Origin of the sequence: Cellulomonas terrae (assembly GCF_007990265.1) — a bacterium.
Classification (GTDB): domain Bacteria; phylum Actinomycetota; class Actinomycetes; order Actinomycetales; family Cellulomonadaceae; genus Cellulomonas; species Cellulomonas terrae.
The window spans coordinates 55,358-112,026 of the sequence record NZ_BJWH01000010.1 but is presented as its reverse complement, the minus strand read 5'-3'; the positions used below and the strand labels follow the sequence as shown (position 1 = coordinate 112,026).

Sequence of the window (56,669 nt, the reverse complement as noted above, 5' to 3'; positions counted from 1 at the left end):
CCGCGAGGATCTCGCCGGTCGACTCCAGGGCCCAGCCGACCGCGTCCTCCAGCTGCTTGGTCGAGTGCGGCTCGACCAGCTGGGCGTCGAAGAAGAACTCGACCCACCGGCGGTGGTCCGTCGTGATCACGTGCCGGTTGTACAGCTGCCAGCCCTGCGGGTCCTCGAGCTGGGCGTCCCACGTCGCGACGGCGGCCGCCCAGTGCGCCTGCGGCCCGCCGAGGTGCGGCACGCCCGGCTCGATCGCGACGAACCCGACGACGCGCTCCGGGTGTCCGGTGATCAGGTCCAGCGCCCACCACGCCGCGTCGCAGAGGGTGACGACCACCGCCTCCCGCGTCCCGGTCGCGTCGAGCACGGCGACGATGTCGGCCACGTTCGCGGCTCGGGTGTGGTCCTCGACCGCGGTGGGCCGGCCCGACCGGCCGTTGCCCCGGCCGTCGAAGGTCACCACGCGGGTGCGCCGTGCGAGGTGCGGGAGCAGCGTCTTCCAGATCTGCGCGTGCGTGATCGGCGACGGCGGCACCAGCAGGACGGTCGGCGATCCCGAGCCGTGCACCTCGTAGTGGATCGCGACGCCGTCGCTCTCGACGTCGCCCTCGCGATCCGGAGTCCGCGCACGCACCATCGCCACCACCCTCGGAGCGACCGTACGCGCGGTCAGTCCAGGACGTACACCCGCATGCTCAGCGCCTCCACGACCGTCGCCTCACCCGGTTCGGCGTGCAGGCTGCCCTCGATCGCCGCCGCCCGCTCCTCCGCCGGGTTCTCCCAGACCGAGTCCCACGCGAGCCGCCACCGACCGCCGTGGTCGTCGGCGAGGACGAGGTGCACGGCGTCGAGCGACCCGTTGATGACCAGCAGCACCGTGTCGTTCTCGGGCGGCGGGGCGGTCCGGACCATCTGCAGCGTGCGGATGGTCGAGTCGTGCCACCGGTCGTGGTCGAACGCGACGCCGAGCGCGTCGAACCAGGCGAGGTCCGGCCGCTTGCCCGGCACGTACGGGCGGCCGGAGTAGAACCGCTCCGAGCGCAGTGCCGGGTGCTCGCGACGCAGCAGCAGGAGCCAGCGGGCGGTCGCGAGCAGGTCGGCGCGCCACGGCGTCACGTCCCAGCGCACCCAGGAGATCTCGTTGTCCTGGCAGTACGCGTTGTTGTTGCCCTGCTGGGTGCGGCCCATCTCGTCGCCGGCCGTGATCATCGGCGTCCCAGCGGCGAGCACGAGGGTGGCGAACAGGTTGCGGATGGACCGTCGGCGCAGAGGCACGATGTCGACCGCGGGGGAGTCCGGTCCGACGTGGCCCTCGATCCCGTGGTTCCAGGAGCGGTTGTCGTCGCTGCCGTCGCGGTTGTGCTCGCCGTTCGCCGCGTTGTGCTTGTGGTCGTAGGCCACCAGGTCCGCGAGCGTGAACCCGTCGTGGGCCGTGACGTAGTTGACCGACGCGACCGGCCCGCGGACCAGCGGTGGGTCGCTGTGCCCGAACAGGTCGACGGACCCCGCCAGGCGGGTGGCCAGGTCCCGGACGCGGTGGCCCGGCAGACCGTGCGCGGCGCGGCCGGGGTCGGCGAGCCAGAACGAGCGGGCCGCGTTGCGGAAGCGGTCGTTCCACTCGGCGAACGGGACCGGGAACTGCCCGGTCCGCCACCCACCGGGTCCGACGTCCCACGGTTCGGCGACGAGCTTGAGCCCGTGCAGCGAGGGCTCGGTGGCCATCGCGACGAGCGTGGGGTGGTCGGGCGAGAAGCCGCTCGGGCCCCGGCCGAGGGTCACGGCCAGGTCGAAGCGGAACCCGTCGACCCCCACGACGTCCGCCCAGTAGCGCAGCGAGTCGAGGGTCATCCGGACCACCTCTGCCCGGCGGAAGTCGAGCGTGTTCCCCGTGCCGGTGACGTCCGCGAGCGTGGCAGGCGCACCGCCGTCGTGCGCGTAGTACGTGGCGTTGTCGAGGCCGCGCCAGGACAGGTGCTGACCGGGCAGCCCGCCCTCGCACGTGTGGTTGTAGACGACGTCGAGCAGCACCTCGAGGCCGGCCTCGTGCAGCGCGTGGACCGCGCCGCGCAGCTCCGCGAGCACCGCGGCCGGGCCGGCTGCCCGGGCGGCGGCCGTCGCGAAGTCCGCGTGCGGGGCGAAGAAGCCGAGCGTGCTGTAGCCCCAGTAGTTGGTCAGGCCCTTCTCGACGAGGTGCGGCTCGGAGGAGAACGCGTGCACGGGCAGCAGCTCGACCGCGGTGACGCCCAGCCCGAGCAGGTGGTCGACGACCGCGGGGTGCGCCAGGCCGGCGTACGTCCCGCGCAGCTCCTCGGGCAGCCGGTCGTCCAGCTGGGTCAGGCCGCGGACGTGCGCCTCGTAGACGACGGTGCGCGACCACGGTGTCCACGGGCGGTTCGCGGCCGGGTCCGGTCCGGGCAGGTCGCGGGTGTCGACGACGACGGAGTACGGGACGTGGCCCGCGGAGTCGCGAGGGTCCGCGGGCCCGTACGGGTCGCCGGCGAGGTCCGGGCCGACGAGGTGGCCGTACGTCTCGGGCGTGTGCGCGACCTCGCCGTCGAGCCCACGCGCGTACGGGTCGACGAGCAGCTTCGCGGGGTTGTACCGGTGGCCGGCCGCGGGCTCCCACGGTCCGTGCGCGCGGAAGCCGTACCGCTGGCCGGCGCGGACGCCGGGCACGAAGGTGCTGAAGACCCCGTGCACCGGGGGACCGAGGGGGATCCGGCGCTCGACGGCCCCGTCGAACAGGCACAGGTCCACGGCCGTGGCGTGCGCGGCGTAGACGGCGACGTCGGCGCCCGCGTCGGTGACGTGGACACCGAGACGTGGCGCTCGCCGGTGGGGGGAGGGCGGGGTCACCCGCACATTGTGGGGGAACAAGCCCACACGTGTCGGGTGTCTCCCGTCCTGGACCGCTTGTCCGCCGGGTCCGGGGCGGGAGGTAACGTTCCGCGGGTGAGGATCGTCGTCTGCGTGAAGCATGTCCCTGACATCCAGTCCGAGCGGGCCCTGGGCCCCGACGGTCGCGTGGTCCGCGACGGCGGGGACGGGACGCTGAACGAGCTGGACGAGAACGCCCTCGAGGCGGCGCTCGCGCTCGTCGAGGCGGCCGGTGGGTCTGTCGTGGCCCTGACCGTGGGCCCCGACGACGCCGTGGACGCCGTCCGCCGCGGCCTGCAGATGGGCGCCGAGGACGCGGTCCACGTGGTCGACGACGCCGTCGCCGGCTCCGACGTGATCGGCACCGCGCGGGTGCTCGCCGCCGCGATCCGCCACCTGGACGCCCAGGAGCACGTGGACCTGGTCGTCACCGGCATGGCCGGCCTGGACGGGCTCACGTCCCTGCTGCCGACCGCCCTCGCGGAGCTGCTCGACCTGCCCGCGCTGCCGCTCGCCGCCGAGCTGACCGTCGACGGGTCCACGGTGCGGGTGCGGCGCAACCTCGACCACGCCACCGAGGTGCTCGAGGCGACGCTGCCGGCCCTGGTGTCGGTCACGGACCAGGCCAACGAGCCGCGCTACCCCAACTTCAAGGGCATCATGGCGGCCCGCAAGAAGCCGATCACCACCCTGACGCTCGCGGACCTCGACGTCGACGCCTCGCGCGTCGGCACCGCGGGCGCCCGCACCGAGGTGCTCGAGGCCGCCGCCCGGCCGCCGCGCGACAACCGCGTGCTCGTGCAGGACACGGGCGACGCCGGGGTCCGCCTCGCCGCGTACCTCGTCGACAACCAGCTCGTCTGACGTCCCGACCCGAAGGATCGCCGCTGTGACCGCACCCGTGCTCGTGCTCGTCGACCACACCGTGGACGGAGCCGTCCGCGCCCCCGTCCGGGAGCTCCTGACGCTCGCCCGCGAGCTCGCGGGCGGCGCCGGGGTGCATGCCGCGTGGACCGTCGACGGCGTCGAGCCGTCCGCCGAGGTCGTCGCGGAGCTCGGTGCGCTGGGCGCCACGCACGTGCACCGGGTCGTCGTCGACGCGGACCCGCACCTGTCCGCCGTGCTCGCCGAGGCCCTGGCCTCGCTCCTCGACGCCACCGGGGCCGGGCTGCTGCTGGTCGTCTCCTCCTTCGAGAACAAGGAGGCGGTGGCGCGCCTCGCGGTCAGCACCGGAGCCGGTGTCGTCACCGACGCCGACGGCCTCGCGGTCGTCGACGGCAGGTACGTCGCCAGCAAGACCGTGTTCGCCGGCACGTGGACCACGTCGTGCGCCGTCACCGCGCCACTGGCGGTCGTCGCGCTCAAGTCGAACTCCGTCGTGCCGTCGACGGTCGCCGGCGCACCCGCGCCGCAGATCGGCGAGCACGCCGTCGCGGTCAGCGAGAAGGCCCGTCGGGTGACCCTGGTCGAGCGGGTCGAGCGGCCCGCGAGCGGTCGGCCGGACCTCGGCAGCGCCAGCGTCGTCGTGGTCGGCGGCCGCGGCACCGAGGGCGACTTCTCGGTCGTCGAGGAGCTGGCGGACGTGGTCGGCGGTGCGGTCGGCGCCACACGCGTCGCCACCGACGAGGGTTGGATCGGGCACGACGCGCAGATCGGCCAGACCGGCGTCACCATCGCGCCGCGGCTCTACGTCGGCGTCGGGGTGTCCGGTGCCGTGCACCACCGCGGCGGCATGCAGGCGTCCGGCACGATCGTCGCGATCAACTCCGACCCCGACGCCCCGATCTTCGAGATCGCGGACTTCGGCGTCGTCGGCGACCTCTTCACCGTCGTCCCGCAGGCCGCCGCGGAGATCCGCCGACTCAAGGGCTGATGCGCGCATCGGGTGCGCCGCTGGTCCGTCCGGGTGATCGCGTCGGCAGGGCAACCGAACCCCGGACACGTGCAGGCCCGCTCCGCTAGCGTGCCCGTCGGTCCCGGCTGACACCCGCCGGGCAGGGGTGCCCGAGGAGTCCCGTGATCCGCTACCTGCCGTTCCTGATCGAGATCGCCCTGCTGGTCTACTGCCTGATCGACTGCATCCAGACCGACGTCCCGCGGAACCTCTCGAAGACCACCTGGGTGTTCGTCATCATCCTGGTGCCGATCGCGGGCGGGGTCGCGTGGCTCGTCGCCGGCCGTCCTGAGCACCGGCCCCGACGGAACGTCCCGTGGCCGTCGACCCAGACCGCCGGGTTCCCCGAGTACGAGCGGCCGCGCCGGTCGTCCCCGGACGACGACCCGGAGTTCCTGGCCGGCATGCGCTCGTCGGACGACAAGCACGAGAAGATGCTCAAGGACTGGGAGGCGCAGCTGCGCGACCGGGAGCAGAAGCTGCAGTCCGACGAACCTCGCGACCCGGCCTGACGAGCGCGTCGCCCGCCCGTCGGCCGCGCCGCGTCAGGACAGGTCGCGCAGCCAGCGCACCGTCGCGACGCCCTGCGCGGCCTGGAACCGGCGCAGGTTCGGGATGCCGAGCGGTGCCGGCTGACGCGAGCTCCACGCGAAGTAGCCGGACAACCCCGCCAGGCCTGCCCGCAGGTCGTCGTCGTGCACCCCGTCCGACACGGCGTGCTCCCGGAAGAGGGTCGCCGGGTCACCGCCGCCCTGGAGCGCGACGCTGGGCAGCATGAACGCCAGGTCGAGCCAGGGCGCACCGACGCTCGCGTGCGGCCAGTCGATGAGCCAGACCCGGTGCTGGTGGTCGGGGTCGATCATCACGTTGTCGGCGCGCAGGTCACCGTGCACGAGGGAGTCGCCGGCGCACACCCGCAGCGACTCCTGCTCCCAGCGGACCAGCTGCTCGACGTTGTCGAGCGCCCACCGGCCGATGTCGCCCGCCAGGTCCGCGTACCGCACCTGCGCGTCGCGGTCGAGGGCGTGCAGCTTGCGCCAGCCGGTGAAGTCCTCGGCGAGCTGGTCGTCCGTGCGCGGCAGCGAGTGCCCGGGCAGCGGCTCCGCGTCTGCGAGCGCTCCCACGGCGTCGGCGACGGCGCGCAGGTCCTCGGGCCGCCACGGCAGCTCCGGGGAGCGACCGTGCACGACCTCGAACCCGAGGATCACCCAGTCGCCGTCGTCGGAGGTCCAGAGCAGCCGCGGCGCGGGGACCTGCGGCGGCAGCGCGCGGGACACCCGGATCTCGGCGCGGGCGAGGTCAGGGGAGACCGGGTTCTGCTCGCCGGACACGGCCTTCACGAAGACACCGCGCCCGTCGGCGAGCTCGAGCACGGCGGCGAACCCGGGGCTGAACCCGCTGGTGGCGCTGATCTCCGCGGTGACCTGAGCGCCTGCCAGCTCGGCGATCCGGGCCCGCACGTGCCGGGGGAGGTCGCGCCAGTCCAGCCGCTGGCCGCTGAAGGCGAGCGGGAGGGCGATGACGTCGTCGGCACTCACGCGGCACATCCTGCCAGTTCGTGAGCGGCCCTCGGAGGGTGATCCCACGGGGCGCGCGGTCGGGAAGTGTGGAGGTCGTTCGTAGACTGGAGCCGATGAGCGTGTATCTCGACCATGCGGCGACCACGCCCATGCTCCCGGAGGCCGCGCGGGTGCTCGCCGAGCAGCTCGTGCGCACCGGCAACCCCTCGTCCCTGCACGCGTCGGGTCGGGCGGCCCGCCGCGTCGTCGAGGAGGCCCGTGAGCGGCTCGCCGCGGCCCTCGGCGCACGGCCCAGCGAGGTCGTCTGGACCTCGGGCGGCACCGAGGCGGACAACCTCGCGATCAAGGGGATGTTCTGGGCCCGGCGCAACGAGGACAAGCAGCGCAGACGGCTGCTGGTGTCCGCCGTGGAGCACCACGCGGTGCTGGACCCGGCATTCTGGATGGCCGAGCACGCCGGTGCCGAGCTCGTGCTCCTGCCCGTCGACGGCGACGGGGTCGTCGAGGTCGACGCGCTGCGCGAGGAGCTGGAGCGCAGCGGTGACCAGGTGGCGCTCCTCTCGGTGATGTGGGCGAACAACGAGGTCGGCACCCTGCAGCCGCTCGACGACGTGGTCGCGCTCGCGCGCCGGTACGGGGTGCCGGTGCACGCCGACGCGGTGCAGGCCGTCGGGCAGGTGCCTGTCGACTTCGGTGCGTCGGGGCTCGACGCGATGACCGTGAGCGCGCACAAGGTGGGCGGCCCCGGCGGCGCCGGTGCCCTCCTGGCCCGGCGCGGGCTCGACCTGACGCCCGTCCTGCACGGCGGAGGGCAGGAGCGGGGGGTGCGGTCGGGCACCCTCGACGCCGCGCTGCTCGCGTCGTTCGGGCTGGCGGTCGAGGAGTCGGTCGGCGGCCGCGAGGACTTCGCCGTCCGGGTGGGTGCCCTCCGCGACACGCTCGTCACCGGGGTCCAGGACGTGGTCCCCGACGCCGTGCTGCGCGGACCGCGCGACACCTCCCGGCGGCTGCCCGCCAACGCCCACTTCACGTTCCCGGGCTGTGAGGGCGACTCGCTGCTGTACCTCCTCGACTCCGCCGGGATCGAGGCGTCCACCGGGTCCGCCTGCCAGGCGGGCGTGCCCCGGCCCAGCCACGTCCTGCTGGCGATGGGGGTCGACGAGGTCGCCGCACGCGGTGCGCTGCGGTTCAGCCTCGGGCACCCGTCGACCGCCGCCGACGTCGACGCGCTGCTCGCGGCCCTGCCCGGTGTCGTCGACCGGGCGCGCGCCGCCGGGCTCGCGACCGTCGGGACGGTGCGCTGATGCGCGTGCTCGCCGCCCTGTCGGGCGGTGTCGACTCCGCGGTCGCCGCAGCACGTGCGGTCGACGCGGGGCACGACGTCGTCGGCGTGCACATGGCCCTGTCCCGCACGCGCGACCAGTTCCGCACCGGCTCGCGCGGGTGCTGCTCGATCGAGGACGCCGGAGACGCCCGCCGCGCCGCCGACGTGCTGGGCATCCCGTACTACGTGTGGGACCTGTCCGAGCGGTTCGAGGAGACGGTCGTCGCGGACTTCGTCGCCGAGTACGAGGCCGGCCGCACCCCGAACCCGTGCGTCCGCTGCAACGAGCACATCAAGTTCGCCACGCTGCTGGACAAGGCCGTCGCCCTCGGGTTCGACGCGGTCTGCACCGGCCACTACGCCCGCATCGAGACCCGTCCCGACGGCACCCGGGAGCTGCACCGCGCCCGGGACCTGGCCAAGGACCAGTCCTACGTGCTCGCCGTCATGGGCCCCGAGCGCCTGGCGCGGTCGATGTTCCCGCTCGGCGACGTCGCCACCAAGGAGGAGACCCGCGCCGAGGCGGCCGCCCGCGGGCTGTCCGTGTCCGCCAAGCCGGACTCCTACGACATCTGCTTCGTCGCCGACGGGGACACCCAGGGCTTCCTGCGCTCGCGGCTCGGGTCCCAGCCCGGCGAGATCGTCGACGGCTCCGGCGTCGTGCTCGGGCAGCACGACGGGGCGTACGCGTTCACCGTGGGGCAGCGCAAGGGCCTCTCGATCGGTCGCCCCGCCGCCGACGGCAAGCCTCGGTACGTGCTGTCGGTCGAGCCGGTCGACAACCGGGTGGTCGTCGGGTCCGCCGACGAGCTGGCCGTGCAGGCCGTGCAGGCCGACCGTGCGGTCTGGTTCGCCGAGGCGGACGGTTCGTTCCCCTGTGCGCTGCAGGTGCGCGCGCACGGCGACGCGGTGCCGGCGCACGCCACCGTCCAGGACGGGGTCGTCGAGATCGCGCTGGACCAGGCCGGTGCCCTGCGCGGGGTCGCGCCCGGGCAGTCGGCCGTGCTCTACGACGGCACGCGCGTGCTGGGCCAGGCCACCGTGACCGCCGCGCTCCGCTCATCGGGCGCCACCTCTGGTCTCGTCAGGTGAGCGGCGGTCGACCGGGCGTCACCGGCACCGGGCCGTGGCCCGGCCTGGACGTGCTCGAGGCGCAGACCGTCGTCGTCGGCGACCTCGTCGACACCCCCTCCGAGGTGGCCGGCCTCCCGTTCACGGTGACGCTCGCCGAGCGCGGCCCGTGGGCCGACCGGGTCGGCCGCGCCGCGGCCCTGCTCGCGGAGCTGCCCACCGAGCTGGGCCCGCACGGCTGGAAGCTCGCCGACCGGCCCAGCCGTGACCTCGCCCGCGCGCAGGCGTACGTGCGGGAGGACGTCGACGCGCTCGCCGTCGCCGGGCACGGCTGGACCGGACCGCTCGTCGTGCCCGTGCTCGGCCCGATGACCCTGGCGGCCTCCCTCTACCTCTCCCGCGGCGACCGGGTGGTCTCCGACGCCGGCGCCGTCCGCGAGCTCGCCGCGTCGCTGGCCGCCGGGCTCGCCGAGCACCTCGCCGCGGTCCGCCGCTCCGTCCCCGGTGCCGAGCCCACGGTGCTGCTGCACGAGCCCCTGCTCGCGCAGGTCATGGCGGGCGTGCTCCCGTCGTTCTCGGGCTACTCCGCGCTGCGGTCCGTCCCCGGTCCCGTGGCGGCCGAGCGCATCGGCGAGGTGGCTCGCGGTGCGGACGGTGCCCGCGTGATCGTGCACGGCGGCACCGCGTGGACCTCGCTCGGCGCGATCCGCGCGGCGCAGGTGGACGGGTTCGCGCTCGCGGTGCCCTCGCTCGACGAGCGCAGCTGGGAGAAGGTCGCCGAGGTGATCGAGGGCGGGCTCGCGTTCTGGCCCGAGCTCGCGCCACAGGCGTCCTCGCAGTGCGCCGGGCCCGACGTGGCCGGCCAGGCCGATTCACTCACCCGGCCGTGGCGGTCCGTGGGGCTGCCGATGGCGGGGCTGCGCGACGTCGTGCTCCTCGCCGGCGACATCACCGGGACGGGCAGCCCGGACGACGCCCGCGCCGTGCTGGCCGGGCTGGTCCGCGCCGCGCGGGTCGTGGCCGAACGAGCGGAGGCATGACGGTGGCTGCACAGCCGAGCGTGAGGCGCGCCCTGGCGCTGCTGATCGGGTCCGGGGCGGCGATCGTCGGGATGGTGCTGCTCGTCGTCTGCTACACCGGCATCGGCGTGACCACGCTGACCGCCACGAACGACGACCCCGACCCGTGCGTCGAGGCCTACGCCGCCGGCACCGACGACGCGACCGTGCGCTACGCCCTCGTCCCGCCGCAGGCCATCTGCACGTGGGACGTCGACGGCGAGCCGACCGAGGTCGTCGTGGCCGCCGCGTCCGTCCCGCTGTTCGCCACCGGTGCGGCGCTCGCCGTCGGCGGGGTGCTGGTGTGCGGGACCCTGCTGATCACGGGACGTCGGCGCCGGCAGGTCTAGCGGCAACGCCCCCCGACGCGTGGTGCGGGCGCCGTGTCGGTCCTGCGCGACATGATGGGGCCGTGAGCAACGAGATCGACGACCCTGCCGCTGCCCGGGAGATCCCCGCCGACGCCCGGCACCGCTGGGCCGAGCTGGCCGCGCTGATCGAGGCGGACCAGTTCGCGTACTACATCCGCGACGCGCCCGTCTCCTCGGACAAGGAGTACGACGAGCGGCTGCGGGAGCTGCAGGCGCTGGAGGACGAGCACCCGGGGCTGCGGACGCCCGACTCGCCGACGCAGCGGGTGGGCGGCACGTTCTCGACGGAGTTCGCGTCGGTCCAGCACGTCGAGCGGATGCTCTCGCTCGACAACGCGTTCTCCGACGAGGACATCACCACCTGGGCGGGACGGCTGCACCGGGACCTGGAGTCGTCCGCGGCGATCCACTACCTGTGCGAGCTGAAGATCGACGGGCTGGCCATCGCGCTGCTGTACGAGAAGGGGCGGCTGGTCCGGGCGGCGACGCGCGGCGACGGGCGCACCGGCGAGGACGTGACCCTCAACGTCCGCACCATCTCGACGATCCCGGACGTGCTCGCGGGAGACCCGGCCACGCACCCGGAGCGCATCGAGATCCGGGGCGAGGTGTTCCTGCCGGTCGCAGCGTTCGCCGAGCTCAACGCGTCGCAGGTGGAGGCGGGCAAGAGCCCGTTCGCCAACCCGCGCAACGCGGCCGCCGGCTCGCTGCGGCAGAAGGACCCGCGGGTCACGGCGTCGCGGGACCTGCGGATGTACGCGCACGGCATCGGCGCGCTGGTCTGGGGCGCCGGGCAGGGCACGGGCATCGAGCGGCAGTCGCAGGTCTACGACCTGCTGGCCGGCTGGGGCATCCCGGTCTCGGGGCACACGCGCGTCGTCGAAGGGCTCGACGGGGTGCGGGAGATGATCGCGTACTACGGCGAGCACCGGCACGACGTGGAGCACGAGATCGACGGCATCGTCATGAAGGTCGACGAGATCGCCTTGCAGCGCCGGCTCGGGTCCACGAGCCGGGCACCCCGCTGGGCGATCGCGTACAAGTACCCGCCCGAGGAGGTGAACACCAAGCTCCTCGACATCCGCGTGAACGTCGGGCGCACCGGGCGCGTGACGCCGTACGGCGTGATGGAGCCCGTGTTCGTGTCGGGGTCGACCGTCGAGATGGCGACGCTGCACAACGCGAGCGAGGTGGCGCGCAAGGGCGTGCTCATCGGGGACACGGTGGTGCTGCGCAAGGCGGGTGACGTGATCCCGGAGATCGTCGGTCCGGTGGTCGACCTGCGCGACGGCACGGAGCGTGCGTTCGTCATGCCCACGGAGTGCCCGTCGTGCGGCACCCCGCTGGCGCCCGCGAAGGAGGGCGACGTCGACATCCGCTGCCCCAACCAGCGGTCGTGCCCGTCGCAGCTGCGCGAGCGGCTGTTCCACGTCGCGTCGCGCGGCGCGTTCGACATCGAGGCGCTCGGCTGGGAGGCGGCGAGCGCGCTCCTGACCGCCGGGGTGGTCACGGACGAGGGCGACCTGTTCGCGCTCGACGCCGACGCGCTGCGCAAGGTGCCGCTGTTCACGCTGTCGGCCCGCTCCAAGGTGGCCGGGGCGGTGCGCGAGGCGGGGGACCTGAACGCGACCGGTGCGGCACTGCTGGGCAACCTGGAGAAGGCGAAGCAGGCCGCGCTGTGGCGGGTGATCGTGGCGCTGTCCATCCGGCACGTCGGCCCGACCGCTGCGCGGGCGCTCGCCCAGCACTTCGCGTCGATCCCGGCGATCGCGACCGCGACGGAGGAGGAGATCGGGGCAGCCGAAGGTGTCGGTCCGACGATCGCCTCGGCGGTGGTGGCCTGGTTCCAGCAGCCGGGCGAGGACGACAAGTGGCATGCGGCCATCGTCGAGAAGTGGGCCGCGGCGGGTGTGCGGATGCAGGAGGAGCGGGACGAGTCCGCGCCGCGCACCCTCGAAGGGCTGACCGTGGTCGTCACCGGCGGGCTGGAGCGGTTCAGCCGGGACGGCGCGAAGGAGGCGATCCTGGCGCGCGGCGGCAAGTCGGCCGGGTCCGTCTCCAAGAAGACGGACTATGTGGTGGTCGGCGAGAACGCGGGCTCGAAGGAGACCAAGGCCCGCGAGCTCGGGCTCCGGATCCTGGACGAGGCCGGGTTCGAGCGGCTGCTGGCGGAGGGGCCGGCAGGCGTGGGGGACGCTCCGGCCGACGACGGGCCGACGGACGCTGCCGACGACGCACCGGGTGCCTCGGCGTGACCGGTGCGGTGGTCCGCGTGGCGGTCGGGTCGCAGGTGGCCGACGCCGGAGCCCTGACCGCCGAGGCGTACCTGGCTGACCGGCTCGTCGGAGCCGAGGAGTCCTACGCCGACGAGCTGCGCGACGCCGAGCGGCGGTCGCGGGAGGCGACGCTGCTGGTCGCGCTGGTCCCGCCGGGCGAGGGCGACGGCGCGAACGACCGCGACGACGACGACCTGGTGGTCGTCGGCACCGTCACGCTCGCGCCCTACGGCACGTCGTACGCCGAGGTCGCGGAGCCGGGGGAGCTCGAGATCCGGATGCTCGCGGTCGCGCCCGAGGCGCGGCGTCGAGGCATCGCCGAGCTCCTGATGGCGGCGGCGCTGCGCGAGGCGGTGGCGCGCGGTGCGACACGGGTGGTGCTGTCGACGCTCGACTCGATGGAGGCCGCCCAGCGCCTGTACAAGCGGCTCGGCTTCGTCGCGGTGCCCGAGCGCGACTGGGGCCACGTCGAGGTGCACCTGCGTGTGCACACCTGGACCCCGCCGGACGCGCCAGGGGCGCTGGTCGAGCTCGCGACGTGGCCACCGGCGCGCGTGGTCGACGTGGACGGCTGGCGGGTCGGCCTGTCCGGTGGGCTGACCCGCCGCGCCAACAGCGTCCTGCCGCTCGGCACGCCGCCCGACGTCACAGCAACGCTCGACCGGGTCGAGGAGCTCTACGCGGAGCACGGGCAGCCGTCGATCGTGCGCGTGTGCCGCGCGTCGCCGCGCGGCCTGGACGGCCTGCTCGCGCTGCGCGACTACGCGGTGATGTCCCGGACCGACGTGCTGGTGCGGGAGCTCGACGGGATCGAGCCTCGGCACGGCAGCGTCCGCACGGGCGCCGGGCCGGTGCGCGTGTCCGTCGCCGACCGCCCCGACGACGCGTGGCTCGCGGTGTGGTCCGGCTCGAAGGCCAGGCTGCACGCCACGGGAGCCGCGTCGCAGGCCGACGAGGAGAGCCTGCGGATGGCCCGTGCCGTGCTCGGAGGAGCGCCCGCCGTCTACCTCGGGGCGTCGGACGCCACGGGCCTGGTCGGCGTCATCCGCGCCGCGTTCGCGGAGGACTGGGTGGCGGTGTCGTGCCTCGTGGTCACCCACGCTGCTCGCCGCCACGGGCTCGGCCGGTTCCTCACCGAGCGCGCGCTCGACGAAGGGATCCGGCGAGGAGCCCGTCGCGCGTTCCTGCAGGTCGAGGCGGACAACACGGCAGCCGGAGCGCTGTACACGGCGCTCGGGTTCCAGCCTGCGGAGCGGTACGTCTACCGAGAGCGCCGCTAGACCGGCGGGCAGCACGCCGCGGAGCGTCCCTCCACCGGGAACGGCGCCGGACCGGCGAGCGGGAGGTCGTCCGCGAGCGCCGCGGTCACGCCGGTGCGAAGTAGGTGGCGAAGCGGGCGGCGGCGTCCTCGTCGCCGTCGACGGTCGCCTCGCCCGACGCGACGGCGTCGGTGAGCGTGCGGTCCCCGGACACGACCGCGTCCAGGGTGCGCGCAGTGGTCGAGATGACGGCGGCCGGGCGCTCGGCAGGTCCGCGCGAGACGTCGATGGTGCCGTCGTGCAGCCGGACCGCGAACCGGTAGGCGCCCAGCCGCAGCTCGTAGGTCGCGGGCGGGTCGGTACGGGTGAGCTGCGCCGCGAGCGACAGGATCACCGAGTCCACGCCGAGGTGGGCGTCGCGGGGCAGCGTGGGGGAGCGCACGCCCCAGGCGCCGAGGGCCAGGACGACGGGCTCGAGCTCGGCGCCGCGGGCGGTCAGCGCGTAGACGGCCGCTGCTGCGGGTGGCGGGAGCGTGGTCCGCTCGACGATCCCTTCGGCCTCGAGCTCGCGCAGGCGTTGGCTCAGGATGTTCGCGCTGACCCCCGGCAGGCCCGCGCGCAGGTCGGTGAACCGCTTGGGCCCGAGGAGCAGCTCCCGGACGACGAGCAGCGCCCACCGTTCCCCGACCAGGTCGAGCGCGTGGGCGATCCCGCAGCCGTCGTCGTACGAACGCGTCATGGATCCATACTAGACGGTTGTTATTCCTAACTAGTCAGTCCTACTGTGCAACATGCATCGGACGCGGACCCTGGGAGTTCTCGGCACGGCGTTCTTCGTCGTCGTCCTCGACAGCACGATCGTCTACGTGGCGCTGCCGTCGATCGCGGACGAGCTCGCGTTCGCGCCCGGGGACGTGCAGTGGGTGCTCAGCGCCTACCTCGTGACGTTCGGCGGGCTCCTGCTGTTCGGGGGGCGGGTCGCGGACCTGCTCGGCCGCCGCCGGGTGTTCCTGCTCGGCATCGCGATCTTCACGGCGGCGTCGGTGGTGTGCGGGTCGGCGGTCGAGCCGTCCGTCCTCGTCGGCGCACGCGTCCTGCAGGGGGCCGGCGCGGCGATCATGGCCCCGACCGCGCTGTCGCTGGTGCTCGCGACGTTCGAGCCCGGTCCCGAGCGCAACCGGGCGCTCGGGATCTGGGGCGGGATCGGCGGGGTCGGGGGGACGGCGGGGCTGCTGCTGGGCGGGCCGATCACCCAGCTGTGGGGCTGGCAGTGGATCTTCCTGGTCAACCTGCCCGTCGGCGCCCTGCTGCTGGCAGCGTCGCGGAGCCTGCTCCCGAAGGACACCGGGAGGCCGGACGGCCCGCGCTCGTTCGACCTGGCGGGCGCGCTGACCGTGACGGCGTCCCTCGTGCTCCTCGTCCTGGCGATCACGGAGGCGTCCTGGGCGGCACTGGTGGTCGCGGGCCTCCTGATGGCGGCCTTCGTCCTGGTCGAGCGTCGAGCCGTCGCGCCGCTCGTCCCGTGGCGGGTGGTGCGGTCACGGCGGCTCGTCGCCGGGAACGTCCTGCTGCTGGTGGCCGGGATGTGCGTGGACGGGGTCCTGCTGGTGCTGGCGCTCGGCGCGGACGAGTCGCGCACCTCCCCCGTGCAGTTCGGGCTGACGACCGCCGCCCTGACCGGCGCCTCGGTGCTCGGGTCCTTCGCCGGGCAGGCGGTGGTCACCCGGGTCGGGGTGCGGGCCGTGGCGGTGGCCGGGACGGTCCTGCTCGCGGTCGGCTGCGTCGCGCTCACGACGCCGGCGCCCGTCGTCGGCCTGGTCGTGTTCGGCGCGGGCCTCGGCGCCGCCTTCGTGAGCGCGCAGATCGCCGCCGTCTCGGGGGTGGCGGTCGCCGACGCGGGACTGGCGGCCGGGTTCGCGGACACGTCGTTCGCGATCGGTGGTGCGCTCGGCGTGGCCGTGCTCTCGACGGTCGGCGACACCCGCACCGCGCTCTTCGTGGGGGCGGGTGTCGCCGCTCTCGGCCTCGTCGTGGGCACGGCTCTGCGCGCCGAGCGGCCGACCGTCAACGCGGGGACGTCATGATGTGCCCTCCGGGTCGAGCGCCTCCAGCAGCGAGCGGCGCGCCCCGTCCGTCCCGTCCCGCGGCACTCTGAGGTCGAGGACCACGCGACCGGGCCGGTCCGAGAGCACCACCACGCGGTCCGCGAGCAGCAGCGCCTCGTCGACGTCGTGCGTGACCAGCACCACCGCGCGCCCGTGACCGGCGAGGTCGACACCTGCCAGCCACGCGTTCATGCGGCGTCGGGTGATCGCGTCGAGCGCGCCGAACGGCTCGTCGAGCAGCAGCACCGGGCGCCCGGGCAGGCAGGTCCGGAGCAGGGCGAGGCGCTGGCGCATGCCGCCGGACAGCTCGTGCGTCCAGGCCCGCTCGAAGCCCGTCAACCCGAACTCGTCGAACAGCTCGCGCGCCCGGGCGTCGGCGGTCGCCCGGTCCTGGCCGGCGATGCGGGCGCCGACCAGGGCGTTCGGCAGCGCCCGGCGCCACGGGAGCAGCCCGTCCCGCTGCGGCATCCAGGCCGTGGCCGGGCCGACCGTCGTCCGGCCGCTCACGCGAGCGCCCGCCGGCGTCAGTCCCGCCAGGACGCGCAGGAGCGTGGACTTGCCGCAGCCGGACGGGCCCACGACCGCCACGAACTCACCGACGCGTACCTGCAGGTCGACGTCCTGGAGGGCGACCACCTCCCGCGCGCCCGGGAACGTCACCGTCAGTCCGGCGACCTCGAGCGCCGGGGTCGAGGTCGGCGGCGCCTCAGTCGACAGGGAGGAAGTCATCGGTCCATGCCGCATCCGTGTCGAAGTCCGCCCCGGCGAGGTCGTTGTCCTGCAGGAAGCCGACGAAGTCGTCCCACACCGTCGCCTCCTGGACGCCCCAGTGCTCGGGGTCGTCGGTGTAGCGGGGCGCGAGCCACTGCGCGCTGAGGGCGAGCAGCTCCTCGTCGATCTCGGGGGCGGCCTCGTGGATCGCGTCGGCGGCGGCCTGCGGCTCGGCGATGGCGTCCTCGTACCCGTGGGTGAGCGCGGCGAGGAACTCGCGGACCAGCTCGGGGTCGTCGTCGAGGTGCTGCTGGGAGGTCGCGACGAGCGGCGTGTACCAGTCGGGGATGCAGTCGGTGTGCTCGAGGAACGGGATCGTCGACACGTCCAGCCCGTCGATCTGGCCGAGCCGGATGGTGTCCCACGCGTCGAAGACCCACGCGGTGTCGAACTGGTGCTCCGTCAGGCCGATCCGGAAGTCGTCGCTCGACAGCGGGGTGAGCTCGACGGCGTCCGGGTCGCCGCCGTCGCACTCGACGAGCGTGCGGATGAGAGCCTCCTCGAGCTCCGAGCCGTACGAGCCGTAGGAGTGGCCCGCCAGGTCCCGGGGCCGGGTGATGCCGGACTCGGTCAGGGAGATCAGGCTGGAGGTGTTGTGCTGGATGACGGTCGCCACCGAGACGACCTCGGCGCCCTGCTCCCGTGCGGGCACGAGGCCCTCGGCCACGGAGAACGCGAAGTCGGCCTTGCCCGCGGCGAGCAGCTGCAGGCCGGACGTGTCGCCGGGCTCGACGATCGTCAGGTCGATCCCCGCGTCGGCGAAGTAGCCGCGCGCCTGCGCGAGGTAGAGACCGGAGTGGTTGGTGTTCGGCGTCCAGTCGAGGATGACGGACACGGGTCGGAGCGCCGGTTGGTCGGCGGCGACGGCCGTGCAGGCGGTGAGCAGCGAGAGGCTGGCGGCAGCAGCGACGAGACGTGTTCTCATGCGGGGGTCCTTCCAGGACGAGGGGTGGACGACGGCCGCTGCCACGGGGTGGCGAGGCGGGCGAGACCGTCGACGAGCAGGAACAGCAGGCCGGTGAGACCGGCCACGAGGGCGACGGCGACGAGGATCTGGTCGACCTCGTAGCCCTTGCGCGAGCGTTGGACGAACACGCCCAGGCCGCTCTGGCCGGCGAGGTACTCGGCGACGACGGCCGCGCCGATCGCGTACGTCGCGGCGACCCGCAGGCCACCGAGCGCACCGGGCACCGACGCGGGCAGCTGCACGAGCCAGAACTGGTGCCGGCGCGTGCCGCCGAGCCCGGCGACCATCTCGGCGTGCTCCGCGTCGACGGCGGCCATGGCGGTCACCGAGGCGACGAGCACCGGGAAGAACGCCGTGAGCGCGACGAGCACCACCTTCGGGAGCAGCCCGAACCCCGCCCAGAGGATGAGCAGCGGGGCGAGCACGACGGTCGGCACGGTCTGCGTCAGCGTGACCAGGGGGTAGACGGTGTCCGAGACCAGCGGGAACGCGGCGATGAGCACCGCGAGCAGCAGCCCGACGACGGCCCCGACGAGCAGGCCGAGGCCGGCTTCCGTCAGGGTGGTGGCGACGTCGTCGCCGAGCAGCGGTGCGACCTCGACCGCGGTGCGGGCGACCTGCGACGGCGGCGGCAGGACGAATGCCGGGAGGTCCGACAGGCGCACCCCGACCTCCCAGCCGACGAGCAGCACGAGCCCGGCCACCGCCGGTGCGACGACACGACGCCAGCGGTGCACGGCCTCAGGCCCGGAACTTGCCCACGAGGTCCGCGATCGTCGGTCCGGCGTCGTCCTTGCCCTGCCCGACCTTGATCACGCTGGAGACCGCCGACGCGCCCGCCAGCACGGTCGCCTCGTGCACGGCGCGCAGCAGCGGCCAGATCTGGTCGGGCGTGCCCTGGATGGTGGTGCCCATGGCGCCGACCTCGTAGACGAGGCCGGACTGCTGGATGACCGCGATGGCGGCGTCGACGTAGGCGTAGCGGTCGTCGTCGGTCCCGCTCGGGCGGGGGGAGACCTGGATCTGTGCGAGCACGGTGTTCCTCCGGGTGGTCGGACCGGGCACACGCAGCACAGGTCCACCCTCCGGGGACGACGACGGCGGGGGCCCGGCGACGGGCACGACCGCCCACGCCGCGCTCGGTGGCGCATCCCTCCGCTGGCATTACCCAGTTCAGGTTCTCGGGTCGACCTGCGCTGACACCGTCTGGTGTCCTGGCACGTCCTCTCAGCCCGACTGTCTCGAGCTCCCCGGCGTTGGCGCGACGAACCTACCCGACCGGCGGACCGGTTCTCACCGTGCGATCACTCAGCGGGACGCCCAGAGCAGCCCGCGCTCGATGATCGTCCGCACCGCGGGCACCTCGAGGTCGGCCAGCAGGTGCCCGGGTGCGCAGACGAACACGCGGCCGGCGCCCCAGCGGCGCGTCCAGACGGCGGGAGAGGTGACGGGCCGGTGCCACGGGTCGTCGGGGCCCGGTGTGATGGTGGTCGTCGCCAGCACGTCGTTGAGCGGGTCGGTCAGCAGCCAGTACTGCTCGGACCGCAGCGTGAAGTCGTGCACCCCCTCGACGATCGGGTGGTCCCCGGTGATCTCGATGGTGTGCTCGACCAGGGGGCCGCCGGGGTGGGCGGCGAACTGCGCGCCGACGAGCTGGAGGTAGTCGGTGGCGACCCGGAACGAGTCGACGATCCCGCCGTGCCAACCGGCGAACCCGGTGCCGGCGGCGACGGCGGTGCGCAGGCCGCGCAGCTCGTCGGCCAGGATGTCGCCCATGGTCCAGCACTGGACCACCAGGTCGGTGGCTGCCATGAGCTCGGCGTCCGCGTAGGCCTCGAGCGAGCCCTCGACGACGACGTCGAAGTCGTGCTCGCGCAGGAACGGCACGAACAGGTCGACGGCTTCCTCGGGGGCGTGCCCGTCCCACCCGCCGCGGACGACGAGGGCTCGACGTTGCTCGGTCACGACGGGGTCTCCTAGCTGATCAGGGCGTCGATCGCAGCGGCGGACAGGACGTGGTCGGAGGCCATCGCGCTCGCTCCGAGCACGCCGGCGCGTCCCTTGGTGCGGGACGCGACGATGCGCAGGTGCTGCGTGGCCAGCGGGAGGGACCGGCGGTAGACGACCTCGCGGATGCCGGCGAGCAGGTGCTCCCCGGCCTCGGCCACGACGCCGCCGATGACGATGACGGACGGGTTCAGCATGCTCACGCAGGCGGCGAGGACCTCGCCGATGTGCCGGCCGGCCGCCCGGACCTCGCGGCTGGCGTCGAGGTCCCCGGCCCGCACGAGCGCGACGACGTCGGCGCTGGTGGCGGCGTTCGCCAGGGCGTTCGCGATGGCCGGCCCGCTGGCGACCGCCTCGAGGCAGCCGGTGTTGCCGCAGCGGCACGGCAGGTCGAGCCCGCCCGGCACCGCGATGTGCCCGAGGTCGCCGGCGGCACCCTGGGCGCCCCGGCGGATCTGGCCGTCGGAGATGATCCCGGCGCCGATGCCGGTGGCGACCTTGACGAACAGGAGGTGGTCCACCTCGGGCCACTCGGAGGTGTGCTCGCCCAGGGCCATCACGTTGACGTCGTTGTCCACGAGCACGGGGACGCGCAGCTTGCGGGCGAGGAGCCCGGGCACGTCGGCGTCGTCCCAGCCCGGCATGATCGGCGGGTTGATGGGGCGTCCGGTCGAGTGCTCGACGGGGCCGGGCAGGCCCACCCCGACGCTGACCAGGTCGCTGACGGGGCGGCCGGCGGTGCTGAGCAGGTCGAGGCCGAGCTCGACGACGCGGTCGAGCACGGGGCCGGGGCCCTCGGCGATGGCGATGGGCTCGTGGTGCTCGGCCAGGACGGTGCCCACGAGGTCGGTCAGCGCGAGGCGCGAGTGGGTGGCGCCGAGGTCGACGGCCAGCACGACGCGGGCGGCGGGGTTGAACGCGAAGGTGGCGGGCGGTCGGCCGCCGGTCGAGCTGGCCTCGCCCGCGGGCGCGACGAATCCCGACGACAGGAGGAGATCCACCCGGGCGGCGATCGTGGAACGCGCTTGCCCGGTGAGCGTGGCCAGGTCGGACCGGGTCCGGGGCTGGCGGTCACGGAGGAGCTGGAACATGTCCCCGGCGCCCGTCGGCCGAGGAGCGAACTTCAGTAGCTCGTCCATGCGCACAGTGAACCATTCCGCCTTCTGTAGGTCACGTTCGTGTAACTGTGCCACACGAGTGGCGACTTTTGCTTGACCGGCGACAGAAGTGGTCCTACGTTCCTGGTCATGGTCAATGCGGACCGAACAGAAGACCCGCCGCTGCTGCAGATGCGCGGAATCGTGAAGCAGTTCCCGGGAGCCCGGGCGCTGGACGGTGTCGACCTGGAGATCCGGGCCGGCGAGGTCCACTGCCTCCTGGGCCAGAACGGCGCCGGCAAGTCCACGCTCATCAAGGTGCTCGCCGGTGCCCACCAGCCCACCGAGGGCGAGATCCTCCTGGACGGCAAGCCCGTCACCATCACGCACCCGGTCGCGGGTCTCAAGCTCGGCATCGCGACGATGTACCAGGAGCTCGACGTCGTCGACGGGCTCTCCGTCGCGGAGAACATCTACCTCGGCCACGAGCTGGCCACCGCCGGGTTCTCGCAGCGCCGCGCGGCCACCGCCAGCACCCGTGCCCTGCTCAAGCGCCTCGGCCACGGCGACCTGTCCCCGCACCGCGAGGTCGGACGGCTCTCGGCCGCCGGCAAGCAGATCGTCAGCATGGCCCGCGCCCTGTCGCACGACGCCCGGGTCATCGTCATGGACGAGCCGTCCGCGGTCCTCGACGCGGAGGAGGTCACCAACCTCTTCCGCGTGGTCCGCGAGCTCACCGCGGCCGGCGTGGCCGTGGTCTACATCTCCCACCGGCTCGACGAGATCCGGCAGATCGGCGACCGGATCACCGTGCTCAAGGACGGCCGGACCGTGGCCACCGGGCTGCCGGTCGCGGACACGCCCACCGCGGAGCTCATCAAGCTCATGACCGGTCGCAGCGTCGAGTACGCCATCCCCGCCCGCGACACCGTCGCAGCCGACGCCGCCACCGTGCTGAGCGTCGACGGCCTGTCGCTGCGCGGGGCGTTCACCGACGTGTCGTTCGAGGTCCGTGCCGGCGAGGTCGTGGGGCTGGCCGGGCTCGTCGGCTCGGGCCGCACCGAGATCCTGGAGACCGTGTTCGGGGCGCGCAAGGCGACCGCCGGGACCGTCCAGGTCGAGGACCGCCGGCTGCGCGCCGGGTCGGTCAGCGACGCGGTCACGGCCGGCATCGGCCTGTGCCCGGAGGAGCGCAAGAGCCAGGGCCTGATCCTCGACGAGCCGGTCTACCGCAACATCACGCTCTCGACGTTCGCGCGCAACGCGAACGCGTCGTTCCTCGACGAGGGCGCCGAGCGCAAGGTGGCGCGCGAGCAGATCGAGTCGCTCGACGTCCGCCCGTCGGACCCCGACCGCAGCGCCCGCACGCTGTCCGGCGGCAACCAGCAGAAGGTCCTGCTGGCGCGCTGGCTCGTGCACGGCTGCCGGGTCCTGCTGCTCGACGAGCCCACCCGCGGCGTCGACGTCGGCGCCCGGGCCGAGATCTACGCCCTGATCGCCGACCTCGCCGCCCAGGGCGCCGCCGTCGTGGTCGTGTCCAGCGACATCCCGGAGGTGATCGGCCTGTCCGACCGCGTCCTGGTGATCTCCGAAGGGCGCGTGGTCCACGAGGGACCCGCGTCCGGCATCGACGAGCACCGAGTGCTCGACCTCGTCATGGAAGGAAGTGCCGCGTGAGCGAGCAGGACGTGACCGTCCCGGCCGCCGACGAGTCGGCCCGGATCGAGAGAGTGGCCAAGCCCGGCGAGAAGCGGGGAGGGCTGCTCAAGGGAGCCACCGGCCGCAACCTCGGGCTGGTGATCGCGCTGGTGGCGCTGTGCATCTTCGGTGTCATCACCGCCGGCGAGCGCTTCGCCAGCATCGACAACGTCCTCACCATCCTGCGGCTCGCGTCCGTGGTCGGGGTGATCAGCATCGGGATGACGTTCGTCATCACGGGCGGCGGCATCGACCTGTCCGTCGGCTCCGTCATCGGCCTCGCGTCGGTGTGGGCGTCGACCCTGGCGACGCAGACCATGGCCAACGACGTGCACTGGGTCATCATCGTCCTGTGCGGGATCGGCGTCGGTCTCGGGGCCGGCCTGATCAACGGCGTCCTCATCGCCTACGGAAAAGTCGTCGCGTTCATCGCCACCCTGGCGATGCTCGTCGCGGCCCGTGGCCTGGCGGAGATCATCGCCAACCGGCAGACCCAGATCGTCGAGGTCGACGGCTTCCTCGACTTCGCCCGCTCGTCGCCCCTCGGGGTGCCGATGCTCGTGTGGATCTTCGTCCTGGTGTCCGTCGCGGGCTGGATCCTGCTCAACCGGACCACGTTCGGGCGCCGGACCATCGCGGTCGGCGGCAACCCCGAGGCCGCACGGCTGGCGGGCATCAAGATCAAGCGCCACACGATGTACCTCTACGCGCTGTGCGGCCTGACCGCGGGCATCGGCGGCGTCATGATGCTCGGCCGCACCACCGCCGGCAGCTCGACCAACGGCCAGCTCTACGAGCTCGACGCCATCGCGGCCGTGGTCATCGGCGGCACCCTGCTCATCGGCGGCCGCGGCACCATCGTCGGCACCGTCCTCGGCGTCCTGATCTTCTCCACGCTCAGCAACGTGTTCACGCAGAACAACCTGTCCATCTCGGCCCAGGCCATCGCCAAGGGCGTGATCATCGTCGTCGCCGTGCTGCTCCAGCAGCGCATCGCCGAGCGTTCCCGCGCAGGAACCTGACCGTCCCAGCACCTCAGCTCCGCCCCCTGCACCACGCCCCGCCCGATCAAGGAGGATCGTCATGTCCGTAGCACTCCGCCGCCGTTGGCTCGCCGCCGCCGGCACCGCCGCCGCACTCGCGCTCGTCGTCGGCTGTACGTCCAACACGCCCGAGGCCGAGGACACCGGCGAGGCGCCGGCGCCCGCCGCGGCCGCCGGCAGCAACGACGAGCCCGGCGACAAGGTCGTCATCGGCTTCTCCGCCCCCGCCGCCGACCACGGCTGGATGGGCTCCATCACGAAGTCGGCCGTCGACGAGGCCGCCAAGTACTCCGACGTCGAGCTCGTCCAGGCCGAGGCCACGAACGACGTGAACCTCCAGATCAGCCAGGTCGAGCAGTTCATCAACGACGGCGTCGACGCCATCGTCCTGCTGCCGTTCGACGGCGCCGCGCTCACCGAGGTCGCCATCAAGGCGATGCAGGCCGGGATCGTCGTCGTCAACGTCGACCGCGAGTTCGAGGACCCGGACGCCGCCCGCACCACGGTGCTCGGGGACAACTACGGCATGGGTGTCAGCGCCGGCACGTACATCTGCGAAGAGGTCGGCGGCAACCCCGACGCCAAGGTCGCGGAGATCGCCGGCATCGACAACCTGCCGCTGACGCAGGACCGCAGCCAGGGCTTCGCCGACGCGCTCGGGGCCTGCGGCCTCGAGGTGAGCAACCGCGTGGCGGCCGACTTCACGGTCCAGGGCGGGGAGGCCGCCGCGGCCAACCTGCTGCAGGCGGCGCCGCAGCTCGACGCCATCTGGAACCACGACGACGACCAGGGTGTCGGCGTCATGGCGGCCATCGAGAACGCCGGTCGTGACGAGTTCATCATGGTCGGCGGCGCCGGCTCGAAGAACGTCATGGAGGCCATCAAGGCCGACGACTCCGTCCTCAAGGCGACGGTCATCTACCCCTCCACGCAGGCCGCCGACGGCATCAAGCTGGCCCGGCTCCTCGTGCAGGGCAAGTCGATGAGCGACCTGGTCGAGGTCGAGGTGCCGCGCACCGTCCAGCTGTACGCCCCCGTGGTGACCAAGGAGAACGTCGACCAGTACCTGCCGACGGCCTTCGAGTCCTGAGTCTTCGACCGAGCCGGGCGGGTTCCCCCTCCGCAGGGGAACCCGCCCGGGGCACGGGCCGCGAGGAGGAGCCGTGACAGAAGCAGTCCCACGCCTGGGCATCGGCATGGTCGGGTACGCGTTCATGGGCGTCGCGCACTCGCAGGCCTGGCGCAACGCCCCCCGGTTCTTCGACCTGCCGCTGCGGCCGGACATGGCCGCCGTCGCGGGTCGCGACGAGGCCGCGGTGAGCGCCGCGGCGACGAAGCTGGGGTGGTCGAGCACGGAGACCGACTGGAAGGCGCTGGTCTCCCGCGACGACATCGACCTCGTCGACATCTGCACCCCCGGCGACACGCACGCCGAGATCGCCATCGCGGCGCTCGAGGCCGGCAAGCACGTGCTGTGCGAGAAGCCGCTGGCGAACTCCGTCGAGGAGGCCGAGGCGATGGTCCGCGCGGCCGAGGCCAGCTCAGGCCTCGCGATGGTCGGGTTCACCTACCGTCGCGTCCCCGCCATCCAGCTCGCCCGCCAGCTCGTCGCGGACGGTCGGATCGGCACGGTCCGCCACGTGCGTGCGCAGTACCTGCAGGACTGGATCGCCGACCCGCAGGCGCCGCTGTCGTGGCGGCTGGACAAGCAGAAGGCCGGGTCGGGCGCGCTCGGGGACATCGGCGCGCACATCGTCGACCTCGCGCAGTTCGTCACCGGGGAGTCGGTCACCGGGGTCTCGGCGGTGCTGGAGACGTTCGTCAAGGAACGCCCGGTCGCCTCGGAGCACAGCGGTCTGCACGGCACGGCCGGCACCGAGACCGGTCCGGTGACCGTCGACGACGCCGCGATCTTCCTCGGCCGGATGTCGGGCGGGGGACTGGCCACGTTCGAGGCCACCCGGTTCGCGTGGGGCCGCAAGAACGCGATCCGCCTGGAGATCAACGGGTCGCTCGGGTCGCTCGCGTTCGACTTCGAGGACATGAACGTCCTGCACTACTTCGACGCCACCGAGAGCGCCGCGGTCGCGGGGTTCCGGCGGATCGTCGTCACGGAGCCGGAGCACGCGTACGTGGCGGCCTGGTGGCCGCCGGGTCACGGGCTCGGCTACGAGCACGCGTTCACGCACCAGGCGGTGGACCTGATCACGGCGGTCGCCGAGCACCGCCAGCCGCTGCCCAGCTTCGCCGACGGGCTCGTCGTGCAGCGGGTGCTCGCCGCGGTCGAGGAGTCTGCCGCGAACGACAGCACGTGGACCCCCGTCACGAAGGAGAGCTGACCATGTCGCGACCGATCACCCTGTTCACCGGCCAGTGGGCGGACCTGCCGTTCGAGGAGGTGGCGCGGCTCGCCGCCGGGTGGGGCTACGACGGCCTGGAGATCGCCTGCTGGGGCGACCACCTGGACCCGTGGCGCTGGGACGACGAGGAGTACGTCGCCGGCAAGCTGGCCCTCCTGGAGGAGTACGGCCTGAAGGTCTTCGCGATCTCCAACCACCTCAAGGGCCAGGCCGTCTGCGACGACCCGATCGACCAGCGGCACCGCGACATCCTGTCCGACCGCGTCTGGGGCGACGGGGACCCCGAGGGCGTCCGGCAGCGGGCCGCCGAGGAGATGAAGCACACCGCCCGGATCGCGGCGAAGCTCGGGGTGAAGACGGTCGTCGGGTTCACCGGGTCGAGCATCTGGAAGTACGTCGCGATGTTCCCGCCCGTCTCGCAGGAGGCGGTCGACGCGGGCTACCAGGACTTCGCGGACCGGTGGAACCCGATCCTCGACGTGTTCGACGAGGTCGGCGTGCGGTTCGCGCACGAGGTCCATCCCAGCGAGATCGCGTACGACTACTGGACGACCGTGCGGACCCTGGAGGCCATCGGCCACCGCGAGGCGTTCGGCCTGAACTGGGACCCCAGCCACTTCATCTGGCAGCAGCTGGACCCGGTCGACTTCATCCTCGAGTTCGCCGACCGGATCTACCACGTCGACTGCAAGGACGTGAAGCTCCGCCTCGGCAACGGTCGCAACGGCCGCCTCGGGTCGCACCTGGCCTGGGCGGACCTGCGCCGCGGCTGGGACTTCGTGTCCACCGGTCGCGGGGACGTCCCGTGGGAGGCGTCGTTCCGGGCGCTCAACTCCATCGGCTACGACGGGCCGATCTCGGTCGAGTGGGAGGACGCCGGGATGGACCGGCTGCTCGGTGCGCCCGAGGCGCTGGAGTTCGTGAAGCGCAACGCGTTCGACCCGCCGACGGCGGCGTTCGACGCCGCGTTCAGCACGCGCTGACCGGAGCGCGGCCGGATACTGGCCACATGATCAGCGTCTCCCGTGCCGAGCAGCTCCACACCGCGGGGCTGCGCTGGCACCCGTCGCCGGGGGACCGGTTCGCGGTGCGCACCCTCGCCGACCAGGTGTTCACGATCTCGGACATGGTCGTCGAGCCGCACGAGTACCCCACGGGCACGGTGCTGGGGTTCAACGGCACCACGGAGTGGGCGCTCGACTCGGTCGCGCAGGAGGACGCGCTGTGGCTGCCGCGCGAGGACCAGCTGCGGGAGCTGCTGGGCGGGACGTTCCGGAGCCTGGCGCGGTCCACCGACGGTCAGTACGGCGTGCTCATCGAGCACTCGGGCAGGCCGGAGCGGCTGTTCACCGCGGACACCGCGGCGGACGCCTACGCCCAGGCGCTCCTCGCTCTCGTGACCGCCGCGGTCGGCCAGGTCTGACCCGGTCGCTCAGTCGTCGATGCGGGGGTCCTGGACCGGGACGAACGTGCCCGCGTCTCCCGACACGGTCCACCCGGGCTCGTCGTCGCCCGTGGTCTGCCGGGGCGGGACCCGGATCGGCTGGGTGTCGTCCGGACGCACCTCGTGGATCGGCGGCCACGCGACGCCGCGATCGCCGACCACGGGGGCGACGACCGGTGGGGGTGCCGGTCGCCGGACGGCGACCGACGGCGGCCTGCTCGCGGGTGCCTGGAACACCTGCGCCGGCGTGAAGATGATCGCGCACAGCTCGCGGTAGGTGGAGTCGGGGTTGGCCACCCAGGAGATGCGGCTCAGCGCCTGGTCCTGGCCGGCGGACTCCATGAGGAACTCGCCGTAGCCGAGGACGCGTCCGGTGATGGACCGGGAGTACCGCATGTCGGTCACCTTGACCAGCGGCATCATCGAGACCTTCTTGGTGATGAGCCCGTAGAGCAGCAGCATGCGCTTGTCGGTGGCGACGAACCACTCGTTGCGCCAGTCCAGCACCTTCCACACGAGCCGCACCAGCAGCGCGACCCACAGCCACCAGAGCCACTCCGAGCTCTGGCCGACGGCGGTGCCGGCCACCTCGACGAGCCACGCCACGACGACGAACCCGACGAACGTGCTCAGGGTCGGCTCCGCGAGCTTGCCCCAGTGGGACCGCCGGGTCAGGACCACCCGCTCGCCGGGCAGCACGTACTTCCGCAGGGTCCGGTGACCCGCGAGAGTCTGCTCGACGGTCGCCATCGTCACTCGGTCAGGTTGGCGAAGAACTGGGCGAAGCTGCTGAACGCGCTGACGATGATGTCCCACACGGCGCGCACGGCGTCGGCGGCGCGGTCCGGGCTCGTGACGATGGCGTACACGAGGAAGATCGCGATGATCCAGAAGAGGGCGGTCTTGATCTTCGGCGGCATGGAGGTCCTCGCAGGGCGTCGTCGGGTGGCGCGGGCGCGGTCGGGGGGAGCGCGTTCTTGCGGGCAGCACGGTCGGGGGCAGGCGGCGGAACGACCCGGGGGGCAGGGCCGGCCAGCACCACCAGTCTCGGCAAAGCGTACTTACCGGACGCCGCCCGGCGCGGGAGCACATACCGGGGAGCGGCTCACCGACCGCCGTTCTGCTCGTACGCGGCGCGCAGCAGGGGGATCAGGTCGGCGACCTGGGACACCTCGGTGACGCCGACCTTGTGCGTCGCGGAGCCCGGTGCGCTCGCCGGCACGAGCGCCGGGTGGACGGGTGGGTCGACGAACCGCAGCCCGACGTCGACGCGCGTCGACGTGGTCGCGGCGACCGCGGCGAACTGCCGGGCGCGCACGAACGGCACGTACGTCGACCGGCCCTCCCGGTGAACGTCGTCGCCGAGGCCGAGGAGCGCTGCCTCCAGCGCGTCGTAGATCGGCCGCAGCCCGGCCTTGCGGCCCGAGTACTGGCTCAGGACGTACCCGTCGACGTCCGGCCGGACCCAGCCCGCGCGCTCCGCGACCTCGAACGCGATGGTCCACCGCGTGTTCTGCGGGACACCGTGCACGTCCTTGAGCCACCGGCGCACGGCGTTCTGGTCGAGCGGGTCGACGCCGCTCGTGTCGTGCACCAGCGTCGCCCACTCGTCCAGCGACCGGCCGGTGCGCTCCGCCATGCCGGCGGCGACCGCGGCGGCCATGTCGTCGGGGCTCCTCGCCATGCACACCAGCGTAGGGAGCAAGGTCCCAACGTCTAGACTCCGACGCATGTCCACCCTCTCTCGCGACGAGGTCGCGCGCGTGGCGGGCCTGGCACGGATCGACCTCACGCCGGCGGAGCTCGACCGCCTCGCGGGCGAGCTCGACGTCATCGTCGAGTCGGTCGCCCGCGTGAGCGAGATCGCCACGCCCGACGTGCCGGCCACCAGCCACCCCCTGCCGCTGACCAACGTGTTCCGCCCCGACGTGCTCGTGGAGCCGGTCGACCGCGCCCTCGTGCTGGCGTCCGCGCCGGAGCACGTCGACGGCAAGTTCGCGGTCCCGCAGATCCTGGGGGAGGACGCGTGAGCGACCTGACGCGGCTGTCCGCCGCGGACCTCGCGGAGAAGCTCACCGCGGGCGAGGTGTCGAGCGTCGAGACGACGCAGGCCCACCTCGACCGCATCGCCGACGTCGACGGTGCCGTCCACGCGTTCCTCCAGGTCAGCGGCGAGGCAGCCCTGGCGACCGCTGCCGACGTCGACGCCCGGCGCGCCGCGGGCGAGGAGCTGCACGCGCTCGCGGGGGTGCCGATCGCCGTCAAGGACGTCGTCGTCACCAAGGGCCTGGAGACCACCGCCGGCTCGAAGATCCTGCAGGGCTGGATCCCGCCCTACGACGCGACGCTCGTCGAGAAGCTCAAGGCGGCCGGGCTGCCGATCCTGGGCAAGACCAACATGGACGAGTTCGCCATGGGGTCGTCCACGGAGCACTCGGCCTACGGCAACACGCACAACCCGTGGGACCTCGACCGGATCCCGGGCGGCTCGGGCGGTGGGTCCGCCGCGGCGGTCGCCGCCTACGAGGCGCCGCTGGCGATCGGCACGGACACCGGCGGCTCGATCCGTCAGCCTGCCGCCGTCACCGGCACGGTCGGCGTCAAGCCCACCTACGGCGGGGTGTCCCGGTACGGGCTCATCGCGCTCGCGTCCTCGCTGGACCAGGCCGGTCCGGTGACCCGCACGGTCCTGGACTCGGCGCTGCTGCACGAGCTCATCGGCGGCCACGACCCGCGCGACTCGACGTCGATCGACGAGCCGCTCCCCGCGCTCGTCGCGGCGGCCCGCCAGGGCGCCACGGCTGACCTGACCGGTGTGCGCGTCGGCGTCATCCGCGAGCTGCAGGGCGAGGGCTACCAGCCCGGCGTGCTCGCGCGGTTCGAGGAGTCGCTCGAGCTGCTGCGCGGCGCGGGCGCCCAGATCGTCGAGGTCTCCTGCCCGCACTTCACGTACGCGCTCGCGGCGTACTACCTGATCCTCCCCGCGGAGGCGTCGAGCAACCTCGCCAAGTTCGACGGCATGCGCTTCGGCCTGCGCGTCGTGCCCGAGGACAACCCGACGGCCGAGCGCGTCATGTCCGCCACGCGCGGCCAGGGCTTCGGCGACGAGGTCAAGCGTCGGATCATCCTGGGCACCTACGCCCTGTCGGCGGGCTACTACGACGCCTACTACGGCTCGGCGCAGAAGGTCCGCACGCTCATCCAGCGCGACTTCACCGCCGCGTTCGAGGCGGCCGACGTGCTGGTCTCCCCGACGGCGCCGACCACGGCGTTCAAGCTGGGCGAGAAGCTCGACGACCCGCTCGCGATGTACCTCAACGACGTCGCGACGATCCCCGCCAACCTGGCGGGCGTGCCGGGTCTCTCCCTGCCCAGCGGCCTGTCCGACGACGGTCTGCCGGTCGGGTTCCAGGTCCTCGCCCCCGCCAAGGCCGACGACCGGCTGTACCGGGTGGGCGCCGCGCTCGAGGCGCTGCTGGAGAACGAGTGGGGCGGGCCTCTGCTGCTCAAGGCTCCCGAGCTGGAGGTCGGACGATGAGCACGCTGGTCGACTACGACGACGCCGTCGCGCGCTACGACACCGTCATCGGCATCGAGGTGCACGTCGAGCTGGGCACGGTCACCAAGATGTTCGACGGTGCCCCGGCCGGGTTCGGCGAGGAGCCGAACACCTCGGTCACACCCGTCTCGCTGGGCCTCCCTGGCTCTCTGCCGGTGGTCAACGGGAAGGCCGTCGAGTACGCGATCCGCATCGGCCTCGCGCTGAACTGCTCGATCGCCGAGACGTGCCGGTTCGCCCGGAAGAACTACTTCTACCCGGACGTGCCGAAGAACTTCCAGACGTCGCAGTACGACGAGCCCATCGCGTACGAGGGCTGGGTCGACGTCGAGCTGGACGACGGCAGCATCTTCCGCGTCGAGATCGAGCGTGCGCACATGGAGGAGGACGCCGGCAAGAACACCCACATCGGCGGCTCCGACGGTCGCATCCACGGTGCCGAGTACTCGCTGGTCGACTACAACCGCGCGGGCATCCCGTTGGTGGAGATCGTCACCAAGCCGATCACCGGTGCCGGCGCCCGGGCGCCCGAGGTGGCCCGCGCGTACGTGCAGACGCTGCGGGACCTGTTCCGTGCGCTGGAGGTCTCCGAGGCCCGCATGGAGCGCGGCAACGTGCGCGCCGACGTCAACGTGTCGATCCGTCCGACGCCCCAGAGCCCGCTGGGCACCCGCACCGAGACCAAGAACGTCAACTCGTTCCGGTCGGTCGAGCGGGCCGTGCGCTACGAGGTCAGCCGCCAGGCGGGCGTGCTCGACGACGGCATCGCGATCGTCCAGGAGACGCGTCACTGGCACGAGGACACCGGCACCACCGCCGCGGGCCGCGTGAAGTCGGACGCCGAGGACTACCGGTACTTCCCGGAGCCCGACCTGGTCCCGATCGCCCCGGACCGGGCGTGGGTCGAGGAGATCCGCGCGAGCCTGCCCGAGCTGCCCGCCGCCCGCCGGCGCCGGCTGCAGGGGGAGTGGGGGTACGCCGACGCCGAGATGCGCGACGTCGTCAATGCCGGTGCGGTCGAGCTCATCGAGACCACGATCGCCGCGGGGGCCAGCCCGGCCGCCGCGCGCAAGTGGTGGATGGGTGAGCTGGCGCGGACCGCCAAGCAGCAGGAGGTCGAGCTGGCCGAGCTGCCGGTGACGCCGACGCAGATCGGGCAGCTGCAGAAGCTGGTCGACGACGGCCGGATCAACGACAAGCTGGCCCGGCAGGTCCTCGAGGGGGTGCTCGCGGGCGAGGGCGACCCGGAGACGGTGCTCGTCGCGCGCGGTCTGGAGGTCGTGTCCGACGACGCCCCCCTGCTCGAGGCCATCGACGCCGCGCTGGCCGCCCAGCCGGACATCGCGGAGAAGATCCGGTCCGGGAACCTCGGCCCGGTCGGCGCGATCATCGGCGCCGTCATGAAGGCCACCCGCGGGCAGGCCGACGCCGGTCGCGTCCGTGAGCTGCTGCTGGAGCGCATCCAGGGCTGACCGGCAGGCGCCCCTCCCGTGCGGCGGGGCGCCTGCCGCTCCTCGTGATCCGCCGGTAACGTCCCTGCCACACCCGGGCCGTAGCGTTCGCCGCAGCGACAGGAGGCACCGATGGAGAAGCCCACGCTCCAGGGCGAGATGATCGTGCTCCGCCCCATCCGGGCGAGCGACGCGGACGCCGTGTGGGAGTCGGTGAACGACGCCGAGGGGAACCGCCTCACGGGCACGACGCAGGTGTTCACGCGCCAGCAGATCGACGACTGGTGCGCGACGATCTCGTCGGTCGACGGCCGGATCGATCTCGCGGTGACCGCGAACGGCTCCGACGAGTACCTGGGCGAGATCGTGCTGAACGAGATCGACGAGGTCGTCCGCTCGGCCAACCTCCGGCTCGCGATGCGTCCGGGCTACCGCGGCCGCGGGTACGGCACCGAGGCGATCCAGCTGATCCTCGGCCTGGCGTTCGACGGTCTGGCCCTGCACCGGGTCGAGCTCGACGTGCTGAGCATCAACGCGCGGGCCAAGTCCCTCTACGAGAACCTCGGCTTCCGGGTCGAGGGCCGCAAGCGCGACGCGTACCGGGACGGCGACGGCTGGTGCGACGCGATCATCATGTCGCTCCTCGAGGACGAGTTCCGCGCGACCCAGCTCGACTAGCCGAGTCAGCGCGGGAGGTACTTCTCCACAGCCCTCAGGTACGCCTCCGGGTCGAAGTCCGGCACGATCGCCGACTGGACGACGAACCCCTGCACGGCAGAGATCAGCAGCGGCGCCTGCTCGGCGGCGAGCACGTCGGCCTCGTCGGGCGGGGTGCCGTGCGTGCGCTGGTGCCACAGGGACGTGTACTCGGCGAGCGCGCCGCGCAGCCGCACGATGACGTCGTGCGCGACCGTGCGCACCGCCGGGTCCGTGACGCCCTCGCCCCAGAGCTGCAGCATGATCGCTGGGTTGCCGAGCGCGCCGAGCATCCCCCCGATCAGCAGGCGGGGGATGGTGGGTGGAGGGGCCAGCGGCTCGGTGCGCGCGAGGCGTTCGACGTCGAGGATCCGGTTGCCGACGACGCGGGAGGCGACGTCGACGATGATCGCGTCCTTGCTGGGGTAGTGCCCGTAGATCGCACCGGCGGACAGGCCGGACTCGGCGATGATCTCGGCCATCGACGTGGCCTGGAAGCCCTTGCGACGGAAGGCTCGCAGCGCGGCGTCGGCGATCTCGTCGCGACGGGCGACGCGGTACTCCTCGGTGACCTTGGGCACGCCGCAGCATAAAAACGAATGATCGTTCTTGACAAGCGGGACGCGAGAGGGCTTCGCTGTACCTACAAGAACGAACGTTCGGTTTAGGAGAAGATCCTGTCATGCTGCACACCCCGTGGCGTCATCTGCTCGGCATGAGCGCCGGGCTCGTCGGCGTCCTCACCGTCCTCGTGCTCGCCTTCCTCTGGCCGGCGGTCACGTCCGAACCGCACGACCTGCCCGTCGCCGTCGCCGGCCCCGCTGCGGCGGTCGCACCGGTCGCCCAGGGTCTCGACGAGCGTGCCCCCGGTGCGTTCGAGGTGCTCCCCGCCGCCGACCGCGGCGCCGCCGTCGACCTCGTCGAGACCCGCGAGGCCTACGGCGCCCTGGTCCTGGGGGAGCAGCCCGAGATCCTCCTCGCGTCCGGCGGCAGCCCGCTCGTCGCGCAGCAGCTCACGGCCCTCGCACCCGCTCTGCAGGCCCAGCTGGGTGTCCCCGTCACGGTGACCGAGCTCGCGCCGCTGCTCGAGGGCGACCCTCGGGGGGCCATCCTGGGTGCGGTCACGTTCCCGCTGGTCATCGGCGGGATGATCGGCGGCATCGCCATCTCGGTCACGGTCGTCGGCGTCTGGCGGCGGGTCACCGCGGTCACCGCCTACTCGGTTCTCGGCGGGCTCGCGGTCGCCGCGGTGCTCCAGGGGTGGTTCGGCGCGCTCGCGGGCTCGTCCTGGGTCAACGCGGGCGTCATTGGCCTGGCGATCCTCGCGATCGGTGGCGTGATCGTCGGTGTCGTCTCCGTCGTCGGGCGGCCAGGCATCGCGATCGGCCCGGTGCTGTTCCTGCTGATCGCCAACCCGATCGCGTCCGCCGCCCAGCCGTGGCAGATGCTGCCGGAGCCGTGGGGTGCGATCGGCCAGTGGATGCCCCCGGGCGCCGCCGCCGCACTCCTGCGCGACGAGTCGTACTTCCCGCAGGCCGACACGACGCAGCTGTGGGTCGCGCTCGCGTCCTGGGCACTCCTCGGCCTGCTGTTGGCGACCCTCGGCCACTTCCGCGACACGGGTGCGGCCTCCCGGGCGGCGCTCGACGAGGCGTCAGCGGGCCGGGCGCTCGTCCCCGCCTAGGTGTCGCGGCCGCGGTGGAAGTCGTCGAGGGCGACCTTGCGCTCCACCGCGTGGTCGACGATCGGGTCCGGGTAGTCCTCGGGCGCCTCGAGCCCCAGCTTCCACGGCTGGTGCACGGCGCGCCCGGGGATGCCCCGCAGCTCGGGCACCCACTGCCGGACGTAGGCCCCGTCGGGGTCGAACCGCTCGCCCTGCGTCACCGGGTTGAACACGCGGAAGTACGGTGCGGCGTCGCGGCCGGTGCCGGCGACCCACTGCCAGTTGAGCTGGTTCTGCGAGATGTCGCCGTCCACCAGCCAGTCCAGGAAGTGCGCGGCGCCGCGCTGCCAGCGCACGTGCAGGTCCTTGACCAGGAACGACGCCACGACCATGCGGACGCGGTTGTGCATCCAGCCGAGGGCGAGCAGCTGGCGCATGCCGGCGTCGACGAACGGGTAGCCGGTCCTCCCTGCCGCCCAGGCCTCGAAGGCGGCGTCGCCGGTGTCCCACGAGTCCTCCGGCACGACCGTCCGCAGCGACCGCTGCGTCGCGCCGGGGTGGTGCCAGAGGACGTCGGCGTGGAACTCGCGCCAGGCCAGCTCGGACCGGAACGTCGCCACGTCGAACGGTGCCGTCGCCAGGTCGGCGAGCAGGGTGCGCGGGTGGAGCTCGCCGTACTTGAGCGGGATGGACAGCATCGAGGTGCCGTCGAGGTCGGGCCGGTTGCGCAGGGTCGCGTACTCGGCGAGCCCGTCCTGCAGGTACTCGGCCCACCGCGCGCGGGCGGCCCGCTCTCCGGCGCCGGGCAAACGCACGTCCGTGGCGGGCTCGTCGGGGATGCCGTCGGAGGGGACGTCCGCCCAGGGGACCCGCTGCGGTCGGCGCGCGGGGGCGGACCAGCTGTGGTCGAGCCACGCGCCGCGGAACGGGGTGAACACCTGGAACGGCGTGCCGCCCTGCGTGGTCAGCCGGCCGGGCGCGACGGCGTACGGCGAGCCGGTGCGGACCAACGGCACGCCGAGCGCCCGCTCGACGGCGTCGTCACGGCGGCGGCCGTAGGGCTCGGTCGCCGCGGTGACGTGCACGGCCGGGGCCCCGACCTCCCGGGCGACCGCGGGGACGACGTCGGCGGCGGCTCCGGTGCGGACCACGAGGCGTCCGTCCAGCGACTCGTCGAGCGCGTGCAGGCTGCGCGCGAGGTACGCGAGCCGGGGAGCGCCCGCCGACCGCCAGAGCGCGGGATCGACGACGAACAGCGGCACGACCTCGTCGTCGGCGGCGCGGGCCTGGTCCACCGCGGCGAGCAGGGCGGGGTTGTCCGCGAGTCGCAGGTCGCGACGGAACCAGTGGATCGTGGGCACCCGGCGACGGTAGCCGGGGACCGTCCACGCCGCTCGTCCGGCGACGCAGGGTGGTGCCCACCCACCTGCGAGGCCACGATGGGCAGATGAGCGGCGCAGCCGACGCGCAGGTGGGGGGCCCTGGGGGGACCGAGCCGAGCGCCCGCAAGAGCGACACCCTGCCCAAGGACCGCGCGTTCTTCGGTCAGCCCCTCGGGCTGTTCACGCTGTTCGGCACGGAGCTGTGGGAGCGGTTCAGCTACTACGGGATGCGCGCGATCCTGCTCTTCTACCTCACGGACACGGTCGCCAACGGTGGCCTGGGGATCGAGCAGACGTCCGGCGAGGCGCTCGTCGCCGTCTACGGGTCCTCGGTCTACCTGCTGTCCGTCCTCGGTGGCTGGCTGGCGGACCGGTTCATCGGCGCCCGCCGGTCGGTCCTGTACGGCGGCATCGTCATCGCCGCCGGCCACCTCTTCCTCACGGTGCCGCAGGCGTCGTTCTCGTTCCTCGGCATCGTGTTCGTGGCCCTCGGCACCGGCCTGCTCAAGCCCAACGTGTCGAGCATGGTCGGCGAGCTGTACGACCGCGACGACCCGCGGCGCGACTCGGGCTTCTCGATCTTCTACATGGGCATCAACATCGGCTCGCTCGCGGCTCCCTTCCTCGTCGGCGCGGCGCGGGCCGTCGGCGGCTACCACTGGGGCTTCGCGGTCGCGGCGATCGGCATGGCGATCGCGCTGGTCTTCTTCGTGGCCGGACGCACGTACCTCGGCGGAGCGGGGGACGTCCCGCCGAACCCGCTGAACCCGGGTGAGCGCCCCGCGGTCGCGCGGCTGCTGGTGGTCGTCGCCGCGGGCGTCGTCCTCGCGTTCGCCCTCGCCGCGCTGATCCAGGGCGGGTTCGGGCTCACGTCGTTCATCGACGCGATCTCCTACCTCGCGTTCGCGGCACCGGTCGCGACGTTCGTCGTGATGTTCCGCTCGCGCAAGGTGACCGACCACGAGCGGACCCGGCTGCGCGCCTACATCCCGCTCTTCGTCGCGGCGATGATCTTCTGGATGATCTTCGAGCAGGCTGCCAGCACGCTGGCGTCCTACGCGCAGGACGACACCGACCTGACGCTGTTCGGGCTGACCATCTCGCCCGAGCTGTTCCAGTCGATCAACCCCGCCGCGATCATCGTCCTGGCGCCGGTGTTCGCGTGGCTGTGGATCCGGCTCGACGACCGACCGCCCACCGCCGTGAAGTTCGCGCTCGGGCTGACGTTCGCCGCGCTGAGCTTCGTGTTCCTGGCCGGGGCGTCGTGGCTGGCCGACGGAGCGAAGACCTCCGCGTGGGTGCTGATCGTCGTGTACGTGATCCAGACGGTCGGGGAGCTGTGCCTGTCGCCCGTCGGTCTCGCGGCGACGACCCTGCTGGCGCCGAAGGCCTACCGCGGGCAGGCGATGGCGCTGTGGTTCCTGGCGCCCTCGGCGGGCAACGCCATCGCCGCACAGGTGATCCAGTCGACGCCGGACGTCGCCCCCGCGGCGTACTTCGGGGTCATCGGGCTCGTCGCGCTCGTCTTCGCCGGGGGCATGTTCGCCCTCGCCCCGTGGGTCACGCGGCACATCCGCGCGGGCGCGGACTCCGAGGCGGAGGCGGCTCTGCAGCACTGACCGGGCGGTGGCAGGGTGGTCCGCATGGCTGACACCACGCTCCTTGCGCACTCCGACGTGACGGCCGCGGTCGACGACCGGCACTGGCGCGTGCTCCTGCAGTCGCTGCGCGCGACGTTCTCGACCCCCGACTTCAGCACCGCGGCCGCGTTCGTCGCGCGGATCGCGGCGGCGGCCGACGAGGCGAACCACCACCCGGACGTCGTGCTGCGCTGGGGGCAGGTCACCGTGACCACCTCCAGCCACGACGCCGGCGGCCTGACCCAGCGCGACGTCGACCTCGCCGCGACGGTGACCGCGATCGCCGACGAGCTGGGCGTACCGGGGGACACGCCACTGAGCTCGATGCTGGAGATCGCCGTCGACGCCCTCGACATCCCCGCCGTCCGACCGTTCTGGGCGGCGGTGTTCGGGTACGACGTGCGGAACGGCGACGACCTCGTCGACCCGGCCGGGATCGGCCCGTCGATCTGGTTCCAGCAGATGGATGCTCCGCGTCCGCAGCGCAACCGGATCCACTTCGACGTCATCGTCGGGCACGACCAGGCGGAGGCGCGTGTCGCGGCGGCGATCGCGGCGGGCGGGCACCTGGTGAGCGACGAGCGGGCCCCCGCGTTCTGGGTCCTGGCCGACTCCGAGGGCAACGAGGTCTGCGTGTGCACCTGGCAGGCGCGCGGCAACAGCTGAGCGCCAAGGGCAAGCCGAAGGCCCCGGATCGGAGTGGAGGTTGGTCCGGGGCCTTCGGCGTCCAGGGGTTCAGCGACGCGGTGGCGCGCACGAGGCGCGCACGACCAGCTCGGTCGGCAGGCGCAGGTGCGTCGACCGCTCCCTGCCGTCGATCAGGTCCACCAGCAGACGCAGCGCCTCGGAGCCCATCTCCTGCAGCGGCTGGTTGATCGTCGTCAGCGGGGGAGAGGCCAGGGCCGACTCCGGCACGTTGTCGAACCCGATCACCGACAGGTCGTCCGGGACGGTCAGGCCGAGCTCGACCGCCACGGCCATCACCTGGATGGCGGAGAGGTCGTTCGCGGCGAAGACGGCGGTGGGCCGGTCGGCGTTGCCGAGCAGCACGCGCGCCGGCGCGTCCGCGGTCTCCGGTCGGTACCCGCCGACCGCGACCAGGGACTCGTCCACCGGGAGCCCGGCCGTCTCCATCGCCTTGCGGAACCCGTCCTCGCGCAGCCGCGCGGACTCCAGGTCGAGCCGCCCGCCCAGGAAGCCGATCCGGCGGTGGCCCAGGCCGATGAGGTGCTCGGTCGCCAGGACCGCGCCGGCGAAGTTGTCGGAGTCGACGGTCGGCAGGCCGGTGGGTCCGGTGTGCGGGTCCACCGCCACCACGGGGACGCCCGTGCTCGCCTCGACGACGGTGGGCGTGACGATGATCGCGCCGTCGATGAGCGTGCCCGACAGCCGCGAGAGGTAACGACGCTCCCAGCCGACGTCGGCGCCGCGACCTCCGCCGGAGTAGGCGAGCAGCTCGTAGCCGGTCGACCCGACCGCGGAGGACGCGCCCTTGAGCAGCTCGGTGCTGAACGGCTCGAACTCCGCCACGAGGATGCCCAGGACGTTCGTGCGGTGGCTGCGCAGCGACCGGGCACCGAGGCTCGCCTCGTACCCGAGCTCGTCGATCACTTCCTGGACGCGGGCCAGCGTGGCCTGCGCGACGCCGTAGCGTCCGTTGACCACCTTGGAGACCGTCGCGACCGAGACACCTGCGGTCCGGGCGACGTCTTCCATCTTCACGCGCGGTGTCGAGTCCACGTGGGGAGCATAGAGCATAGTTTCGATAACGTTATCTACCTGAGATCTTCGTTTCGATAACGTTATCGACAACGATTGACACTTCACAGACTCAGGTGCCAACCTTGGCGCCGTCCAGCCCTGTCAGTGACGACGAGGAGATTCAACGATGATGAGGACAACAGTCCTTCGCACCCTTGCCCTGGGTGCTGGTATTGCCCTGCTGGCGACCGCCTGCAGCTCGGGCGACGCGGGCGACGACTCGACCGACGGCGCCTCGGGCGAGGCGACGACGATCACCTGGTGGCACAACTCCAACACCGGAGACGGCAAGGACTACTACGACAAGGTCGCGGCCGACTTCGAGGCCGCCAACCCGGGCGTGACCGTCGAGGTCAACGCCATGCAGCACGAGGACATGCTCACCAAGCTCGACGCCGCGTTCCAGAGCGGAGACGCCCCCGACGTCTACATGGAGCGTGGTGGCGGCGAGCTGGCCGACCACGTCGAGGCCGGCCTGACCAAGGACATCTCCGAGGCGGCCGCCGAGACGATCGAGAAGATCGGCGGCTCCGTCGCCGGCTGGCAGGTCGACGACAAGACGTACGGCCTGCCGTTCTCCGTCGGCGTCGTCGGCTTCTGGTACAACAAGGCGCTCTTCGAGCAGGCCGGCATCACCGAGCCCCCGACCACCTGGGCCGAGTTCGAGGAGGCCACCGACAAGCTGAAGGCGGCCGGCATCGAGCCCGTCTCCGTCGGCGCCGGCGACAAGTGGCCCGCCGCGCACTACTGGTACTACTTCGCGCTGCGCGAGTGCTCGCAGGACGTCCTGACGGACGCCGTGCAGACCCTCGACTTCTCGGACGACTGCTTCGTCAAGGCGGGCGAGGACCTCGAGGCGCTCATCGCCACGGAGCCGTTCAACGCCGGCTTCCTGTCGACCAAGGCACAGGAGGGCGCCACCAGCGCCTCCGGTCTCCTGGCGACCGGCAAGGTCGCGATGGAGATGCAGGGACACTGGGAGCCCGGCGTCATGCAGGGCCTCACCGAGGACGGCTTGGGCCTCGGCGAGAACACCGGCTGGTTCCCGTTCCCGGCCGTCGAGGGCGGCGAGGGTGACCCGGAGGCCGCGCTCGGTGGCGGTGACGCGTGGGCCGTGTCGCAGGACGCGCCCGACGCCGCGGTGGACTTCGCGGTCTACCTGCTCTCGGACGAGGTCCAGAAGGGCTTCGCGGAGCTCGACATGGGTCTGCCGACCAACTCCACGGCCTCGCAGTACGTCTCGGACCCGGCCCTGGCCGAGCTCCTCAAGATCCGTGACGCGGCGCCGTACGTGCAGCTCTACTTCGACACGGCGTTCGGTGCCTCCGTCGGTGGCGCCATGAACGACGAGATCGCCCTGGCCTTCGCCGGCCAGGCCACCCCGCAGGACATCGTCGACGCCACGCAGGCGGCGGCTGACGCGGAGAAGTGACCGACGTGGCAGACGAGACGACCGCCCGCGTGGGCGTCACCGCCTCGCCTGCGACGTCCAGCTCAGAGGCCTCGGTCGCCGGTCGCGCTTCGGCGCGGCCGGTGGCCCCGGCCCCGGGCGGACGCCGTGGGACGGGATCGGCTCTCCGCAAGCGCCTGGAGATCGCCTTCTTCGTGGCCCCCGCCCTCCTGCTGTTCCTGTTCTTCGTGGTGGTGCCGATCATCAGAGCGATCCAGCTCTCGGCCTACCGCTGGAAGGGGTACGGCCCCCTGGTCGACTTCGTCGGCTTCAAGAACTACGTGAGCGTGCTCCAGAACGACGTCTTCATCGGCGCGCTCCAGCACAACCTGATCATCGTGGTGGCCTCGATCGCCATCCAGCTCCCGCTCGGGCTGGCCATCGCCCTGCTGCTCAACCGCAAGATGTGGGGCCAGGGCGTCCTGCGCACCATCATCTTCGTCCCGTACGTGCTGGCGGAGGTCATCGCCGGCGTCGTGTGGCTGCAGCTGCTGCAGCCGAAGTACGGCGTCATCGACACCGTGCTGAACGCGGTCGGGATCAACGGCCCGGAGCAGGGCTTCCTGGGCACGCCGGAGTACGCGCTGTGGACGGTCATCGTCGTCCTGACCTGGAAGTACCTGGGTCTCGCCGTGATCCTGTTCCTCGCCGGCCTGCAGAGCGTGCCCGAGGAGCTGTACGAGGCGTCCCAGATCGACGGTGCCAGCTGGTGGCAGACGCAGCGCAAGATCACCATCCCGCTGCTCGGCCCGACCATCCGCACCTGGGCCTTCCTGTCGATGATCGGCTCCCTCCAGCTCTTCGACATGGTCTGGATCCTCACCGGCGGCGGACCCGCCAACGCGACCACGACCATGGCGACCTTCCTCATCAACGAGGGCACCAAGCGGCAGAACTACGGGATCGCCGGGGCGGCCTCCGTGATCCTCTTCGTCGTCGCCCTCGTCCTGGCCCTCCTGTACCAGCGCTTCATCCTGCGCCGCGACATCCAGGACCCCGCTCTCCGGAAGAAGGCCAAGGCATGAGCGCCGTGACCGCGACGTCGCCGACCACCCCGCGGACCGCCCAGGGCCCGCGACGACGGACGGGGAAGTACACCGGCGGCAACCCGCTGGTCTACGCCCTCGCGCTCGTCGTCGTCGCCCTGACCCTCGGGCCCGTGCTGTACGGCGTGCTGGGCGGCTTCCGGACCAACGCCCAGCTGGCCGAGTCGCCGGCGGGGATGCCGGACCCGTGGGTGTTCTTCAACTACGCGGGCGTCCTGAGCAACCCGAACTTCTGGACCTACGCGTTCAACTCGACGGTGATCGCGCTGCTCACCACGACGCTGGTCGTGGTCTTCGGGATCATGGCCGCCTACCCGCTGGCGCGCTACAAGTTCAAGGGTCGCGAGCAGATCTTCATGGTGTTCGTCCTCGGCCTGCTCTTCCCGGCCACCGTCGCGATCATCCCGCTGTTCATCCTCATCACGGACCTGAACATGGGGAACACCTGGTGGGGCGTGGCCCTGCCCCAGGCGGCGTTCGCGCTGCCGGTGACCGTCGTCATCCTCCGGCCGTTCCTGCAGGCCCTCCCGGACGAGCTCGAGGAGGCGGCGCTGCTCGACGGCGCCTCCCGCATCGGGTTCTTCTGGCGGATCCTGCTGCCGCTGTCCGGTCCCGGCATGGTGACGGTCGGCGTGCTCGCCTTCGTCGGCTCGTGGAACGCGTACCTGCTGCCGCTGCTCCTCCTGCAGAGCGACATGAAGACGCTGCCCCTGGGTGTCGCGGACTTCTCGTCGGAGTACTCCTCCGACACGGCGGGCGTCTTCGCGTTCACGACGCTGGCCATGATCCCGGCGCTCGTGTTCTTCCTCGCCATGCAGAAGCGGATCGTCAACGGGCTCCAGGGCGCGGTCAAGGGCTGATCCGTGAGCACCCAGCACATCACCACCGAAGGAGACAGATCCGTGACGGATCTTCAGACCCTGGCTGTCCCTGCGGCGGTCGACCGCGCGAGCGAGCTGCTCGCCCGGATGACCCTCGAGGAGAAGCTGGCGCAGATCGTCGGCTTCTGGGAGAAGGGCGACGGCGAGGTCGTGGCCCCCCTCCAGGGCGAGTTCACCGTGGAGCAGGGTCTCGACGAGGCGACGGTGCACGGGCTCGGGCACATCACCCGCGTGTACGGCACGCGCCCGGTCGACGCCGTCGAGCGGGGCCGCTGGCTCTGGGACCTGCAGCGCCGGCTCGTGCGGGAGACGCGGCTCGGCATCCCGGCGCTCGTGCACGAGGAGTGCCTGACGGGCCTGTCGGCCTGGCGGGCGGCGACGTTCCCGACGCCGCTCGCGTGGGGCGCCTCGTTCGACCCGGAGCTCGTGACCGAGATGGGCGCGGCGATCGGGGGGTCCATGCGGGCCCTCGGCGTGCACCAGGGGCTGGCCCCGGTGCTCGACGTCATCCGGGACCCGCGCTGGGGCCGGGTCGACGAGTGCATCTCCGAGGACCCGTACGTCGTCGGCACGCTCGGCACGTCCTACGTGCGCGGGCTGCAGTCGACCGGCGTGCACGCCACGCTCAAGCACTTCGTCGGCTACTCGGGGTCGCAGTCCGGCCGGAACTTCGCACCGGTGCACGCCGGCGGGCGCGAGGTCGAGGACGTCCTGATGGTGCCGTTCGAGATGGCCCTCCTCGACGGCGGGGCGCGTTCGGTGATGAGCTCGTACAACGAGATCGACGGCGTCCCGGTCGCGGCGGACCCGCGGCTGCTCACGGGTGTGCTGCGGGATCGCTGGGGCTTCGACGGCACGGTCGTCGCCGACTACTTCGGTGTCGCGTTCCTGCAGATCCTGCACGGCGTGGCGGGCGACCTCGGCGAGGCCGCCGGCCAGGCGCTCGCGGCCGGCGTCGACATCGAGCTGCCCACGGGCGACGCCTACCTCACCCCCTTGGCGGAGGCCGTCCGCGCCGGACGGGTCGACGAGGCTCTCGTCGACCGGGCCGTCCTGCGCGCCCTGCGGCAGAAGCAGGAGCTCGGGCTCCTGGACGCCACGTTCGACGACGAGCCCCCGCGCGAGGTCGACCTCGACAGCCCGGAGCACCGTCGCATCGCCGCCCGGCTGGCGGAGGAGTCCGTGGTGCTGCTGTCCAACGACGGCACGCTGCCGCTCGCGAGCCCGGCGCGGGTCGCCGTCATCGGTCCGAACGCGGACCGTGCGGAGGCGCTGTTCGGGTGCTACTCCTTCCTCAACCACGTGCTCGCGCACCACCCCGAGGTCGAGGTGGGCCTCGACAGCCCGACGGTCCGCGCGGCGCTCACGGCCGAGCTCCCCGGCACCGAGATCGTCTCGGCGCTCGGCTGCGCGGTCGACGACGACGACCGGACGGGCTTCGACGAGGCCGTGCGGGCGGCGACGTCCGCCGACGTCGCGGTGCTCGTCGTCGGCGACCACGCCGGGCTGTTCGGCCGCGGGACCGTGGGCGAGGGCTGCGACCGCGACGACCTGGAGCTGCCGGGCGTGCAGCGCGAGCTGGTCGAGGCCGTGCTGGCCACCGGCACCCCCGTCGTGCTCGTCCTGCTCACGGGTCGTCCCTACGCGATCGACTGGGCCCTGGCCCGCTGCGCCGCGGTCGTGCAGGCGTTCTTCCCGGGCGAGGAGGGCGGCACGGCCCTCGCCGGGGTGCTCTCCGGCCGGGTGAACCCGTCGGGGCACCTGCCCGTGAGCATGCCGCGCTCCGCCGGCGCGCAGCCGTTCACGTACCTGCACCCGGCCCTGGGCGGGAACGGCGACGTCACCAACCTGCAGAGCACGCCGGCGCTCCCGTTCGGGCACGGGCTGTCGTACACGACGTTCGTGCACAGCGATCTCGAGGTGGATGCGCAGGTGCCCACCGATGGGCATGTCGGGGCGAGCGTCCGCGTCACCAACACGGGAGACCGGCCCGGGGCCGACGTCGTGCAGCTCTACGCGCGCGACGTCGTCGGCTCGGTGACCCGACCGGTGGCGCAGCTCGTCGGGTACCGGCGCGTCCACCTCGAGGCCGGCGAGTCGGCCGTGGTGACGTTCGCGGTGCCGACGGCGCGGCTGGCGTTCTCAGATCGGGACCACGTGCGCGTGGTCGAGCCGGGCGAGGTCGAGGTCTGGGTCGGCCCGTCGTGCTCCGAGCGGGAGACCGAGGCGCGTACCTCGCTCACGGGCCCGGTCCACGCGATCGACGTCGACAGCCCGCGCTGGACCGCGGTGTCGGTCACGTCCTGATCGTCGCGAGGTCGTCGTCCGCGGGAGACCGCGTGGCGACGACCTCGCCGCACACCTGCTGACGTCCGCCGATCGAGGGAACGTGCTCCGCTGAATCGATAACGATGTCGATAACGATGTCGGAACCACCGAACGTCCCGCGCGCCGGTAGCGCCACCGCCTGCGCCGTCCCACCACGTCAACGACGACCTGAGAGGACCACGACATGAGAACTGCGCGCACCGGGAGGGCGATCGCGGCGGTCGCCGCCGTGACGGCCCTCCTCGCCGCCTGCGGGGGCGCGGGTGGTGACAGCGGCTCCGACGACCCGGTCACCCTCACGTGGTGGCACAACGGCATCGACGAGCCCCTGAACACGTACTTCGAGAGGGTGGCGCTGGGGTTCGAGGCGGACCACCCGAACGTCACCATCGAGAACGTGCCCGTGCAGAACGAGGAGCTCAAGGCCAAGCTCGCCGACGCGCTGGAGACCGGGGAGTTCCCGGACATCTTCCAGCAGTGGGGCGGCGGCCAGATGGGTGAGCAGGTGGCGGCCGGTGCGCTGCTCGACCTGACCGACGACGTCGCCTCCGAGCTCGAGCTCATCGGCGGGTCTGCGGCCGGGTGGCAGCTCGACGGCCGGACGTACGGGCTGCCGTTCAGCATGGGCGTGGAGGGGTTCTGGTACAACCGGGCGTTGTTCGCGCAGGCGGGCATCGAGGAGACCCCGCTCCTGCAGGAGGAGCTCGACGAGGCGGTCCGCAAGCTCCGGGCCGCGGGCATCGTGCCCATCGCCGTGGGCGCCGGGGACAAGTGGCCGTCGGCGCACTACTGGTACAACTACGCGCTGCGGGCCTGCGACCCCGACACCATGGCCGCGGCCGGGGCGGCGAAGGACTTCAGCGACCCCTGCTTCGAGAAGGCGGGCACCGACCTGGAGGCGTTCCTCGCCACGTCACCGTTCCAGGACGGGTTCCTGTCGGCACCCGCGCAGCAGGGTGAGACGAGCTCCGCCGCGCTGCTGGCCAACGGAGGCGCGGCGATGGAGCTCATGGGTCACTGGCACCCGGGCGTCATGTCGGGCCTGGCCGCGAACGGGACCGGCCTGGGCGCGGACCTCGGCTGGTTCCCGTTCCCGCTGACCGCCGGTGGGCAGGGCAACGCCTACTCCGCGCTCGGCGGCGGCGACGGCTTCTCGTGCTCGGCGGACGCGCCCCCGGAGTGCGTCGACTTCCTGCGGTACATCCTCAGCGTCGACGTGCAGACGGACTACGCGAAGACCGGTGCGGGCCTGCCCGTGACGCAGGGTTCCGAGGCCGGGGTCGACGACCCGAACATGGCTGCGCTGCTCACGTTCCGCAACAAGGCGACGTACGTGCAGCTGTGGCTGGACGTCGCGTACGGGAGCACGGTCGGTGGCGCGCTGAACGACGCGATCGTCGAGCAGTTCGCGGGTACCGGTTCCGCAGCGGACGTCGTCGACGCGATGACCGCAGCGGCGGGCGGCTGAGGTCCGGCCCTCGCCGACCGCCCCTCCGGTCGGCGAGGGCCGGCGTCCGCAGGGTGACCCTCCCGCGGCCGCGCGCAGGCGCAGTCCTACACTCGCGAGCATGACCGTGACGTCGGACAACGCCCCCAGCTCACACGCCGGTCCTTCCGGCGAAGGTATCGACATCAAGCCCCGCTCGCGCACCGTCACCGACGGCCTCGAGGCCACGGCCTCGCGCGGCATGCTGCGCGCCGTGGGACTCGGCGACGACGACTTCGCGAAGCCCCAGATCGGCGTCGCCAGCTCCTGGAACGAGATCACCCCCTGCAACCTCTCGCTCCAGCGGCTGGCGCAGGCGGCCAAGGCGGGCGTGCACGCAGCGGGCGGCTACCCGCTCGAGTTCGGCACGATCTCGGTGTCCGACGGCATCTCGATGGGCCACGAGGGCATGCACTTCTCGCTGGTCAGCCGCGACATCATCGCCGACTCGGTGGAGACCGTCATGCAGGCCGAGCGCCTCGACGGCTCGGTGCTGCTGGCCGGCTGCGACAAGTCCCTCCCGGGCATGCTCATGGCCGCTGCGCGCCTCGACCTGGCGAGCGTGTTCCTGTACGCGGGGTCGATCGCGCCGGGCTGGGTCAAGCTCGAGGACGGCACCGAGAAGGACGTCACGATCATCGACGCGTTCGAGGCCGTCGGCGCCTGCGCGCGCGGGCTCATGAGCCGCGAGGACGTCGACCGCATCGAGCGGGCGATCTGTCCGGGCGAGGGTGCGTGCGGCGGCATGTACACCGCCAACACGATGGCGTCGGTCGCCGAGGCGATCGGCATGTCGATCCCCGGGTCGGCGGCCCCGCCGTCGGCCGACCGCCGCCGCGACGCCTTCGCCAAGAAGTCGGGGGAGGCCGTCGTCGAGCTGCTCCGCCAGGGGATCACGGCGCGCCAGATCATGACCAAGAAGGCGTTCGAGAACGCGATCGCCGTGGTCATGGCGTTCGGCGGCTCGACGAACGCGGTCCTGCACCTGCTCGCGATCGCGCACGAGGCCGAGGTCGACCTCACGCTCGCGGACTTCTCCCGCGTCGCCGCCAGGGTCCCGCACCTGGGCGACCTCAAGCCGTTCGGCCGCTACGTCATGAACGACGTCGACCGGATCGGTGGCGTCCCGGTCGTGATGAAGGCGCTGCTCGACGCGGGACTCCTGCACGGCGACTGCCTGACGGTGACCGGCAAGACCGTCGCGGAGAACCTGGCCGACGTGAACCCCCCGGACCCGGACGGCAAGATCCTGCGCGCGCTGGACAACCCGATCCACAAGACGGGCGGCATCACGATCCTGCACGGCTCGCTGGCGCCCGAGGGTGCCGTGGTGAAGTCGGCCGGCTTCGACTCGGACGTGTTCGAGGGGACCGCCCGCGTGTTCGAGCGCGAGCGCGCCGCGATGGACGCGCTGGAGGACGGCACGATCGTCGCCGGCGACGTCGTCGTCATCCGCTACGAGGGTCCCAAGGGTGGCCCCGGCATGCGCGAGATGCTCGCCATCACCGGCGCGATCAAGGGTGCCGGCCTGGGCAAGGACGTGCTGCTGCTCACCGACGGCCGCTTCTCCGGGGGCACCACCGGCCTGTGCGTCGGGCACGTGGCACCCGAGGCCGTCGACGGCGGTCCGATCGCGTTCGTCCGGGACGGCGACCGGATCCAGCTCGATGTGGCGAACGGGACGCTCGACCTGCTGGTCGGCGCCGAGGAGCTCGAGGCCCGCACGGCGGGCTGGGCGCCGCTGCCCCCCACGTACACGCGCGGGGTGCTGGCCAAGTACGCGAAGCTGGTGCAGTCGGCGTCGAAGGGCGCCGTGCTGATCTGATCGGCACGACGACGGGCCCGCCCCCGAGGGGGAGCGGGCCCGTCGTCGTCTCGGTGCCTACTTGATCGATCCCCGCGTGACCCCGGAGATGACCCAGCGCTGGCTGAAGATGTAGACGACCAGCAGAGGTGCCATCGCCATGAGGTAGGACGCGAACGCCACCGTGTAGTCGGTGTTGAACTGTCCCTGGAACACGTACTGCGCGAGCGGCAGGGTCCGCGCCCCGGGATCGGTCAGCACCACGAGCGGCATGATGAAGTCGTTCCACGCCCAGACGCAGGTGAGGATGCCGACGGTCGCGTTCATCGGGGTCAGCAGCGGGAAGATGATCTGCCGGAACACCCGCCAGGTCGACGCACCGTCGACCCGCGCCGCCTCCTCCAGCTCGATCGGGATCGATCGGATGTAGGCGGTGTAGATGAAGATGTTCAGCGACAGCCCGTAGATCGTGTAGAGCACGATCATCCCCGCCTGGTTGTCGAGGCCCAGGAGCGAGGTCTGCTTCACGAGCGGCAGCATGATGATCGGGAACGGGATGAAGAGGGCCGCCAGCAGGTAGAAGAACACGCCCTTGAAGAACGGCCGGTGGATGTTCCGCGCGATGCCGTAGGCGACGACCGAGCTGGTCAGCAGCGTGAAGACGACCGACCCGACGGTGATGATCGCCGTGTTCATGAGCGCCTGCGGGAAGCTGGTCCGCTCCCACGCCTCGGCGAAGTTCCCCCAGCTCACGGGGTTCGGCCACTCGAAGCCGGTGCCGGCCGCGAGCTGGGCGGGCGTCTTGAGCGCCACGACCACGGCCAGGTAGAGCGGGACGAGGATCGTCAGCGAGCACACCGCGATCAGCGCGGTCACCCACCAGTTGATCTTGCGGGTGTCGTCGTCGGCGACGTTCTTCGTGCGTCGCCGCCGAGGCTCGGGAAGGACGGGCTCGGCCTGACCGAGCATGGTTCCGGCGGTGGTCATCAGAAGTCCGCCTCTCTGCGCTGAAGGACCCGGAACTGGAAGAGGGAGACGATGGTGATCACGATGAAGAAGACCACCGCGTTCGCGGTCTGGTAAGCGAACTCCCCGCCGGAGAACCCGCCGCGGAAGATGAGCAGGGTGACGGACTCCGTCGCCGTGCCGGGCCCGCCGTTGGTCAGGGCGACGATCGGGTCGAAGACCTGGAGGAAGCCCTTGAGGCTGAGCACGACGTTGATCGTGAAGAAGGCGCTGATCAGCGGGAACGTGATCGACCGGAACTGGCGCCACGCCTTCGCCCCGTCGAGCGACGCCGCCTCGTAGAGCTCGCGGGGGATCGTCTGCAGCCCGGACAGGTAGATGATGATCGCGAAGGCGCAGGACTGCCAGACGGCCAGGGCCACGATCGCCGTCCACGCCCACGTCTCGTTGGTGAGGATGTTGTCGGCGAAGAGCGGGATGTTCGACAGGATCTTCGGCAGCGAGCTCGAGAAGAAGAACTGGAACACGTAGCCGATGACGAGGATCGCCAGGACGTAGGGCACGAAGTACACGCCGCGCCAGAAGTTGCGCGCCATGATCTTGGCGTTGAGGCCCATCGCGATGGACAGCGAGATCAGGTTGGTCAGCACGGTCGCGGCGATGGCGAACAGGAACGAGAACCCGTACGCCTGCAGGACCCGGTCGTCCTTGAACAGGTTGACGTAGTTCGACAGGCCGACGAAGTTCCAGGCCCCGTACCCGGCGTAGTTCGTCAGGCTGAAGAAGATGCCGACGAGCACCGGGACGGTGTGGAACAGGAAGAACGCGATGACCGCCGGCCAGACCATCCAGTAGAACGTGGTCTGTGCGCGGTCCTTCGGGCGGCGCGGCGTCGGGGTCGGGCCGGCACTGCCGGCGCCGCGGGCCGCGGGCAGGGCTTGCGTCGAGGACGTCATCGTCATTCTCCCGTCACGGGGATGGTGCGAGCGGCGACCTTGCTCCACTCGCTGTCGAGGGTGGCGAGCGCCGCCTCGGCGTCACCGCTGAACAGGAACTGCTGGTCGATCGCGGGCAGCGGGATGCTCGGCGGCACCTGGTGGTCGATGAAGCCCGCGATGCGGCCCTCGTCGAAGTACGGCTTGACCGACTGGAGCGCGGGGTCCTCGCTGAGCTCGGCACCCTGCACGGAGGGGACCATGTTCTGCGAGGCGGCGAACTCCTCGATCACGTCCTTCTGGAACAGGTACTCGATGAACCGCAGCGCCTCCTCCTGACGCGGCGAGTCCTTCGCCATCGTGACGACGACGTCGACGCCGGAGACCAGCACCCTGTCGGCGGGGTCCTCCGGGGCCGGGTACGGGAAGATCGCGGCCTGGACGTCCGGGTTGATCCCCTTGATCGGGCTCAGCGCCCAGATGCCCTGCAGGAGCATGGCCACCTCGCCGCCTGCGAACGCGGCGTTGCCGTCGTCGTAGGTCGCGCCGCGGTAGCCGTCCTGCATGTACCCGTAGAGCTCGTACTGCTGGTCCATCGCCTCGGCGAAGTTCTTCTGGAACGACACCTCCGAGTCCGGACCGGTGTCCTCGCCCTGCTCGCGCATCGTGTCGAAGAAGCCGTCCATCGCCGGGTAGGCGCCGAGCCCGTTCCACGACGGCATGGCGGTCCACGAGTCCGCGAGCGTGCCGTAGAACGGCGTGATCCCCGCGGCCTCGAGCGCGTCGCAGACGGCGATCAGGTCGTCCCACGTCTCGGGGACCTCGAGACCCTGCGCGGCGAAGATCTCCTGGTTGTAGATGATCCCGTTGGCGTTGTTGACGTAGCCGAGGCCGCTCACCTCGTCGCCGTAGGTACCGAGGTCGGCGATGATCTCCTGGACCGCCGGGTTGATGGTGTCCAGCAGCGGGTCGCCGGCGAAGTCGTAGAACACACCGGCCTGCGCGAGGCGCCCGAAGTTCCCGCTCGCGTTGAGGGTGATGACGTCCGGCGCCTTGTCCTTGACCAGGAGCGTCCGGATGGCCGTGTCGGCGTCGGCGACCTGGTTCTGCACGACCCGGATGTCCGGGTTCTCCGCCTCGAAGTCGGCGATGATCTGGTCGAAGTCCTCGAGCGCCTCACCCTTGAACTGGAAGAAGTTCAGGGTGGTCACGCCGTCGGACGGTTCGTTCGCACAGCCGCTGACGGCCGCCAGCAGGGCGACCACCCCGACCGCTGCCACGCGACCTCGTCGCGTCGTCCGGTGTCTCATCGTGCGCCTCCTTGCGCCTGGGTGTCGCTCTGGGCGACCAGCTCGATGACGGTGGATCTCTGGGGGTACTGGACGGGAGGGCGGAGGCCGACGACATCGAGCTCGCGACCCGTCAGCCTGATGTCGTGCTCCTGCCAGGGGAGCCCCGACTGTGCGGCGGCGTGCGTCGAGCCGCCGACGACCCGGATGCGGTACTGCGTACCGGGGTCGAGCCCGGGGACCCGGACCCGTCCGGGCGGGTAGGAGACCGTCGTGTCGGTCTGGGTGAGGGTGAACACCGCCGACGAGCGGTCGCGCGCGACGACGCCGCGCACGTCGATGCCGGGCTCGGTGCCGTCGACGTCGACCGTGCGACCGGTCGCGACGATCGGGCGGACGCGCTTGGCGTAGTCCACCCACGCGGCGATGCGACGGCGGGTCTCGTCGTCGGTCCCCGTGAGGTCCCACTCGATCCCGACGTGCCCGAGCAGCGCGACCGCGGCACTGAGGTCGAGGTCGACCGTCCGGCCGGTCGAGTGCACGACGGGGCTGGTCAGGTGCATGCCCATCATCTCGGGCGGCACCACGAGCGCCGTGTACCGCTGGTTGACCAGGCGCTCGAGCGGGTCGAGGTTGTCGCTGGTCCAGATCCGGTCGGTGCGGGCGAGGATGCCGAGGTCGACGCGCGCACCCCCGGAGGCGCAGCTCTCGATCTCCAGGTCGGGGTGCGCCGCCTTGAGCTCGTCGAGGAGGCGGTAGAGGGCCAGGGTGTGCTCGCGCACCCGGGCGATGCCCTCCGGACCGCTGCCCGCGTCCAGCAGGTCGCGGTTGTGGTCCCACTTCAGGTAGGCGATCGGGTACTCGGCCACCAGGGAGTGCAGACGCTCCGCCACGTACGCGTACGCGTCGGGGTGCGCGAGGTCGAGGACCTGCTGCTGGCGGGCCGACGGCGGCAGGGTCGTCCGCCCGCGCAGGACCCAGTCCGGGTGCCGTCGCGCGAGGTCGCTGTCCGGGTTGACCATCTCGGGCTCCACCCACAGCCCGAACTCCATGCCGCGCGCGCGGACGTGGTCCACCAGCGGGTGCAGGCCCTCGGGCCAGACCGTCGGGTCGACGTACCAGTCGCCCAGGCCCGCGGTGTCGTCGCGACGACCGAGGAACCAGCCGTCGTCGAGGACGAACCTCTCGACCCCGACGGAGGCGGCGGCGTCGGCCAGGGCCGTGAGCCGGTCGAGCGTGTGGTCGAAGTAGACCGCCTCCCACGTGTTGAGCGTGACCGGGCGCGGCCGGCGGGGGTGCTCCGGGCGGCTGCGCCACTCGTCGTGGAAGCGGTGCGCGAGCTCGTTCAGCCCGTCGCCCCAGGACCCGATGACCTCCGGCGACGTGAGCGACTCGCCGGGCGCGAGCACGACCTCGCCCGGCGCGAACAGCTCGCCGCCGGCGAGGAACGCCTCGCCGGACACGGACCGTTCCGCGACGAGCCGGTGGTTCCCGCTCCACGCGACGTGGACGGCGTGCACGCGACCGCGCTCGAACCCGAACCCCGGCCGACCTGCCGCGAGCAGGAGCGTGGCGTCCGCGCCCGGGCGGCCGCGACGGCTCTCCCGCAGGTACGTCCCGTAGCCGAAGGGGTGCCGCTGCGGCGTCCGCTCGCGCAGGTGACGACCGGTGGTGTCGAGCAGCTCGGTCGCGTCCCACGGCACCGGGAAGGCCAGGTGCAGGTGCTGGAGGGTGTAGCGCGAGTCGCCGTCGTTGCGCAGCGTGATCCGCTGCCGCAGGAGGCCGGCGGTGCCGACGTCGAGCTCCAGCTGCGCGCTGAGCCGGGCCTCGGGATCGACGAGGGAGAGCCGGGCGCGGTGGCCGTCGGCCTCGACGTCGACGAGCTCCAGCCGGACGCTGAACGAGGCGCCGTCGCGGTGCCCTTCGAGACCCGGCGTGCCGAGCCAGCCCCCAGCGGGTGTGGCGACGAGCGTGGCGCGCGCCGGCGCGTCCAGACCGCCCGAGACGCGCTGCGGCCGGGCCGCCACGGCCAGGCCCCGCAGCGTCTCGTCGGTGGAGCCGGCGAGCTCCTCGCCCCAGTGCACGATCGCGGGGTGCGGGACTGCGTCGAGATCGATGACGACGCTCGTGCCGCCGCGGCTCAGGTGCAGCACGCGGCCGGAGAGGTTGGGAGACATCTCCATCACATCGTCGGGGGAGAGCATGGTTTAGTTCTAACACGAAAGAAACAAGTCCCACAAGACGGGAGATTGCCGAATATTCGCCCCGAGGGAGCGAGGTTCATGCCAGGATGGAATCAATGAACAGGTCACGGGCGTGCTGAGCGACAGCGAACGGGCCCTCGCGCGCGCCGTCCTCATCCACGGGCCGATCTCGCGCAGCGAGCTGACGAGCCGGCTGGGGCTCTCGCCGCCGAGCCTCACGCGCCTGGCCAAGCCGTTCCTCGACCGCGGGCTGCTGGTCGAGCTCGACGACCGTTCCGACGGGTCCGTCGGGCGCCCGGTGCGGCCACTCGACGTCCGGCCAGGGCTCGCACACTTCGCCGGCGTCAAGATCACGGGGGAGTCGCTCCACGTCGTCGCCACCGACGTGCGCGCCGCGCTGCTGGTCTACGTGGAGGTGCCGCTGCGCGGCCACGAGCCCGAGGTCGTCGCGGACGAGATCGCGCGCGCGGTCCGTGCGCTGGGCGTCGACCGCATCGCCGGGGTGGGTGTCTCGCTCGGTGGCGAGGTCCGCGACGGCCGCGTCGAGTTCGCCCCGTTCCTCGAGTGGACGGAGGTGCCGTTCGCGCAGCTCGTCGAGGACCGGCTGGACATCCCGGTCTCCCTCGAGAACGACCTCGTCGCGCTCGCGGAGGCCGAGCGCTGGTTCGGTCTCGGTCGCGGGATCCCCGGGTTCGCCGTCATCACGATCGGCGCCGGGATCGGCTACGCGCTCGTGGTCAACGGCTCCGTGGTCCACTCCCGCGAGGCGGGGGTCGGTCTCGGTGGGCACCTCCCGCTGAGCACCACCGGCCCCGTCTGCCACGTCGGCCACCGCGGGTGCGCCGAAGCGATGCTCACCTCCGGGTCCATCGCCGCCCAGGTGTCGGGCGCGCTGCAGCGCCCCCTCGACTACGACGACGTGCTGCGCCTCGCGCGCGAGGGTCACCCGGCCGCGACCACCGTCGTCGACGAGGCCGCGGCTGCGCTGGGCCGCTTCGTCGCCCTGGCCGTCAACCTGACCCTGCAACCTGCCGTCGTCCTCGCCGGCGAAGGCATCGCGCTGTTCGCCCTCGCGGAGGGGAAGGTGCGGGCCGCCATCGCCGCCGATCGCGACCCGCGCGCCGAGCCCGTCCGGCTCTACGTCGACGACTCCGGCTTCTCCGCCTGGGCCCGGGGGGCAGCCACCATCGCGATCCAGGATGCCGTCGACCGCATCGACCTCCATGGTGAGGAGCAGGATCCGCTGCCCATGAGAGGAGCCCTCGCATGACGTGGACGACACAGGACGCGCCCTGGTGGACGCGTGCCGTCGTGTACCAGGTGTACCCGCGCTCGTTCGCGGACTCCGACGGCGACGGCGTCGGTGACCTGCGGGGGATCCTCGGGCGGCTCGACCACCTGGCCGAGCTGGGGGTGGACGTGGTGTGGCTGTCGCCGATCTACGCCTCGCCGCAGGACGACAACGGGTACGACATCAGCGACTACCAGGTGGTCGACCCCGTGTTCGGCACCCTGGAGGACCTCGACGACCTGATCGCGGCGCTGCACGCTCGCGGCATGAAGCTGGTCATGGACCTCGTGGTCAACCACACGTCCGACGAGCACCCGTGGTTCCTCGAGTCCCGGGACCCCGCGAGCCCCCGGCGCGACTGGTACTGGTGGCGTCCCGCGCGCGACGGCATGGCCGCGGGCGCGCCGGGCGCGGAGCCGACGAACTGGGGCTCGTTCTTCGGTGGCTCCGTCTGGGAGCTCGACGAGCGCTCCGGCGAGTACTTCCTGCACCTGTTCAGCCGCAAGCAGCCGGACCTGAACTGGGAGAACCCGCAGGTCAGGAACGCGGTCTACGACATGATGCGCTGGTGGCTGGACCGCGGCGTCGACGGCTTCCGGATGGACGTCATCAACCTCATCTCCAAGGACACGACGCTGCCCGACGGGGTGGTCACCGGCGGCCTGCTCGCGGACGGCTCGGCGTCCTACGTGTGCGGCCCGCGCATCCACGAGTTCCTCGCGGAGATGCACCAGGAGGTGTTCGCGGGCCGCCCCGAGCGGCTGCTCACGGTCGGGGAGATGCCCGGCGTCACGGTCGAGCAGGCGCGCGACTTCACCGACCCGGCCCGGGCGGAGGTCGACATGGTGTTCCAGTTCGAGCACGTCGGCCTCGACCACGGTCCGGGCGGCAAGTTCGACGTCCGCCCGCTGCGGCTGCTCGACCTGAAGGCGTCGTTCGGCCGCTGGCAGGCGGGCCTGGCCGACGTCGGCTGGAACAGCCTCTACTGGGACAACCACGACCAGCCGCGGATCGTGTCGCGGTTCGGGGACGACGGCCGGTACCGACGCGAGTCGGCGACGATGCTGGCCACGGTCCTGCACCTGCACCGCGGCACGCCCTACGTCTACCAGGGCGAGGAGCTCGGGATGACGAACGCGCACTTCACGCGGTTCGACCAGTACCGGGACATCGAGACGCTCAACCACGTCGCGGTCGCGCGGTCCGTCGGGACGGGATCCGACGAGGACCTGCTGGCGGGGATCGCCGCGATGGGCCGGGACAACGCCCGCACCCCGATGCAGTGGGACGACTCCCCGCACGCCGGGTTCACCACGGGCACCCCGTGGCTCGAGGTGAACGCGAACTACCCGTCGGTGAACGCCGCGGCGGAGCGGGCCGATCCGGGATCGGTCTTCCACCACTACCGCGCCCTGATCGCGCTCCGGCACGAGGACCCGGTCGTCGCCCTCGGCGACTTCACGATGCTGCTGCCCGACCACGAGCACGTGTACGCGTTCACGCGCCGGCTCGGCGACGAGACGCTCACGGTCCTCGGCAACTTCTCGGGCGAGGTCCAGGACGCGGCGCTCGACGGTGACCTCGGCGACCTGGTGCTGGGCAACTACGCCGGCCCGGTCGCACCGGCACTGCGGCCGTGGGAGGCGCGCGTCTACCGTGGCCGCTCGACCAGCTGAACCGGGTCGACGATCCGCAGCCCCGGCA

At 72.3% G+C, this 56,669-nt stretch carries 52 protein-coding genes (2 of these 52 running past the window's edge); 31 read left to right on the top strand and 21 right to left on the bottom strand.

Annotated elements, in window-relative coordinates; all coding sequences use genetic code 11:
- Positions 1-628, bottom strand: partial view of an alpha/beta hydrolase gene (locus tag CTE05_RS11165; protein WP_146846196.1) — the start only. Its footprint begins 1,493 nt before the window's first position; the window shows 628 of its 2,121 coding nt (coding positions 1-628); the start codon lies at positions 626-628; its stop codon lies off the left edge, out of view.
- Positions 629-660: 32 nt separating this feature from the next.
- Positions 661-2,847: a glycogen debranching protein GlgX gene (gene glgX / locus CTE05_RS11160; RefSeq protein WP_246123541.1), complete on the bottom strand. Its 2,187-nt coding sequence runs from the start codon at positions 2,845-2,847 to the stop codon at positions 661-663.
- A 96-nt stretch (positions 2,848-2,943) separates the two neighbouring features.
- On the opposite strand from glgX, the gene CTE05_RS11155 reads away from it, so the two are divergent.
- The 3 genes from CTE05_RS11155 to CTE05_RS11145 all read left to right on the top strand — a co-directional run bounded on the left by CTE05_RS11155 (position 2,944) and on the right by CTE05_RS11145 (position 5,274).
- Positions 2,944-3,732 (top strand): electron transfer flavoprotein subunit beta/FixA family protein, encoded by a 789-nt coding sequence (locus CTE05_RS11155; RefSeq protein ID WP_146846194.1) that lies wholly within the window; start codon positions 2,944-2,946, stop codon positions 3,730-3,732.
- 25 nt (positions 3,733-3,757) lie between these two features.
- On the top strand, positions 3,758-4,741 hold the full coding sequence (locus CTE05_RS11150) for an electron transfer flavoprotein subunit alpha/FixB family protein (RefSeq protein ID WP_146846193.1): 984 nt from the start codon (positions 3,758-3,760) through the stop codon (positions 4,739-4,741).
- A 143-nt stretch (positions 4,742-4,884) separates the two neighbouring features.
- Entirely contained in the window at positions 4,885-5,274 is a 390-nt protein-coding gene (locus tag CTE05_RS11145) for a PLD nuclease N-terminal domain-containing protein (protein WP_146846192.1), read from the top strand.
- A 33-nt stretch (positions 5,275-5,307) separates the two neighbouring features.
- Here CTE05_RS11145 and CTE05_RS11140 read toward each other — a convergent pair whose 3' ends face one another.
- Positions 5,308-6,309 (bottom strand): phosphotransferase family protein, encoded by a 1,002-nt coding sequence (locus tag CTE05_RS11140; RefSeq protein ID WP_246123539.1) that lies wholly within the window; start codon positions 6,307-6,309, stop codon positions 5,308-5,310.
- A gap of 86 nt (positions 6,310-6,395) precedes the next feature.
- Between CTE05_RS11140 and CTE05_RS11135 the strand changes: the two genes are divergently transcribed.
- The 6 genes from CTE05_RS11135 (at position 6,396) to CTE05_RS11110 (ending at position 13,662) form a co-directional block, all read left to right on the top strand.
- Positions 6,396-7,586, top strand: a complete 1,191-nt coding sequence (locus CTE05_RS11135) for a cysteine desulfurase family protein (protein ID WP_146846190.1) — start codon at positions 6,396-6,398, stop codon at positions 7,584-7,586.
- Complete coding sequence (gene mnmA / locus CTE05_RS11130) at positions 7,586-8,698, top strand: tRNA 2-thiouridine(34) synthase MnmA (protein WP_146846189.1); 1,113 nt, start codon at positions 7,586-7,588, stop codon at positions 8,696-8,698. The genes CTE05_RS11135 and mnmA overlap by 1 nt, the downstream gene beginning before the upstream one ends.
- A complete protein-coding gene (locus CTE05_RS11125) occupies positions 8,695-9,717 on the top strand; it encodes a uroporphyrinogen decarboxylase/cobalamine-independent methonine synthase family protein (protein WP_146846188.1) in 1,023 nt (340 codons plus the stop codon). The genes mnmA and CTE05_RS11125 overlap by 4 nt, the downstream gene beginning before the upstream one ends.
- A complete protein-coding gene (locus CTE05_RS11120) occupies positions 9,714-10,085 on the top strand; it encodes a hypothetical protein (protein ID WP_146846187.1) in 372 nt (123 codons plus the stop codon). The genes CTE05_RS11125 and CTE05_RS11120 overlap by 4 nt, the downstream gene beginning before the upstream one ends.
- A gap of 62 nt (positions 10,086-10,147) precedes the next feature.
- Positions 10,148-12,361 carry an NAD-dependent DNA ligase LigA gene (gene ligA, locus CTE05_RS11115; RefSeq protein WP_186814830.1) on the top strand — a complete coding sequence of 738 codons (2,214 nt, stop codon included), beginning with the start codon at positions 10,148-10,150 and terminating at the stop codon, positions 12,359-12,361.
- Complete coding sequence (locus CTE05_RS11110; protein WP_146846186.1) at positions 12,358-13,662, top strand: GNAT family N-acetyltransferase; 1,305 nt, start codon at positions 12,358-12,360, stop codon at positions 13,660-13,662. The genes ligA and CTE05_RS11110 overlap by 4 nt, the downstream gene beginning before the upstream one ends.
- Positions 13,663-13,747: 85 nt before the next feature.
- Here the strand turns inward: CTE05_RS11110 and CTE05_RS11105 are convergent, their stop codons facing one another.
- Entirely contained in the window at positions 13,748-14,380 is a 633-nt protein-coding gene (locus CTE05_RS11105; RefSeq protein WP_146846185.1) for a winged helix-turn-helix transcriptional regulator, read from the bottom strand.
- 52 nt (positions 14,381-14,432) lie between these two features.
- On the opposite strand from CTE05_RS11105, the gene CTE05_RS11100 reads away from it, so the two are divergent.
- The gene (locus CTE05_RS11100) at positions 14,433-15,725 is read left to right on the top strand and encodes an MFS transporter (protein WP_146846184.1); all 1,293 of its coding nucleotides are present in this window, start codon (positions 14,433-14,435) and stop codon (positions 15,723-15,725) included.
- Here CTE05_RS11100 and CTE05_RS11095 read toward each other — a convergent pair.
- The 6 genes from CTE05_RS11095 to CTE05_RS11070 all read right to left on the bottom strand — a co-directional run bounded on the left by CTE05_RS11095 (position 15,720) and on the right by CTE05_RS11070 (position 20,630).
- Positions 15,720-16,475 (bottom strand): ABC transporter ATP-binding protein, encoded by a 756-nt coding sequence (locus CTE05_RS11095; protein ID WP_146846183.1) that lies wholly within the window; start codon positions 16,473-16,475, stop codon positions 15,720-15,722. The two genes, CTE05_RS11100 and CTE05_RS11095, sit on opposite strands and share 6 nt — an antisense overlap.
- Positions 16,453-17,442 (bottom strand): ABC transporter substrate-binding protein, encoded by a 990-nt coding sequence (locus tag CTE05_RS11090; protein WP_146846182.1) that lies wholly within the window; start codon positions 17,440-17,442, stop codon positions 16,453-16,455. The genes CTE05_RS11095 and CTE05_RS11090 overlap by 23 nt, the downstream gene beginning before the upstream one ends.
- Positions 17,439-18,221, bottom strand: a complete 783-nt coding sequence (locus tag CTE05_RS11085; RefSeq protein ID WP_146846181.1) for an ABC transporter permease — start codon at positions 18,219-18,221, stop codon at positions 17,439-17,441. The genes CTE05_RS11090 and CTE05_RS11085 overlap by 4 nt, the downstream gene beginning before the upstream one ends.
- Before the next feature lie 4 nt (positions 18,222-18,225).
- Positions 18,226-18,519 (bottom strand): thiamine-binding protein, encoded by a 294-nt coding sequence (locus tag CTE05_RS11080; protein ID WP_146846220.1) that lies wholly within the window; start codon positions 18,517-18,519, stop codon positions 18,226-18,228.
- Between the two features lie 273 nt (positions 18,520-18,792).
- Positions 18,793-19,449: a ThuA domain-containing protein gene (locus CTE05_RS11075; RefSeq protein ID WP_146846180.1), complete on the bottom strand. Its 657-nt coding sequence runs from the start codon at positions 19,447-19,449 to the stop codon at positions 18,793-18,795.
- A gap of 11 nt (positions 19,450-19,460) precedes the next feature.
- Positions 19,461-20,630, bottom strand: a complete 1,170-nt coding sequence (locus CTE05_RS11070) for an ROK family protein (RefSeq protein WP_146846179.1) — start codon at positions 20,628-20,630, stop codon at positions 19,461-19,463.
- Positions 20,631-20,780: 150 nt separating this feature from the next.
- On the opposite strand from CTE05_RS11070, the gene CTE05_RS11065 reads away from it, so the two are divergent.
- The 6 genes from CTE05_RS11065 to CTE05_RS11040 all read left to right on the top strand — a co-directional run bounded on the left by CTE05_RS11065 (position 20,781) and on the right by CTE05_RS11040 (position 27,112).
- Positions 20,781-22,265, top strand: a complete 1,485-nt coding sequence (locus CTE05_RS11065) for a sugar ABC transporter ATP-binding protein (RefSeq protein ID WP_246123537.1) — start codon at positions 20,781-20,783, stop codon at positions 22,263-22,265.
- A complete protein-coding gene (locus tag CTE05_RS11060) occupies positions 22,262-23,308 on the top strand; it encodes an ABC transporter permease (protein WP_146846178.1) in 1,047 nt (348 codons plus the stop codon). The genes CTE05_RS11065 and CTE05_RS11060 overlap by 4 nt, the downstream gene beginning before the upstream one ends.
- Positions 23,309-23,369: 61 nt before the next feature.
- Positions 23,370-24,419, top strand: a complete 1,050-nt coding sequence (locus CTE05_RS11055) for a substrate-binding domain-containing protein (RefSeq protein ID WP_146846177.1) — start codon at positions 23,370-23,372, stop codon at positions 24,417-24,419.
- A gap of 106 nt (positions 24,420-24,525) precedes the next feature.
- Positions 24,526-25,668: a Gfo/Idh/MocA family protein gene (locus tag CTE05_RS11050; RefSeq protein WP_146846218.1), complete on the top strand. Its 1,143-nt coding sequence runs from the start codon at positions 24,526-24,528 to the stop codon at positions 25,666-25,668.
- Positions 25,669-25,670: 2 nt separating this feature from the next.
- The gene (locus tag CTE05_RS11045) at positions 25,671-26,672 is read left to right on the top strand and encodes a sugar phosphate isomerase/epimerase family protein (protein WP_146846176.1); all 1,002 of its coding nucleotides are present in this window, start codon (positions 25,671-25,673) and stop codon (positions 26,670-26,672) included.
- Positions 26,673-26,698: 26 nt separating this feature from the next.
- On the top strand, positions 26,699-27,112 hold the full coding sequence (locus tag CTE05_RS11040) for a pilus assembly protein CpaE (RefSeq protein ID WP_146846175.1): 414 nt from the start codon (positions 26,699-26,701) through the stop codon (positions 27,110-27,112).
- A 9-nt stretch (positions 27,113-27,121) separates the two neighbouring features.
- Here the strand turns inward: CTE05_RS11040 and CTE05_RS11035 are convergent, their stop codons facing one another.
- From CTE05_RS11035 to CTE05_RS11030, 3 genes are all read right to left on the bottom strand, one after another.
- Positions 27,122-27,883 carry a PH domain-containing protein gene (locus CTE05_RS11035; protein WP_146846174.1) on the bottom strand — a complete coding sequence of 254 codons (762 nt, stop codon included), beginning with the start codon at positions 27,881-27,883 and terminating at the stop codon, positions 27,122-27,124.
- Positions 27,884-27,885: 2 nt separating this feature from the next.
- Complete coding sequence (locus CTE05_RS20290; RefSeq protein ID WP_186814828.1) at positions 27,886-28,053, bottom strand: hypothetical protein; 168 nt, start codon at positions 28,051-28,053, stop codon at positions 27,886-27,888.
- A 185-nt stretch (positions 28,054-28,238) separates the two neighbouring features.
- Positions 28,239-28,817 (bottom strand): DUF5655 domain-containing protein, encoded by a 579-nt coding sequence (locus CTE05_RS11030; RefSeq protein ID WP_146846173.1) that lies wholly within the window; start codon positions 28,815-28,817, stop codon positions 28,239-28,241.
- Between the two features lie 46 nt (positions 28,818-28,863).
- On the opposite strand from CTE05_RS11030, the gene gatC reads away from it, so the two are divergent.
- The 4 genes from gatC to CTE05_RS11010 all read left to right on the top strand — a co-directional run bounded on the left by gatC (position 28,864) and on the right by CTE05_RS11010 (position 32,821).
- Positions 28,864-29,163, top strand: coding sequence for an Asp-tRNA(Asn)/Glu-tRNA(Gln) amidotransferase subunit GatC (gatC, locus tag CTE05_RS11025; RefSeq protein ID WP_146846172.1), 300 nt, complete (start codon positions 28,864-28,866; stop codon positions 29,161-29,163).
- Entirely contained in the window at positions 29,160-30,671 is a 1,512-nt protein-coding gene (gatA, locus tag CTE05_RS11020) for an Asp-tRNA(Asn)/Glu-tRNA(Gln) amidotransferase subunit GatA (RefSeq protein ID WP_146846171.1), read from the top strand. The genes gatC and gatA overlap by 4 nt, the downstream gene beginning before the upstream one ends.
- Complete coding sequence (gatB, locus tag CTE05_RS11015; protein ID WP_146846170.1) at positions 30,668-32,164, top strand: Asp-tRNA(Asn)/Glu-tRNA(Gln) amidotransferase subunit GatB; 1,497 nt, start codon at positions 30,668-30,670, stop codon at positions 32,162-32,164. Before gatA ends, gatB begins: the two co-directional genes overlap by 4 nt.
- 111 nt (positions 32,165-32,275) lie before the next feature.
- Positions 32,276-32,821, top strand: coding sequence for a GNAT family N-acetyltransferase (locus CTE05_RS11010; RefSeq protein WP_146846169.1), 546 nt, complete (start codon positions 32,276-32,278; stop codon positions 32,819-32,821).
- A gap of 5 nt (positions 32,822-32,826) precedes the next feature.
- Here the strand turns inward: CTE05_RS11010 and CTE05_RS11005 are convergent, their stop codons facing one another.
- Positions 32,827-33,420 carry a TetR/AcrR family transcriptional regulator gene (locus CTE05_RS11005; protein ID WP_146846168.1) on the bottom strand — a complete coding sequence of 198 codons (594 nt, stop codon included), beginning with the start codon at positions 33,418-33,420 and terminating at the stop codon, positions 32,827-32,829.
- A gap of 101 nt (positions 33,421-33,521) precedes the next feature.
- Here CTE05_RS11005 and CTE05_RS11000 point away from each other — a divergent pair, with 101 nt between their 5' ends.
- On the top strand, positions 33,522-34,523 hold the full coding sequence (locus CTE05_RS11000; protein WP_146846167.1) for a hypothetical protein: 1,002 nt from the start codon (positions 33,522-33,524) through the stop codon (positions 34,521-34,523).
- On the opposite strand, the gene CTE05_RS10995 is transcribed toward CTE05_RS11000, so the two are convergent.
- Complete coding sequence (locus tag CTE05_RS10995) at positions 34,520-35,863, bottom strand: cryptochrome/photolyase family protein (RefSeq protein WP_146846166.1); 1,344 nt, start codon at positions 35,861-35,863, stop codon at positions 34,520-34,522. The genes CTE05_RS11000 and CTE05_RS10995 overlap by 4 nt on opposite strands.
- Positions 35,864-35,949: 86 nt before the next feature.
- Here CTE05_RS10995 and CTE05_RS10990 point away from each other — a divergent pair, with 86 nt between their 5' ends.
- Both CTE05_RS10990 and CTE05_RS10985 read left to right on the top strand, forming a co-directional pair.
- The gene (locus CTE05_RS10990) at positions 35,950-37,503 is read left to right on the top strand and encodes a peptide MFS transporter (RefSeq protein ID WP_146846165.1); all 1,554 of its coding nucleotides are present in this window, start codon (positions 35,950-35,952) and stop codon (positions 37,501-37,503) included.
- Positions 37,504-37,527: 24 nt separating this feature from the next.
- Positions 37,528-38,190 (top strand): 4a-hydroxytetrahydrobiopterin dehydratase, encoded by a 663-nt coding sequence (locus CTE05_RS10985; protein WP_146846164.1) that lies wholly within the window; start codon positions 37,528-37,530, stop codon positions 38,188-38,190.
- Between the two features lie 69 nt (positions 38,191-38,259).
- Here the strand turns inward: CTE05_RS10985 and CTE05_RS10980 are convergent, their stop codons facing one another.
- Positions 38,260-39,282, bottom strand: coding sequence for a LacI family DNA-binding transcriptional regulator (locus tag CTE05_RS10980; RefSeq protein ID WP_371863366.1), 1,023 nt, complete (start codon positions 39,280-39,282; stop codon positions 38,260-38,262).
- Positions 39,283-39,412: 130 nt separating this feature from the next.
- Between CTE05_RS10980 and CTE05_RS10975 the strand changes: the two genes are divergently transcribed.
- From CTE05_RS10975 to ilvD, 6 genes are all read left to right on the top strand, one after another.
- Complete coding sequence (locus CTE05_RS10975) at positions 39,413-40,717, top strand: ABC transporter substrate-binding protein (RefSeq protein ID WP_146846163.1); 1,305 nt, start codon at positions 39,413-39,415, stop codon at positions 40,715-40,717.
- A 5-nt stretch (positions 40,718-40,722) separates the two neighbouring features.
- Entirely contained in the window at positions 40,723-41,760 is a 1,038-nt protein-coding gene (locus tag CTE05_RS10970) for a carbohydrate ABC transporter permease (RefSeq protein WP_146846162.1), read from the top strand.
- Complete coding sequence (locus CTE05_RS10965; protein ID WP_146846161.1) at positions 41,757-42,641, top strand: carbohydrate ABC transporter permease; 885 nt, start codon at positions 41,757-41,759, stop codon at positions 42,639-42,641. Before CTE05_RS10970 ends, CTE05_RS10965 begins: the two co-directional genes overlap by 4 nt.
- Before the next feature lie 108 nt (positions 42,642-42,749).
- Positions 42,750-44,969 (top strand): beta-xylosidase/alpha-l-arabinosidase, encoded by a 2,220-nt coding sequence (locus CTE05_RS10960; RefSeq protein ID WP_146846216.1) that lies wholly within the window; start codon positions 42,750-42,752, stop codon positions 44,967-44,969.
- A 205-nt stretch (positions 44,970-45,174) separates the two neighbouring features.
- Entirely contained in the window at positions 45,175-46,458 is a 1,284-nt protein-coding gene (locus CTE05_RS10955) for an extracellular solute-binding protein (RefSeq protein ID WP_146846160.1), read from the top strand.
- Positions 46,459-46,558: 100 nt separating this feature from the next.
- Positions 46,559-48,301, top strand: a complete 1,743-nt coding sequence (gene ilvD, locus CTE05_RS10950) for a dihydroxy-acid dehydratase (protein ID WP_146846159.1) — start codon at positions 46,559-46,561, stop codon at positions 48,299-48,301.
- A 57-nt stretch (positions 48,302-48,358) separates the two neighbouring features.
- Here the strand turns inward: ilvD and CTE05_RS10945 are convergent, their stop codons facing one another.
- Genes CTE05_RS10945 through CTE05_RS10930 form a run of 4 tightly spaced genes read right to left on the bottom strand, consistent with a single transcriptional unit; the run spans position 48,359 to position 53,674 of the window.
- Entirely contained in the window at positions 48,359-49,267 is a 909-nt protein-coding gene (locus CTE05_RS10945) for a carbohydrate ABC transporter permease (protein ID WP_246123533.1), read from the bottom strand.
- Entirely contained in the window at positions 49,267-50,202 is a 936-nt protein-coding gene (locus CTE05_RS10940; RefSeq protein WP_146846158.1) for a carbohydrate ABC transporter permease, read from the bottom strand. Before CTE05_RS10940 ends, CTE05_RS10945 begins: the two co-directional genes overlap by 1 nt.
- A gap of 2 nt (positions 50,203-50,204) precedes the next feature.
- Entirely contained in the window at positions 50,205-51,491 is a 1,287-nt protein-coding gene (locus CTE05_RS10935; protein WP_146846157.1) for an ABC transporter substrate-binding protein, read from the bottom strand.
- Positions 51,488-53,674 carry an alpha-galactosidase gene (locus CTE05_RS10930; protein ID WP_246123531.1) on the bottom strand — a complete coding sequence of 729 codons (2,187 nt, stop codon included), beginning with the start codon at positions 53,672-53,674 and terminating at the stop codon, positions 51,488-51,490. The genes CTE05_RS10935 and CTE05_RS10930 overlap by 4 nt, the downstream gene beginning before the upstream one ends.
- Positions 53,675-53,786: 112 nt before the next feature.
- Here CTE05_RS10930 and CTE05_RS10925 point away from each other — a divergent pair, with 112 nt between their 5' ends.
- Positions 53,787-54,944, top strand: a complete 1,158-nt coding sequence (locus tag CTE05_RS10925) for an ROK family transcriptional regulator (RefSeq protein WP_146846156.1) — start codon at positions 53,787-53,789, stop codon at positions 54,942-54,944.
- The gene (locus CTE05_RS10920; RefSeq protein WP_146846155.1) at positions 54,941-56,641 is read left to right on the top strand and encodes a glycoside hydrolase family 13 protein; all 1,701 of its coding nucleotides are present in this window, start codon (positions 54,941-54,943) and stop codon (positions 56,639-56,641) included. Before CTE05_RS10925 ends, CTE05_RS10920 begins: the two co-directional genes overlap by 4 nt.
- Here CTE05_RS10920 and CTE05_RS10915 read toward each other — a convergent pair.
- On the bottom strand, positions 56,617-56,669 hold the end of the coding sequence (locus tag CTE05_RS10915) for a DUF2306 domain-containing protein (protein WP_146846154.1). It continues 730 nt past the right edge of the window; only the last 53 of its 783 coding nucleotides appear in the window; its start codon lies off the right edge, out of view; it ends in the stop codon at positions 56,617-56,619. The two genes, CTE05_RS10920 and CTE05_RS10915, sit on opposite strands and share 25 nt — an antisense overlap.

Excerpts from the sequence above, each read along its gene's own strand:
- CTE05_RS10965 (WP_146846161.1), top strand. The coding sequence starts at position 41,757 with ATGAGCGCCGTGACCGCGACGTCGCCGACCACCCCGCGGACCGCCCAG.
- CTE05_RS11055 (WP_146846177.1), top strand. The coding sequence starts at position 23,370 with ATGTCCGTAGCACTCCGCCGCCGTTGGCTCGCCGCCGCCGGCACCGCC.
- CTE05_RS10990 (WP_146846165.1), top strand. The coding sequence starts at position 35,950 with ATGAGCGGCGCAGCCGACGCGCAGGTGGGGGGCCCTGGGGGGACCGAG.
- CTE05_RS11045 (WP_146846176.1), top strand. The coding sequence starts at position 25,671 with ATGTCGCGACCGATCACCCTGTTCACCGGCCAGTGGGCGGACCTGCCG.
- CTE05_RS10940 (WP_146846158.1), bottom strand. The coding sequence starts at position 50,202 with ATGACGTCCTCGACGCAAGCCCTGCCCGCGGCCCGCGGCGCCGGCAGT.
- CTE05_RS11095 (WP_146846183.1), bottom strand. The coding sequence starts at position 16,475 with ATGACTTCCTCCCTGTCGACTGAGGCGCCGCCGACCTCGACCCCGGCG.
- CTE05_RS11035 (WP_146846174.1), bottom strand. The coding sequence starts at position 27,883 with ATGGCGACCGTCGAGCAGACTCTCGCGGGTCACCGGACCCTGCGGAAG.
- CTE05_RS11010 (WP_146846169.1), top strand. The coding sequence starts at position 32,276 with ATGGAGAAGCCCACGCTCCAGGGCGAGATGATCGTGCTCCGCCCCATC.
- CTE05_RS10930 (WP_246123531.1), bottom strand. The coding sequence starts at position 53,674 with ATGCTCTCCCCCGACGATGTGATGGAGATGTCTCCCAACCTCTCCGGC.
- CTE05_RS10985 (WP_146846164.1), top strand. The coding sequence starts at position 37,528 with ATGGCTGACACCACGCTCCTTGCGCACTCCGACGTGACGGCCGCGGTC.
- gatB (WP_146846170.1), top strand. The coding sequence starts at position 30,668 with ATGAGCACGCTGGTCGACTACGACGACGCCGTCGCGCGCTACGACACC.
- CTE05_RS11135 (WP_146846190.1), top strand. The coding sequence starts at position 6,396 with ATGAGCGTGTATCTCGACCATGCGGCGACCACGCCCATGCTCCCGGAG.
- CTE05_RS11000 (WP_146846167.1), top strand. The coding sequence starts at position 33,522 with ATGCTGCACACCCCGTGGCGTCATCTGCTCGGCATGAGCGCCGGGCTC.
- ilvD (WP_146846159.1), top strand. The coding sequence starts at position 46,559 with ATGACCGTGACGTCGGACAACGCCCCCAGCTCACACGCCGGTCCTTCC.
- CTE05_RS10955 (WP_146846160.1), top strand. The coding sequence starts at position 45,175 with ATGAGAACTGCGCGCACCGGGAGGGCGATCGCGGCGGTCGCCGCCGTG.
- CTE05_RS20290 (WP_186814828.1), bottom strand. The coding sequence starts at position 28,053 with ATGCCGCCGAAGATCAAGACCGCCCTCTTCTGGATCATCGCGATCTTC.
- CTE05_RS11065 (WP_246123537.1), top strand. The coding sequence starts at position 20,781 with ATGCGCGGAATCGTGAAGCAGTTCCCGGGAGCCCGGGCGCTGGACGGT.
- CTE05_RS11030 (WP_146846173.1), bottom strand. The coding sequence starts at position 28,817 with ATGGCGAGGAGCCCCGACGACATGGCCGCCGCGGTCGCCGCCGGCATG.
- CTE05_RS10980 (WP_371863366.1), bottom strand. The coding sequence starts at position 39,282 with ATGCTCTATGCTCCCCACGTGGACTCGACACCGCGCGTGAAGATGGAA.
- CTE05_RS10920 (WP_146846155.1), top strand. The coding sequence starts at position 54,941 with ATGACGTGGACGACACAGGACGCGCCCTGGTGGACGCGTGCCGTCGTG.
- CTE05_RS11070 (WP_146846179.1), bottom strand. The coding sequence starts at position 20,630 with ATGGACGAGCTACTGAAGTTCGCTCCTCGGCCGACGGGCGCCGGGGAC.
- CTE05_RS11040 (WP_146846175.1), top strand. The coding sequence starts at position 26,699 with ATGATCAGCGTCTCCCGTGCCGAGCAGCTCCACACCGCGGGGCTGCGC.
- mnmA (WP_146846189.1), top strand. The coding sequence starts at position 7,586 with ATGCGCGTGCTCGCCGCCCTGTCGGGCGGTGTCGACTCCGCGGTCGCC.
- CTE05_RS11090 (WP_146846182.1), bottom strand. The coding sequence starts at position 17,442 with ATGAGAACACGTCTCGTCGCTGCTGCCGCCAGCCTCTCGCTGCTCACC.
- CTE05_RS10975 (WP_146846163.1), top strand. The coding sequence starts at position 39,413 with ATGATGAGGACAACAGTCCTTCGCACCCTTGCCCTGGGTGCTGGTATT.
- gatC (WP_146846172.1), top strand. The coding sequence starts at position 28,864 with ATGTCCACCCTCTCTCGCGACGAGGTCGCGCGCGTGGCGGGCCTGGCA.
- CTE05_RS10960 (WP_146846216.1), top strand. The coding sequence starts at position 42,750 with ATGACCCTCGAGGAGAAGCTGGCGCAGATCGTCGGCTTCTGGGAGAAG.
- CTE05_RS11105 (WP_146846185.1), bottom strand. The coding sequence starts at position 14,380 with ATGACGCGTTCGTACGACGACGGCTGCGGGATCGCCCACGCGCTCGAC.
- CTE05_RS11100 (WP_146846184.1), top strand. The coding sequence starts at position 14,433 with ATGCATCGGACGCGGACCCTGGGAGTTCTCGGCACGGCGTTCTTCGTC.
- CTE05_RS10935 (WP_146846157.1), bottom strand. The coding sequence starts at position 51,491 with ATGAGACACCGGACGACGCGACGAGGTCGCGTGGCAGCGGTCGGGGTG.
- CTE05_RS11140 (WP_246123539.1), bottom strand. The coding sequence starts at position 6,309 with ATGTGCCGCGTGAGTGCCGACGACGTCATCGCCCTCCCGCTCGCCTTC.
- CTE05_RS11050 (WP_146846218.1), top strand. The coding sequence starts at position 24,526 with ATGGTCGGGTACGCGTTCATGGGCGTCGCGCACTCGCAGGCCTGGCGC.
- CTE05_RS11120 (WP_146846187.1), top strand. The coding sequence starts at position 9,714 with ATGACGGTGGCTGCACAGCCGAGCGTGAGGCGCGCCCTGGCGCTGCTG.
- CTE05_RS10945 (WP_246123533.1), bottom strand. The coding sequence starts at position 49,267 with ATGACCACCGCCGGAACCATGCTCGGTCAGGCCGAGCCCGTCCTTCCC.